Raw genomic sequence first — 54,729 nt, 5'->3', positions numbered from 1 at the left:
CAGGTCGCGGAGCGCGGGGACGGCGGCGACGGCGGCGACGGGCAGGACACGGAAGACGCGGAGTCCGGCTGGTCGGAGTGGACCGCCGTCCACGACTTCGCGTCCTCGCGCCCCGGCGACCGGCACTTCACCCTGGACGCGACGACCGGCGAGATCGCCTTCGGGCCGAGCGTGCGCCAACCGGACGGGACGATGCGGCAGTTCGGGGCCGTACCGCCGAAGGGGGCGGCGATCCGCGCGGCCCGCTACGGCACCGGGGGCGGCCGGGCGGGCAACGTGGCCCGCTCCACCATCAGCGTGCTGCGCAGCTCCATCCCGTACATCGCGCGGGTCGAGAACCGCGAGGCGGCGCGGGGCGGGGTGGACGGGGAGACCGTCGAGGAGGCCAAGACCCGCGCGCCCGTCACCCTGCGGGCGCAGGAGCGGGCCGTGACCGCGCGCGACTACGAGGAGCTGGCCCGGCGGGCGGCGCCGGAGGCCGCGCGGATCGCCTGTCTGGCGGCGGACGCGGCCGAGGCGGGCGAGAACGCGGTCCGGGTCCTGGTGGTGCCGCAGGCGGTGCCGGACCGGGGCGGGCGGCTGCGGTTCGAGCAGCTCGTCCCGGGCGAGGAGCTGCTGTCCCGGGTGACCGGTTTCCTGGACGAGCGGCGCCCGCTGGGCACCCGGCTCGCCGTGGGGCCGCCGTTCTACCAGGGGGTGACGGTGGTGGCGACGCTGCACGCGTTCCGGGCGGCGGAGGTGGAGCGGGTGCGGGCCGAGGCCCTGGACGTGCTGTACGCGTACCTGGACCCGCTGACGGGCGGGGCGCACGGCGAGGGGTGGCCGTTCGGGCGCCCGCTGCGGGCCGGTGAGGTCTTCGCGGCGCTCCAGCGGGTGCCGGGGGTGGAGCTGGTGGACGAGGTGCTGCTGCACCCGGCCGATCCGCTGACGGGGCGGCGGGGCGAGACGACGGACCGGATCGAACTGGCGCCGTCGGCCCTGCTCTTCCCCTTCGACCACCGCGTCCGTGTGATCGAGGCCCGGTGAGCGGCGCCGCGGAAAGCCCGGGGAGCGGTTCCGCGCGGCGTGCGGCGGGCCGTTCCGCGCGGGGCACGGTCCCGGGCCTCGCGACCCCGTACCCGCTGGGGGCGGCGCTGCCCGCCGTCTACGCGGAGGACGACTTCGGGCAGCGGTTCGTGTCCGGCCTGGACGTCGTCCTCGCGCCGCTCTTCAACGTCCTGGACTCGCTGGAGGCGTACTTCTCCCCCGCGCTCGCCCCCGCCGACTTCGTGGACTACCTGGCGACCTGGGTCGGCGCGGAGCTGGAGGGCACCGAGCCGCTCGCGCTGCGCCGGCACGCGGTCGCCTCCGCCGTGGCGCTGCACCGGGTGCGCGGCACCCGCCAGGGGCTCGCGGCGGCGGTCCGCCTCGCCTTCGGCGTTCCGCCGGAGATCACCGAGAGCGGCGGGGCGAGCTGGTCCGCCCGTCCGCTCGGCCCGTTCCCCGGAGAGCCCGTGGCCGGGCTGCACGTCGTCCTGCGGACCGCCGACCCGGCCTCCGTCGATCCGCAGCGGCTGCGCGCGGTCGTGGCCGCCGCCCGCCCCGCGCACCTGCCGTTCACGGTCGCGGTGACCACTTCCCGTACGCCCGAAGGAGTTCGACCCCATGAGTGACACGCCCTCGTCCCGCCCCTGCCCGGACTGCGCGAGTCCGGTGCGCGCGGAGAGCCAGTCGTTCTGCGACAGCTGCGGGGCGTTCCTGCGCTGGGACGCCCCGGCCGGGACGCCCCGCGAGGAGCCGGCGCCCGCCCGCCCGTCGGCGGCCCCGGTGGCGGCCCCGGCAGACACCGCGGCGGCCCCGGGGAACGACCCGGCGGACACCGCGGCGGCGGGCTCCGGGACCGGCCCGGAGGCCGGCCCCGAGGAGGTCACCACGCCCCTGCCCGTGGTGGACCCGACGGCGGAGCCTCCGGTACGGGAGACGGGCCGGGGCCCCGGGGAGGAGCGGGCTCCGGAGACGGCGGCGCCCGCCCCCTCCGCGTCCCCCGCGCCCGCCCCGGCCTCTCCGGCCTCCGCGCCCGCCCCGGCCTCCTCGCCCTCCGCGTCCTCCGCGTCCTCCGCGTCCTCCTCCGACACGGTGGCCCGTTCGCTCCTGGTCCCGGTCCCGGGAGACCGTCCCCGGGACCCGGCGGTCGCGGCCCCGGTGCTCCCGGCGCGCCCGGAGGCGGCGCGCCCGGTCACACGGGGGGCGGGGGCGGTGGCCCCGGTCCAGGGCGGCACCCCGTGCCCGGCCTGCTCGCTCGCGAACACGCCCGGCCGTCACTTCTGCCGTTTCTGCGCGACGCCGATGGTCCCCGAGCGGCTCTCCACGGCCGAGGGCCCGTACGCGGGGCGGCGCCCCGGTCTCGCCCGCGACCGGAGCCGCTGGGTCGTCCGGGCCCTGATCGCCACCGGGATCGCCGCCGTGGTGGTCGGCGGCTTGTTCGGCGGCCCGCCGGCCGCCCGCGCGGTGCAGGACCACTTCGCCACCCGGGTCCCGGTCCACCCCGTCTCCTGGACGGCTTCCCACGCGGCGCCGGGGCAGGACCCGAAACTGGCGGGCGACGGCTACTCCAACACCTGGTGGGGAACGGGGTACGCGGGCGACTCGGCGGGCCAGTACCTGGAGGCGGCGTTCGCGGAGCCGACCGACCTGCTGAGCCTCCTGATCACCCCGGGCAGCTCGAAGAACACCACCCAGGCGGACGGCCAGGCGACCCCGCGCACCTTCGAGCTCGTGGTCAAGGACGCGTCGGGCGAGGTCCACGTCTCCCAGCACCTCATCAACGACGGCGGCACCCAGCGCGTCGACCTCCGCGTCCGTGACGCCCTCTCGGTCCGTCTGGTCCTCCGCACCGCCTGGCGGGCCGACCCGCGCAAGCAGGTGGCCGTCGCGGAGCTGGAGTTCTTCGGCAGGTCGGTCTCCTGAGGCGGGGCGGGGGCGGGGGCGTCACTTCCAGACGGCGACCGGATCGCCCTTGCGGGAGCCGGGCACCCACTCGACGCGGGTGGGGCCCGCCCCGCCCTCGTCGGTGAGGTAGATGGCGCACGACGTGTAGCTCTTGCCCTTCGGGGCGCTGTCGAAGTCCTTCGTGTCCGTGTCGTCGGCGCGGCACGCCTCGAACTCCGGCGCCGACTCCATGGTGACCTTGCCGTCCGCGCCGACGGTCGGAGTGGGGAAGCCGGGCCGGATGCTCAGGGAGGTGAGCCGCCGCTTGTCGCTCCGGACGTCGAGGTCGGGCCACTCGGTGGCCCCGTCCGCGGTCTTGGTGACGCGGTAGTGGACGTAGTACGGCGTCCGGCCGGCGTACCGCTCGGGGTTCTGCAGGACCGACAGGTCGTCGGCGCCGCCCCGCTCCACCTTCAGGACGGTCACTTCGAGGTTCTCACCGGTGGCCTTCCCGCCGTACGAGAGTTCCTGCCCGGAGGAGCAGGCGGTGAGGACGGCGGCGGAGAGGGCGATCAGGGCGGCGTGCTTCGGTCGGATGTTCAAGGGGTGTCCCATGGGTGAGGTGGGGTCCGGCTCCCGGCCGGGCGGGCGCGGGGGCCTGCCCTTCCGGTCACGGTCGGAGCCGGACGACGACGGTGGCGGCGGTGACGGCGCCGGGGTGGGTCCGCGCCCGTCGGGGCGGACGGCGGTGGTCCGGGACCGTTCCGGCATGTCGCCCGGCGGTGGAGCCGCCGGGGGACCGCCGGACCCGGTCCGGTTCACAGCCCGAAGTGCTCCCGCGTCGACGGCGCCCTGTACAGCGCCGTCCCCGCGCCCAGTACGACCGCGGCGGCCGCGAACCCGCCCATCTGCAGGCGCCGGTCGGGGGAACCCGGGTCCCACATGAACAGCCCCCTGCCCACGGCCGGCACCGAAAGGCCCAGGAGCGGGGTGCGCCCGAAGGGGGCCGGGGGCGGCCCGAAATCGGCTCGGGCGAGCGATCCGGTCCCCCCGGCGAGGACGGTCGGGCCGAACAGGAGCCCCACACAGCAGAGGAACAGGCCGACGACGCCGCCGATGCTCCGGTTCTCTCCGGGCGGGGCGTCCTGCATCCACACCCACGTGGTGTACACGAGGAAGAGCATCCCGCCCGTCACCACCGTGCCGACCAGCAGGGCGTGCACGATGAACGCGAGGGCCGGAAGCGGGCTCCGTACCCGAGGCGCCCGGCGGGCGGGGGCTCCGTCGCCGTGAACCGGGGCGCCGGGACCGTGAGGGCTGCGGGGAACGGGACTGGTCACGGAGTTCTCCTCTGCCGGGAAACACTCGTCGCCGATCGGGGCCGGCGTGTCGCGCGCCGGGTTCCCGGCGAAGCCTCGCGGCACGGCCCCGACACGACATCCCCCACTCTGCCCCGGGCCCCTGCACAGCCGGTGAAATCCTGCTGAAGGCGCGGGCCCGTCCGGCGGCGGGCCGCCCTCTCGCACCGCAGAGCCCGCGCGCCGCCGGTACGGACACCGGGACGGGCGGCTCAGCTGTTGAAGAAGCGCTCGACGGCCCGGAGACTCGACACGCCGGCCAGGGAACCGAGGTGGGCCTGGCGGAGAACCGTTGGTGACGGCGCCGGCGAGCGGGGTGCCGGCAGAGGGAAGGATGACGCCGTCACGGGAGAGGCACCGGGTGGCGTACGTGGGGCCGGACGCCGGCGGCGGCGAGGACCGCTGCACGTACGCGGCCGCGCCGGTCGCATGGGACCGCGCCCAGTCGTACGCGGAGGCGAACAGGCCGCCCGCCTCCGCGAAGGCCCACGCGGCGGCGTCCGCCCCGGCACCGCGACCACCGCGGCTCTCGTCATCCGGCTCCGCGTGCGGTCACCCGGACAGGTCCTGATCACGAGCACCGGGACGGAGGGATCCGTCCGGACGGCCCAGGTCCGGTCCGGTGGATCAGGGCCGGGGGAACGGATCAGGACCGGGTGAACGGATCAGGGCCGGGGGAACGGATCAGGACCGGGGGCCCTCACCCGTTCGCCCCTCGGACACGGATGCTTCCGGCACGGCGGTCCCACTGCCGTGACCTGCGGTGACGGTGGCGCGGACGGCAACCGGGCGGCCGACCGGGCGACATCCCCGGGCACCGCCCATGTTGCGGTGACCCACCACGGGCCTTTCCCTCGTGCTCGGAGCACAGCACAGGAGCCGCGCGGACGAGCCGGGCGGGAATCGCTCCGCCCATCGCTCCGCCCGAGGAGAAACCATGCGTCTCGCCCGTACCGGTGCCACGGCCGCCCTGATCGCCGGCGCCCTGGTCCTGCCCGCCTCCACCGCCGTGGCCGCCGAGGGCGGTGGCTCCGCGTCGGGGGACGTTCGCGTCGCCCCGGGGACGGCGTCCCCCGGCGGCACCGTCACCGTCAGCACGACGGCTTGCGGCAAGGAGACGTACGGCAAGGGCGAGTCCGCGGCGGGCGGCACGTTCCACCTGCTCCCGGGCGACCGGAAGGGCGTCCTGACGGGTGAGTTCCGGCTGCCGCAGGACGCCTCCTCCGGTACGGACACCGTGACGCTCAAGTGCCCGCCCCGGAAGAAGGTGACCGCCACGTACCGGATCTCCGGCCGCCCGAAGGGCGCCGTCGACGCCGGCTTCGGCGGGACCGCGGGCAAGGGAAGCGAGTCCGGTCCCGGCTGGCTCCTGGCGGGCGCGGCCGTCGCGGCCGGAGCGTTCGGGATGCGCCGGCGCGTCGCGGGCGCGGGGAACCGGTCCTGACGCGGACCGGCGGCCGGCGCCCGCGGTACGTCCCGCTGCCGGTCTGGGCCGCGCTCGCCGGGGTGCTGCTGCTCGTCGACACGACGACCGGCCACGACGCCCCGCCACCCGCCGCGCAGGCCCCGCCGCGGGAGGCGCGGGCCGCCGGGGCGGACGTCCCGGACCGCTCCGGTTCCGCGGCCGAGCCGCTCCCCGCGTCGGACCCGGTACGGGTCCGCATCCCGCTCATCGGGGTCGACGCCCGGCTGATGCGCCTCGAACTGGACGAGGAGGGGAGGCTGGAGCCGCCCCCGCCGAACCTCCCGGCCTTCGCCGGCTGGTACGCCCGGGGGATCCCGCCCGGCTCGGCGGGGACGGCCGTCCTGACGGGCCACCTGGACACCCCCGCCGGCCCCGCCGTCTTCCACCGGCTCGGGACCCTGACGCGGGGCGCCGGGATCGCCGTCGAACGCGCGGACGGCAGCACGGCCCTCTTCACGGTCGACGCGGTGGAGGAACACGCCAAGGACCGCTTCCCCGACGACAAGGTCTACGGCGGCTCCGGCGCCCCGGAGCTGCGGCTGATCACCTGCGGCGGCGACTGGTCCGACGACACCGGCTACCGGGCCAACACGGTCGTCTACGCCACGCTGACCGGCGCGGACCGAGCCCGCGTGGACTGAACCCGTGCGGACCGAGCCCGCGTGGCGCGGCTCGGCCGGCAGGGAGGACGGCGTCGGGGAGCGGGGGCAGCAGCGTGCCGAGCAGGACGGAGGTGGCGTCGGAACCGGCGGGCGTGGACGAGCAGTGGGCGAGGATGCGGCTGAGCGTCAGCCCGTCGGCGTTGGCCCAAACCGCCTGGCTGTAATGGCGGCGGTTGTCGTTCAGATGGCCCAGGACCGCTTGCGGCACGTTTCCGCCGCGTACGTAGAAACCGAGGGACGCGACGTAGGTGCGGCTGCCGGACTTCACCGTCGAACCGAACAGCCCGCAGACGGCCGAGGCTCCACCGGCGTCCCCGGCCATGTCGGGTGCGACGGAAGTCGTGCCCGCCCTGCCGAAGTTGACCACGTCCGAGGTCATCGTCAGGCGCAGCCCGGCGAGGCTGCCACGGGCGGCGGTGCCGGACCAGGCGTCGACGGAGATCAGCTTGTCGGCGGCGCCGAAGGTGTGGGACACGTGCCGCTGCGTGCCGGAGCCGCCGGTGTCGCCGCAGCGGAAGGCGCGGCCCGGGAAGACGACCTGGATGCTGCGGATTCCGGCCTCGTCGTACCAGACGTCGGTCTTGGTCGTGTAGGGCGAGTCGGCGCCGCCGGGTGGCAGGAACCAGACGGCCCGGTGGAAGCCGGCGTCGCTGTACACGGGGCCGTACGCCGTTCGGCTCCACGATGGACTGTCCGGCGAGGGGCCTTCCGAGCCGGGAGGCGCCGAAGGGGACCTGGGCCGGGACGTCCCGGGCGGAGGGTGGATCAGGGGAGTGGGACCGGCCGCCGTCCTGTCGTGGACGGGATCTGACGACGGGTGTGGGACGACCGGTTCGTACCGCCTCCCGCCGGGTGGCAGGGAGGTCCCGGGACCTGGCCGTGCCCGGCCCACGGGCACGAACAGGACAGGACGGCCGGAACCTGTCTTCTTGATGTCCTGAGGAGTGTGGCGTCCGGCTGGACCGAATGCTGGACAAGTGCTCCGCGGTCAGGTGTCCCAGGCACGAGGACGGGCCAGCTCTTCCCACTCGGGGCGGAGCAGCGAGAACACGGCGAGGTCGTGGCGGCGTCCGCGGTGGAGGCAGGCGGCGCGGCTGATTCCTTCCTGGGTGAAGCCGGACTTGGCGAGGACGGCGAGTGCGGGGGCGTTGTCGGTGTGCGTTTCCGCCGTGAGCCGAAACATCGGGAGCTCGCCGAAGGCGAGGTCCACCACGGCGTTGAGGGCGGCGGTGCCGTGGCCGTGCCCGCGATGTCGAGCAGCGAGCATCAGCTCGACCTGGGCTGTGCCGTTGACGATGTTCTGGCTGGTCAGTGCGGCGCAGCCGACAGGGATGCCGTCGGGAGGGATGATGAGGAAGTCGTCGCGGTCATCGTCTTCGATGTCGCGCTCGATGCGCTCGCGCACGGCGGTGAGTGAGCGTGGCCAGATACCTATGTGGTGGGCGACCACGGGGTCGGATCTCCATCTGTGCATGAGCTCGGCGTCGTCTACGTCGAGTGCCGCGAAGCCGACAGACCCGGCCCTCCAGACGAGTTGCCTCTCAGGCTCTGCGTCATGCTCGTCATCTGCAATCCTGATGTTCTCGGTCACAGGCGGATGCTATGGGCACCTTCAGGCTGGCACCACCGTGTTTCGCCGCTCAGGGGCGCGGCGTCATGCCTGGTCAGCGGCGAGCCCGGATAAGGAGGGCAGCCAGGTGGAGTGCTGCCCGACACGCGAGGGCAAGTTTGTCGGTTCGCATGGCCGGGCCACTGCTTGAGCCGGGCGATGCGCCGTTCAACGGTGTTGCGCTCCTTGTACGTCTCGGCATCGAAGCCAGGCGGGCGCGAGGGGAAGGACGGCAGTACCGGCTCGACCAACGCCCGTAGAACATTCGGCAGATCATTCGGCATGAGCCGCTGCGACAGATCCCCACCCATGAACGATCACGATGCCGCTGCCGGCCACCCCGGCGACTGCCGGTGGAGGCGTTGGGCTGGTCGCTCCACCACCTCAAAATGGGTGCATGGCTCCTCTTCCCATCCACCCGCGCTCCTTGAACGCCGACGAGCGCGCAGTACTCGAACTCATCCTGTCGGCGGAGTTCGTCGGTGCCTCGCGACTGCGGAGTCAGCTGGACCGCACCGAGGTGACCGGCGTCTGGGGGCCCGGTTCCGTGAGCGTCGACCTGCGAGTCCGGGAACCTTGCGAACACGCAGCACTGCCGACAGAGCTCGTGCCCGTCGACGCGCACGTCCATAACTCGTCCGACACCTACGTCGGCGAGATCCTCGTATGGACGAACCGCGGAGCCACGCTTGCGGCCCTGGAGTTCGCCTGGGTCACCGACGAGATGCCCACGTCTCTCCCGGCCGTCGTGGACGGCCGGCTCGGCCGGCCTGACGGCCGCGCTCGCCCTTGACACCCACGGCTCCGTAGTGGGCGAGATCGCCACGTGAGACACCGTCTTAAGCTCGCCATGAGGCCCTCGTGTTCCCAACGCGTTCCCACGGCGTCTCGGAAGCCGGCCAAGATCGCACTGTCTATGCAGCTCGGAGGCAGGAAGACATGAGCACCGTAGAACTCACCAAGGAAGCTCTCTAAAACAGGGCTCTGACCTGCGGTTTTCTCCTGACCTGCACCGCCCGTCGAAGGACCGGCCCTCATCTCCGCGCATCTTCCCTCATCTCCACGCACTGGACCCCCTTCCTATTCCCACGGGAACAGGTAGTCCGGCAGGCTGTTGTCAAGTCCCCCATGGAGTGAAGCCGGTGCTCAGGCAAGGTTTTCGGCGTTCACGGCCGACAACCGACCCCCGGAACCCGTACGAAGGGAATGGCAGAAAATCACCTCCGGGAAAGAGAGAGGGCCTGGCGCCGAGGCGCCAGGCCCAGTGATCTCGACCTGCTTGCGGAGCATGGAGCGAGATGCACCCCCGTCGGCCCTCCCCAGGATCCGGCGGAGTACCAGCGCGTCGCCTGCGGCATCAGCCGAAACGGCGCACGTAGTACGGCTTTCGACTACCCGGGCGCGCCATCGGATGCACCCCAGCCCCCTTCTTCATACGAAAGGGTGAATTCCGGCGAATTGGGCCCCCGTCAGCGCAGAGGTAGTCGAGTGGGAGCGGCATAGACCTGGGGGTCGTCGACCGGCGGCATGCGATACCCGAGGGCCACCTCTCCCGAAACGAGGCGGCCCACCTCGACCCCGTCGAGCTGCGCACCGGTGCTGTCCGCACCACGCTGCTGCTCACCGCGGCCTACTCGGCAGCCGCCGGACGCGACCGCACGACGGCCCTCGCTCTGCTCGACGAAGCCGCCGAGACCGTGGAACGCCGCCCGCACGCCGCCCCCGGCGGGCTCTTCACCGTCGAGGCCACCCAGACGCAGGTGGACGTCTACCGCATCGGCGTCCACACCACCCTCGGCACCCCCGACGAAGCGGTGGAGATCGCGCGCGGCCTGAACATCGGCCTCATGCCGACCGCCGAACGTCGCGCTCGGGCCTGGACCGACACGGCCCGGATGTGGCACGCGCTCGGCAACGGCGAGCAGACCTTCGCCGCTCTGCGCCACGTCGAGCAGGAAGCGGCCCAGGAGGTCCGCCGTCCCGCCCTGCGGGCGCTGACGGCGAACCTCCTCTACGGCCCGACGCGCCTTCCGGGGCTCAGGGAGTTCGCGGTCCGCACGAGGGCCGTGCCCGCCTGAGCGAGTCCGCCCCCCGGCGACGCCGAGGGGCCGGACGGCACGGTCACGGTGCCGTCGCGAACCACGCCTCGGGCTCGTCCTTCTCGACCAGGGCGACAAGCTCCCGCATCCGCTCGCTCATCGGCGGCAGAGCGTCCAGCGGAAACCAGCCGACCTCCACCGACTCGTCGTCGCAGACCCGGGGCTCCTGGCCCGAGACCGCCGGACGGCAGGCGAACACCACCTCGAAGTACTGCGCCCGGTCGCCGTTGCCGTGCCGTACCGGCGGAGACTGGGTGACCGCCGCCAGCCGCTCCACCACGACCCGGACTCCGGTCTCCTCCTCCGCCTCCCGCGCGGCGGCGACGGCCGGGTGCTCACCCGGCTCCACGATCCCGCTCAGCGGCGTCCACAGCCCGCCGGCGGAGCGCCGTTGCAAGAGCACCCGCCGGTGTTCGTCACGGACGACCGCGACCACTCCCGGCAGCCAGAGCAGGCAATCGGAGCCGACCGCTTTCCGTAGGTCTGCGACGAAATCAGGGATCATGCCCTCACCCTAGGGGGAGGGGGGGAACGCCGGTGGGCATTCCCTCATGCCGGTGGCCCCGGGCCTCTCGCCCGACGCCGCCGCACCTTCAAGTCCGCGCAACCGACCCCGGGGCGATGAGAGCGGCGTAGGCGTGGGAGAGGTCAACCGGCGGCATGCGCCGCCACATCCTCGCCGCGCGCCCGGGGGCTTCGCCGTCGGCTCCCCGCTGACGAGGGACCCGGTAGAGCGGGACACTCATCTCACGGCGCCACATCGCGGTCGTCACCACACCCGGCGGAAGCGGGCTCCACGAGCCGAAGAGTTCGACGATGCGCTCCAAGGGCCGGGGCCGGAAAGCGATCCCGCCCTGGCCGTACAGCTCGACGAGCGCGGCCATCGGCCCGGGGGCCGTCTCGGTGGTGGCGTGGCTGATCGAAATGGCGCTCCCGTCCGGCAGCCGTTCCCGCAGGGTCCTCATCACCTCCGCCGCCTGGTCGTCGTCCATCCAGTGCAGGAGTTCGTGGGCGAGGACGGCGACCGGCCGGCCGAAGTCGAGATGGCCTTCCGTCTCCGCCTGGTCGAGCAGCTGCCCGATACGCCGGACGTCCGCGCCCATCACGCCGGTGAACTCGTTATCGTCCCGCTCCGTGAAGGCGTGCGCGAGGACGGCGGGGTCGTGGTCCACGTAGAGGACCCGTGCGTCCGGCCGGACGGCCTGCGCGACTTCGTGCACCATCAGGAGCCGGGGCGGCGGGTAGCCGCATCCCAGATCGAGAAACTGCCGGAAGCCCAGTTCGTGCGCCAGCACGGCGACGGCCCGGAGACCGTACTCGCCGGCGAGCCGGGCCGAGGTCGCGAGCCACGGTGCCTCGGCTTCCAGGCGCGCGGCCAGGTGCCGGTCGGGCTCCTGGTGCTCGCAGCCGCCGAGGAAGTGGTCGTGCAGCCGCCCGATCGCGGGCTGTTCGTAGACGCAGGGCGGGATGACGAGCCCGAGCGGCGACAAGGAGTCAGGCACTGCAGAACCCCCTTTCACGGCGGCGGCGAGGAGGCGGTGCGTCCCGGCGGACCCCGTGGGCGGCGATCAGTTCCTCCAGGCGCCGGACGCACGGCTCGCACGCGTACACCGGAGCCGTGCCGTGGTCGTCGCTGTGCGCGGGGCCGAGCCACAGAACCGGGACGCCGGCGTTGTCGCAGCGCCAGCACTCGCCCGTGACCCAGACTCGCCGCTGGTCGGAAGCCTGCCCTTCCCCTCCAGCCGGGGCCGGCGAGGGCGGGCTCGAAGGCATCATTGGAGGACCCCCAGCAGCAAGGTGAGGGCAAGTCCGGCCAGGGCCACCACGTAGATGCCCTGCTTCATGCGGTCGCTCACTGCGGCGGCTCCTTCGTCAGCCGCAGGTGCCCCCCGCCTCCGGTGTCGTAACACGGTGGGCACGCGTACAGACTCCAGCCGGGTCCGCTCAAATGCTCGCGCCAGAGCACGCGCTCGGCGTCTCGCGACGGCAGCCCGCAGACGTAACACACCGCCAGCGGCCCGAGTTCGCCGGCCGTCTCCAGCGGGCCGACGACGCTCTCCACAGCCAGGCGCAGGGCGCCCGGATCGGTGAACATCCGGTCGTCCAGCAGCGGGTATCGCAGCCAGTTCATGGAGGCACAGCCGTTCGGGCCGGGGACAAGGAGTCCCTCGCCCGGCGGGCAGCAGACGACCCCGGCTCCCGTCGCGTCCGGCCAGTCGGCGCCGCCGGGCGGAAGGAGCCATACAGCCCGGACGAGGCCGGCGTCGCTGTACACCAGGCCGCACGCCTTGCCCAGGGCCCCGACCACGAAGTGCGCCCACTCCAGGTGCACGGACACCGCACTCCGCCGGTCGCCCACGGTCATCAGGTCGTACGCGCGACCCGGCAGGTACGGGGGCCGCACCCCTGCGCCGCTCACCGCGAGGCTCCCGTCAGAAGGCCGGCCCGCGCGGCCTCGGCCGCCAGGTCGACCGGCCGGACGCCGTTCAGCTCCACGATGGCCTGTCCGGCGAGGAGCATCCCGAGCCGGGAGGCGCCGAAGGGGACCTGCGCCCCCGACTCGACCGGGATCACCGTCCGGCCGTACGGGGCGTGAAGAATGCCGTACAGGCCCCACCGGACCGGGACTGTCACCCGGGCGGCGACGTAGTTCTTCAGGAGGTGGGGGCAGTGCCGCACGGACTTCCACGCGCACGGCAGGTGCAGCGGCGGTGCCATCGTTCGCTCGCCCTCCTCGATCGGGCCGCGCAGCCCGGTCGCCGCGCCAGAGCCCGCAAGGAACAGGTGACCGCCCTCGCGTTCGGCCTCCGGGCCGGTCGGCTCGCCGCAGACCTGGCACAGCAGGCCCTTGATCATGCGCCGCTGCCGGGCCGGATGGACGTGGCTCAGGTGCGGCTCACCCCGGCCGTGCGCCAGGGACCACACCCGCCACAGCGCGCCCTGCTGTGTACTGGCGAGGGTCAGGAGCGGGTCGGCGTAGACGATCCGGCTGCCGTCGAGATGAACGGCTGGGGTCCTGTCCTGCTCCGCCGACCAGCGCGCGATCTTCGGGACGCGCAGGCCGCGGTGGACGGGCAGGGTGTCGAGAGTCATCAGATCGAATCCATGGAGGTAGGCCCTCCGCCCGGGGCCGCGGCGTGGCACGGGGGGACCTGCGCCGGGACGTCCCGGGCGGAGGACGGTTCGAGGGGGTGGGACCGGCCGCCGCCGGTAACGGACGGGACGGGCGGCGGCCGTGGTGCGAGCCGGTCGGCGTCGGAGTCGCACCGCTCCCGGGTAACCGGGAGCTCCCCGGGTCCTGGCCGTGCCCGGCCGACATGCACGGGCACGGCCAGGACGGTCTCAGGTGCGGATGTGCCGGCCGCCCCGGGCCAGGATCGTGCTGCCGTCCGGCTTGACGACGACCCGGGCGCCCCGCAGGGGAAGTTCCCCACGCGCGAGCCAGTCCGTACGGATCGCGTCCAGGTCGTCCCACAGGCGACGCGGGCCGCTCTGGTGGACGGTCGGCCGCTCGGTGCCCCGGGCCTGGGCGCGGGCCCACGAGCCGTCGGGGTGGGCCATGCACGCGGTCCGCAGGCCGTCCGTCTCGGAGTACTCGTGGACGATTCCCGGGGTGGTGAGGTCGAGCATGGAAGCGAGGTCCCATGCCTGCTCGACGTCCACGACCGGGTACGGGCCCGTGGTGACCTCCTCACCGTCCTGGCCGGACAGGGCCTTCGCGAGCGCGTCGGGGCGCGGTTCGTAGTCGGGGCTCTTCCGGGCCCGCATGAACCCGGCCCGGTCCCACTCCACCCGGCCGGACGCGCCGCCCTCGGCGTTCTTCTCGGCCGTCACCAGGAGACTGGTGCCGGCGATCGTGGTCACCAGCCGGCCGCCGACCGGCAGGGCGCCGAGCCAGCTCGTCGGGACCGACCGCACCGACACCATGGCGACAATCCGGTCCACCTCCCCGGCACCGACCGGCAGCACGCCGGTGGCGTCCGCCATGTGCAACTGCGGGTGGACGTGGAGATAGCCCAGCCGCTCCCGCGCGGCCTGTACGAGGTAGGGGTCGATGTCGACGCCCACCACCCGGTCCTCGCCGAGGCGGTGGACCGCGAGCGCCGGTCCGTACCCGGACCCGGTGCCGACGTACAGCAGCCGGGAGGAGTCCTGGAGCAGGCCGTGGCGAAGCATCCTCACCACCAGGCTCGGGTGCGTCGCGGACGACGTCACCAGGCCGTGGACGACCTCCCCCTCGGCGGTGTGGTCCGCGTGCCGGGTACCCACGCGGGTGATGAGCGAGCGGTCCGCGAAGGCGGCGGCCGGCCACTCGTCCGCCTGGTCCCACTCGAACACCTGATACCCGCCGTCGGGGCGTCGCTGGAACCAGCGGGGCACGAAGTCCTGCCGGGGGGTCTCGGCGACGGGCCGCGCCCACCGGGAGCCCGGAGGCGTGATCTCGGCGGCGAGCTTGGAGGCGTGCGACTTCCAGGGCGGGATCACGAGCGGGTGCCTCCGAGTTCCAGGAGCACGGGCCCGGTCGGCGGGACGTAGCACGCGGTGGTGTTCGCCGGGTCGCAGTCGGAGGAGTCGTCCGGTGGGCACGCGCCCTTCACCGGCAGCGGCACGGAGTGGGTGAGTTCCGCGTACCGGTCGCTGGTGAGGATGTCCGCGAGGCTCCGCTCCCGCACGTTCCCGGCGACCATGAACCGGGAGAGGATACAGCCGGACACCGCGCCGTCCGGGGAGACCGACACCCGGTGGCGGAAGCAGTTCCCGCACAGCTCCGCCGTCGTGGTCTCGCTCTCCTCGCCGGCCCCCCGGCCGACCTTGCGGACGCGGTCGACCTTGATCCGCTCGACCCCCAGCTCGCGCAGCTCGGCCACGGCCTCGTCCACCCGCTGCTCGGGCAGGACCTCCACGATCCCGACCCGCGTCGTGATCCCCAGCTCCAGGGCCTTGACGAGGTTGCCCCGGGTCCGCGCGTGGGAGCCCCTGCCCCGGGTGATCTCCTCGTGCTGGGCGGCCTGGTCGCTGTAGTAGCTGGTGGCCAGGCACACCCCGGGGCGGGAGAGCGTCGACCACATCACCGGACCGATGTGGGACAGGTTCGAGTAGACCTCCGCCGTCAGGCCGTGGGCCAGGGCCCGGTCGATGAACTCGGGCAGGTACGGCGACAGCGTCGGCTCGCCGCCGATGAACTGCACGGCCGGAATCCCCAGCCGGGCCACGTCGTCGATGACGGCCAGCCAGTCCTCCCGGGTCATCTCGCCGGCCGGGACGTCCGGACCGGAGGTGGTGCGGCAGTGCGTACAACGGAGCTGGCAGGTGCCGGTGATCTCCAGTTCCACAGACCTGATCGCGGACACGAGACTCACAGGGGGACTCCTCATCGTGGTGTGCGGACATGACCCTGCCGGTGCGGCACGGCCACAGGAAAGAGGGGGTGGTCAGGCGGAATGGTGCCGAGCGGCGATACCGGACCACAGGCGTCCGGTCCGGGAGGCCGCGGCGAGGTAGGCGAAGGTCTCTTCCGGGCCGCTGCCGGCGGGGTGCGGGTCGAAGCCGACCGTGACGTGGACGGTCCGGGAACGCGCGGCCTGCCGGTACCAGCTCTCCGTGGGGGACGGGACGTGCAGCCGCCACTTGGGGTGGCCGTAGTCCAGGGCCACGACCCCGCCCTCCAGCATCAGGTTCCAGGTGGTGGGCCGGGACCCGTCCCCCACCGGGGCCAGGCCCATGCCCTGGGCGAGCGCCAGCATCCCCGACAGGTACGCCTCCGCGCGCTCCCCCGGCCGCGGCGTGCCGGGAGTGATCAGGAGGCGGCACAGCGGGCCGGCGGGAGAGGAGATGTCGGTCCAGGACGTCGTGGTGACGGACCGGAGGAAGTCCGAGCCGGGCAGGGCCCGCGCGAATGCGGTGCTCATGCCTCTCCCCCGTCCTGAGCCCGCTCTCCCACCGGCCTGTCGCCGGGAAGACGCAGACGCATGGGGGTGATGGCGGTCTCCTCGAACTCCCGATGCCCGGTGGCGCGAGCGTGCGTCAGGGCGAACGTCTCCGCCCGGGTCAGGTCCGGACTGCGCAGTTCGGACCTGCCGCACTCCAGGCAGCGCGCCTTCCGCTTCGCCTTCGCCCCAGTCGTGCTCGGCAACCACCGGTGCGTCAGGCGGTCCGCCTCCAGGGTGCCTCCGTCCAGGGTCGGGCCGTCCAGCGTCACCGCGAGACCCCCACTCCGGCCGGAGCGTCGATCAGCGTCGCACGCAGCGGCGCGACCGTGACCTCCTCGAGCTCGGTGTGCCCGGTGAGGCCGGCGTGCCGCGCGCCCCAGTGACCGGTGGCCATCAGGTCCGCGCTCGGCTCGGACTTCTCCGGGCACTGACGGCACACCATCGTGCGGACGAGCGGGGCCCCGGTGGGGTCCAGGCGCCAGCGGGCGAAGGCGAAACGTCGGCGGGTCACCCGGCCACGCTCCTTTCGGGAAGCAGTGCGTAGAGGATCTGGTCGTGGTTGCCCTCGGCGCAGGCGCGGTGCGCGAACACGGGTACTCCCGCAGGGTTGTCGCGGGTCGCGTTGATCATGCGGACGCACACCTCGGGGCCGGCCTTCGGGCAGTAGGCGCAGTGCCGTTTCGCGGCGGCGATCACGCGGTTCGTCGTCACGTCAGCACCTCCGCGCTCGGCACGAACTTCGCGGCGTCCTGGAGGTGGCGGCCGACGTCGCTGCCGTGGAGGAGCTTCACCGGCGTCGTGGTGCACTCGACCCACGGCGTGGTGTCCCAGCGGGCGCCGTACGACGGCGGGAGCGCGATCCACTGGTCCGGCCCGGACCGCACTTCCCCGGAGACCGAGGCGTCGAGGGCGTAGCGGCCCGTAGCGGGGAGGACCAGGAGAGCGGCCGTCTCCTCCTGCACGAGACACGGAACGGGGGCCATGCGCTCCACGGAGACCATCGCCGCCATCCCGATACTGCGGGGCACCACGACCGCGTCGAACGCCGTCGTCCACGCGATGATGCCGGCGCCCAAGGACGCCTCCAGCTCCTGTATGGCCGCGCCACCGCTGTGCCAGACCTGCGAGCCGGGCACCGGGTGCGCCCCGGGCGTCGGGCAGTCCTGCGTGCCGCACGTACAGCCCTGCCGGGGCCGTCGCCGGAAACCGACCGACAGCGGCCACTTCAGCATGTCGGCGTACGCGCAGGCGGCGAGGTCCGCACGGCGGGTGTCGATCAACTCCATCGCCACTCCCTGAGATCACTAACGTACGAGCAGTGACCTCACGAGAGTGGAGGCAGAACACAGGCGCACCCCCTAGAAAATCTAGGGGGCGTCAACTGTTCGACTCACAGCGGTAGTTAGCTGACCAGTTCCATGTTCCGGATCAGGCCGGAAAGGGTCGACGCCTGCGACGGCACGCCGACCCTCGCGAGCGACGACACCAGCGCCCGGGACATCGGGTCCGCGTAGACGTAGTACGGCGCGGCGGAGGCGGCCTCACGCAGTTTCACCACGGCCGACGGGTTCTTTCCCATGCGGTGCAGCGCACGGGCCTCGTCGATCGCGTAGTGCGTCCGGCGCTCCTTGCTCGGCACCTCCGCGATGTCCACCTGGGGAACCCTCTTGAGCCCGGCGTCCGGCTGGTCGACCTCCACGCCGGCCTCAGCCGCGTGGACGGCGACGGTGCCCCGGCCGAACACCGTGTGCCGCTCGAGGTCGTACCACTGCGGACCGAGCCGGTCGGCGTCCTCCAGGGCCGCGTCGATCCGCGCCCAGGTGTCCTCCTTCGATCCGGCACCCCGGGCCAGGGCGATGGAGCACCGCAGGTGCAGAGCCCCGCGCAGGGAGAGAGCGACGTCGTCCGGCTGCCGCGCCGATGCGAGCGGCTCCAGGTCCCGCAGGGCGGCCTCGGCCACGGCCACGGTCTCCCGCAGGGATGCCTGGTGCAGCAGCGCGCCACACCGGTCCCAGGCGACGGCGGCCTTCACCACGGGGTCACCGAGTTGCGTCGCGGCACCGGCCGCGACCTCGGCGGCCACCCACGCCAAATCCGGGTAGCCGATCTGGTTCAGGCACATGCGGGCGGTTCGGGTGGCGTCCGCGAGCAGCCGGAGCGCGTCCTCCCGGTCCCGGCCGCTCGTGGTCAGCACCGCCGTGTTCAGGTCCTCGACCAGCGACGGCAGGATCGTGGCGACCGCCGGAAGGTTCGCGGCCTGCCTCGCCGTATTCGCTTTCCGCACCCGAGCCCGCATGCCGTCCAGATCCACGGGCCCGCCCTGCGGGGTCAGCCCAGGATGTCCCGAGAGAATGAGCCCGGCCCGGCGCAGACCGGTCCGCAGGGCGGGAACGTGCGCATGCGCCAGCCCTCCTTCGCCGTGCTGGAGCCGGTAGGGCTGCCCGAGCAGCCACACCACATCGATGTCGCAGCGCTCCGCGATGGCGGTGATGACGCTGTACCGGTCGAGCGGCTGCCGGCCCCGCTCCACGTTCGCCACCCAGGACTCGGAGCGCCCGAGGAAGTCCGCGAGCTCAACTTGAGTCAAGCCTGCGGCGTTTCGGGCAATCTGCACTCGCGCGCCGATGTGCTCGTCACTGGAAGAGGGCATACTGAGCTCCGTACTCCGTGCTGACCTAGACACTCAGGACGGTACTCCGGATCGCGCCCCTGCACAGCCCTGAGCCGCAGGGGCGCGATCCGTAAACCCCCGGCACAGCACGAGCGGTCACAGGCCGTCAGAGGCAGCCGTACGGTACTTCCGATTACGGCTGCTTCCTTCTTCTGGGCGAGGTGACGACTCCCTCGCGCTCCTCAGGGACGAGGGCGCCGACTCCCTCACCCTCCAGCCCGTCATGACGGCCGTGGATGTCCTGGCCCGCCTCCGTGACGACCAGCGCGTCCCGATCGTCGCCTACTCCGCCTCCGGCGAGTGGGGCGCACTCCGGACGCTCGGTGCGGCCGGGACGGTCGAGTACCTCGGGATGCTCAAACGCGCGGGCGCCGACCAGGTCCTCACCTTCGCCGCCGAGGCCGTGGCCCGCCGCCTGGAGGAGGCCCGCAGTGCGTGACGTCCCCCACCGGCGGCCCGCGCGGCTCGACGCGATCCTCGCGGACGCGGCCCGGACCGGGTTCGCGATGTCCTGCGAAGAACGCACCGGCTCCCTGCTGGCGACGCTCGCCGCGTCCAAGCCGGGCGGCCACGTCCTGGAGCTGGGCACCGGCGTCGGCGCCGGCGCGGCGTGGCTCACCTCCGGCATGGACTCCACGGCCCGACTCACCGCCGTCGAGGTGGACCAGGAGGTGCAGGCAGTCGCCCGCCGGCATCTCGGCGACGATCCCCGGATCGAGTTCGTCCACTCGGACGCGGACGCCTGGCTCACCGCGCAGGAGCCCGGCGAGCGGTACGACCTGGCGTACGTCGACTGCAGGCCCGGGAAGTACGTCCGGCTGCCGGACCTCCTTGCGCTGCTCAAGCCCGGCACCCTGCACGTCGTGGACGACATGCCGCCCCGGGCCACGTGGCCGGACGACCACCGGCCCCGGGTCGACGGGTTCCTCGAACGACTGCCCGATGTGCTCAACGTCCGCGCCACGCCGATGCGGTGGGCCTCGGTGCTCGTGGTCGCCGCCCGGATCCGAGGGTCTATCGTGCCCTCATGCCCAGTGATCTGATTCGCATCGTCTCCCGCGATTCGCCGATGGCCCTGGCCCAGGTGGAGCGTGTCCGTGCCGAGTTGGCCGCGCTCCGCCCCGGCATCACCACCACGGTGCTTCCGGTGAAGACGACGGGCGACAAGTGGATGGGCGACCTCAGCGCGGTCGAGGGGAAGGGCGCCTTCACCAAGGAGGTCGACGCCGCGCTCCTCGCCGGGGAAGCCGACCTCGCGGTCCACTGCGTCAAGGACGTCCCCGCCGACCGGCCCCTCCCGGCCGGAACGACGTTCGCCGCGTTCCTCAAGCGCGACGACATCCGCGACGCCCTGATCCACCCCGGCGGCCTCGCACTCGACGAACTCCCGGCCGGGACCCGCATCGGCACCTCCTCGGTGCGCCGCATCGCCCAGCTCGCCGCCTCGCACCCGCACCTGGAGTGCGTCCCGATGCGCGGCAACGCCAACCGGCGCCTGGAGAAGCTGGCCGCCGGTGAAGCCGACGCGCTGCTCCTGGCCGTCGCCGGCCTGGAGCGGATCGGCCGCCCGGACGTCATCACCGAGATCCTGCCGACCGACGTGATGATGCCGCCGATCGGCGCCGGCGTTCTCGCGCTCCAGTGCCGCGAGGGCGACACCGACCTGATCAGCACGATCAGCGACCTCGGCGACCTCGACGCCTATCGCGAGACGCAGGCCGAGCGGATGCTCCTCCACGTCCTCCAGGGCCACTGCAACTCCCCCATCGCCGGTTTCGCCCGCGTCGAGCGCGGTGGAGAACTGTCCCTGCGGGCCTGTGTGTTCACCCCGGACGGCAAGACGGTCCTCAATGCCCACGAGTGGGCGGGCCGCCTCGATCCGGCCACGCTCGGCACCTCCGTGGCCGTCGCCCTGCTGCGGCAGGGGGCCCGGGACGTCATCGACGGCATCCCGCATTGATCAAGGCCCTCACGACGAAGACGCCCCGCTCTTTGAAACAGGGCGGGGCGCCTCGCTGAGTAGCACCACAGAATTACGCTGCCCACAGTGCGAGGAACCCCCGCGCACGCGCCCCCGACACGCACAAGGCCGGCCGCACGGCTGGGAGATGTACGACCGGGCTCACTCTGCGGCACCGCAAGGGGGATTGCGGCCCCTTGGAGGGGTGCTCTCGAAGGAGTGGGTTCCGAGAACGCCTCCAGGATGACCCACCACGGGGTGGTCTGCGCGCCTTTTTCCGAAAACGGGGCGCCAGGGATTCCGCGGGTTCGGCAGTCGGTGGATCGACCAGCCCTCAGACCACCTGGGGCGATGCGGCCATGATCAAAGACGAGGAGCCGGAGCAGGAAACCCCTGCCGTGTCGCCGGCGAAGGACGCACCGAAGACCAGAGATGTCCCGCTTCCGGAGTGTGAAACGGGACGTTCCGGTCCCGCTCCCCCGGCCTCTCCGGCGGCGGGTCCCGGGGGTCCCGCGGGTTCGGCGGGGCGTCGGGCGGCTGGGGGTTGATCTCGTCGCACTCCGGGCCGCACAGCTGGACGAGGCGCCGGTTCGCCGCGTCGCTCGCGTCCCTCGGGGACCCGCCCGAGTCCGGGCGGCCGACTGAGCATCGGCGGCGAGTTCCACTCCGACACGTTCCAGCCAATCGTCAACGGCCGGGCGCCGAAGCCGAGCAGCCGGGGACACGCCGCCCGACCCGGAATCCGCCCGGTCCCGGGCGTCGCCGGCATGACTCCGCACGGCCTACGCCATGCCGGCAGGGTCTGGCCGGACAAGGAGGGGCGCCGCCCGCGCGTCGCCCTTGAGGAGCGGATGGGCCACGAGGTCCCCGGTATGGAAGGCACCTGTTCCCACACGATCCTCGGCATGGAGCCGGCCATCGCCGACACTCTGGAACGCCTGTGGGGGGCCCGGCGCCCGGGCCTCGACATCCGGGAGTACGGTCCGATCCGCTCGGGAGAAGTTGTTGGAAACTTGATCTCCCAAAATTCTCCCCAACGGCGAAAAGGCGGCCCCCGAGGCGCGCACCGGAGGCGTCGGGGCGCTGGACGAAACTTCCCACGTGGGGTCCGACCCGCTACTTCTCCGCCCGCACCAGCCCCCGGCTGATCACCAGCCGCTGGATCTGGTTGGTCCCCTCGAAGATCTGCATGATCTTGGCCTCGCGCATGTAGCGCTCCACGGGGAAGTCGCGGGTGTAGCCGTAACCGCCGAGGACCTGGACCGCGTCCGTGGTGACCTTCATGGCCGTGTCGGTGGCGATGAGCTTGGCCGCGCTGGCCTGGCGGCTGAAGGGGCGGCCGAGGTCGCGGCGGCGGGCCGCGTCCAGGTAGGTGGCGCGGGCAGCGTCGACGGCGGCGGCCATGTCGGCGAGGAGGAAGCCGAGGCCCTGGTGGTCGATGATCCTGCGGCCGAAGGTGGTGCGCTCGTTGGCGTGGTCGACGGCGGCGGCCAGGGCGGCCTGGGCGAGGCCCGTGGCGCAGGCGGCGATGCCGAGGCGGCCGTTGTCGAGGGCGCTGAAGGCGATCTGGAGGCCCTGCCCCTCCTTCCCGACGAGGCGGTCCTCCTCGATGAGGGCGCCGTCCCAGTGGGCGGAGGTGGTGGGAACGGCCTGGAGGCCCATCTTGCGCTCGGGCACCCCGAAGCTGAGGCCCTCCGCGGTGCCGGGGGCGAGGAAGCAGGAGACGCCGTGGCTGCCGGGGGCCGTGCGGGCGAAGAGGGTGTAGAAGCCGGCCCGGCCGCCGTGGGTGATCCATGCCTTGGTGCCGGTGATCCGGTACCCGCTGCCGTCGTCCTGCCGCTCCGCCCTGCAGGTGAGGGCGGCGGCGTCGGAGCCGGCCTGCGGCTCGGAGAGGCTGTAGCCGCCGATGGTCCGGCCCTCCAGCATCGCGGGCAGCCAGCGCTCCTTCTGGTCCGGGGTGCCGAAGGCGTGGAGGGGGTGGCAGGCCAGCGTGTGGACGCTGGTGGCGACGGCCACGGCCGCCCAGCGCGCCGCCAGCTCCTCCAGGACCTGGAGGTAGACCTCGTAGGGCTGGCCCCCGCCGCCGTACTCCTCGGGGTACGCGAGGCCCAGGAGCCCCGCCTCCCCGAGCTTCGCGAAGAGCCCTTCGGGATAGGTCTCGGCGGCCTCGTGCGCGTCCACCCGGGGAGCGAGTTCCTTGTCGGCGATCTCCCGGGTGAGGGCGATGAGGTCCGCGGCTTCGGGGGTGGGAAGCAGGCGGTCGACATCCATGGCGACTCCAGCGGCGCGCAAAGTGGTACTGGCAGAGGTACTGCAGTACCGCTGAGAGTAGCGCAGGCGGGAGCCGCCGCAACCCCCCGGAGGGACGGCCTGGAATACTGGCGGGGTGATCGAGACCACCGCCGCCGACACCCCGCACCTGACGGGCCGCGGGGCGGCACGCCGCTCCGCCCTCTTCGAGGAGCTGGTCGCCCTCCTCGTCGACGAGGGCTTCGCCCGGCTGACGCTCGACGATCTCGCCGCCCGGCTGCACTGCTCGAAGCGGACCCTGTACGGCCTGGCCGGCAGCAAGGAACAGCTCGTTCGCGCGGCGGTCGTGCACTTCTTCCGGCGCGCCACGGCCCGGGTCGAGGCCGTCCTCGCGGCCGCCACCGGCCCGGCCGAGCGGCTCGCCGCCTACCTGCGGGCCGTCTCGGCCGAGCTGGCACCGGTCTCGCCGCGGTTCTTCGACGACGTGGCGGCCTTCGAACCGGCGGCCGAGGTGTACGAGCGCAACACCCGCGCGGCGGCCGGCCGGGTCCAGCAGCTCATCGAGGAGGGCGTGCGGACCGGCGTCTTCCGCGAGGTGCACGTGACCTTCGCCGCCGACGTCATCTCCTCCGTGATGGTCCGCATCCAGCGGCGCCAGGTCGCCGCCGCGACCGGCCTGGCCGACGCCGAGGCGTACGACCAGCTGGCCGAACTGCTCCTCAGCGGACTCCGAAAGGCCTGAGCCGGACCCCGGAGGGCCTGAGCCGGACCCCGGGGACGCCTCCCGGGACCGAGGGCGCCTCCGGCTCCCGGACGCGCACGGGCCCGGAGGCGGTCCCGGCGCGCCCCGCCGGACGCCCCGGACGCTCCGGCGCGAATGGCCGGTTTCCACCCCATCTCCTCCGTCACCCCGCGCATGCGCTCCGTTACCGTGTGCCGCGCCCCTGGCCGACCCGTTCCGAGGAGACCTCCGCGTGGAGCACAGCCGTACCGTTCTCAGAATCCGTGCCGTACTCGCCGCCACGGGCGTCACCGCCGCCCTCACGGCGGCCCCCGCGGCACAGGCCGCGCCCGCCGCGCCCACCGGAGAGCACCGGGCGGCGGCGCACGCCCCCTGCACCGGGGAGTTCCGGGGCGACGGCCGGCTCGGGCCGCGGTACCTGCCGAAGAAGAACCAGAAGCCGGTCGGGCCGCTGCTCGACGGCTACCACCGGACCGGGAAGCTCTCCCCCGCCGCCTTCCTCAAGAAGTACTGGGAGGGCCCGGCCGACACCGGGGGCTGGAAGTACCCGCCGAACGACGGCTTCGGCGAGGTCAACGGCGAGGTCGACAAGTCCCCCGACCTCCTGGCACCGGGCGAGCGCCTGGACCGCTTCGGTTCGGAGTACGGCGGCTACCTGGCCCCCGCGGGCGACGCCTACGCCGAACGGGCGCTGCCCCCGCAGAACCTCAACACCCGTGACACGGCCGTTCCCTGCGACTACCGCGTGTACGAGGTGAGGCGGGCGTTCGTGGTCTGGGAGGGTTCCGTCGCGCCCTGGTTCGAGCAGCCGGGCGGCGGCCGCCAGATCAAGCTGGACCCGGTCTTCCTCGACCCGGGCGAGGGGCAGCGCCTCAACGTGAAGTGGCTCCTGGACCACGGCTACCTGGCGCGGGTCCCCGCGTGACCGGTCTCCGCGCGCTGGAGCGGGCGCTCGGCGACGCCGGTGTGCCCGCCGGGTACTACTGGATCGAGGGCGTCCACGAGCCGTCCCCCGTCCCGACCGACTTCGCCTACCTGCGGGCGGCGCCGGACGGGAGCGGCTGGGAGACCGGGGTGTACGAGCGGGGCGTGTACGAACCGGTCGCCGTGCACGCCACCGAGGCGGACGCCTGCGCCCACCTCCGGTCCCTCCTGGGCGTCTGACCCGCCCCGGAAGGGCCGCCGGGCGGCGGACCCGTCGCGCCCCGGACGGTGCCGCTCCCGGGCGGCACCGTTTGGCACGCGCGAGGAGCGGGCAGCCGGTCCGCATCCGGCGACGGGACCGGAGCGACGACGAGGAGACCGCATGAGCGACGGGGGCGCGCCGACGGAAGTCCGCGCGGTGTTCGGGGAGTTCGACACCGACGACGACTGGCGGCTCGATGTGCGCGAGTTCGGCCGTGCCGTGAGGCGGCTGACGGGGCGGGACCACGACGACGAGGCCCTGCGGCACCTGTTCCGCAAGGCCGACGTCGACGGCGACGGCCTGGTGACGCTCCCCGAGTTCGAGGACTGCCTGAAGCGGCTGTGACCGCCCCACCACCCCACCGGCCGGGCGGGGCGGACGGGAGCGGCGGTACGCCCGTGCCGGGTGCGGGGGCGGCCGGCGGGGCGCCGGGCAACGGTCCTGTCGCAGGCGGTGGATACCCTGCGGGGATGAACAACGCGATGTGGGACGCCCTGGCGGCGACCCCCCTTCCGGAGGTGCGGCGCCGCGCGGCCGTCGTGGACGAGCTCACCGGGGTCGAACCGGTGACGGTGCCCGGCGCGTGCCGTCCGGCCTGGAACGACGGCGGCGGCCAGTCCGCGGTCTGGTACTTCGCGGAGGACGGCCGCGTCCTGCTGCTGACCTTCGACCACGAGTCGGAGCTGAACCTGTACGCCGAGGGGGACTTCGCCCTCCAGGAGTCCTTCTACGAGGGCGTCCCCGAGTCCCTCGTCGCCCTGGTCCGCGACCGTCCCGAGAACTACGAGTCGCTGAACCTCACGGACCCCACGACGGGCCGGACGATCCATTACGCGGGCGGCGTCTTCTGGTACGACGGCGCACGCTGGCACGTGTCCGACGGTCTGGCGGAGCACTGCCGCCGCGAGGACGTGGACCTCTTCGGCGAGTCCGGCTTCGACTACTGCCTGGACGCCTACCGCTTCGGCCGGGACTTCACCCCGGAGACCGTCGTGGCGGCGCGGGACGAGGACGGCCTGTACCAGGACGAGAAGGAGAGGGAGGCGGACCTCGCCCACGTCCGCGAGGTCTTCGCCCGGCACGCCTGACGAACTGCTGTCGTCGTCGCCCTCGTACGTGGCGATGGTGAGCAGGGCGTCCCTGTCTCTGCCGCGGGCCGGGCAGGGCCGGGGCCCGGGTCGGTGGCAGTCCACCGCGGCCGGCCGCCGGCCTTCCGGCCGGGCGCGCCGGCCCGTTCTCTGTCGTAGAACTCCTCCGGCCACGGAAGTTCTTCGCCGTCCATCTCCGCGTCGGCGGCCTGCCACACGCTCAGGTTCCCCAGCTGCTCCTGTCGCGCGGGACGGGCGGGCAGGTCGTGGCGATGCCGGTCGGCTACGGCCGAGGCCGGGTGAACAAGCCTGGCTCGGTCTCGGCCGGGATCCCGCGGTCGGCCAGCCGCGTGAGCTTGAGGCGGACGTCGTTGATGCTGTTGGGCGCGACCGCCACGTCCATCGCCTCGCACACCTGCCGCGCACGCAGCGGATGGTCGGCCTCGGTGAACACCGCCACGACCTGCCGGTAGGTGATCGTGCCGCCCTGCCGGTCGGACACCGACGCCTTTCCCTCGCGAGCCGTCATCGCCGGCCGTGTGATCGCGGCGGCGAGTTCGCGGACGGAAAGGTCCTGCGCCTTCTTGGCGTTGGGCACGATGAGACCTCGCGGCGTCGCGACGGCGGCTCCGAGGTTCACGTCACGACGGATGCGGATGAACGCGCCGTTCGGTTCGTCCCCATGCGGCTCTCGCGGCCGGAGTCCGGCGGATCGCACGCAGGACTGCCGGCCAGACGACGAGCAGTGGAGACACCTTCACGCCCTCGAAGGGTCCGCGGAGCGAAGGTGACGGAGATAGCCCATCGTCTGTGTCACGTCGGCCTCGGTCCACACGCTCACCTGCGGGGCTTCGCGCACCGAGGCCGCAGTCGTCGCCTTCCGCACCCGCGGGCGGGGACGAGTTCGACCTGCGGGTCTTGCTGCGCACAGCGTGCCGTGGCGGCGCTGCTAGCCATGTGCGCGTTCCGGCTTGCGCGCCTCCGCCGCGAGGATCCCGAGCAGGCCAGGGAAACGTGCGTCGATGTCCGACCGGCGCAGCCGGATGCCCTTCCGGTTCCCGTAGTCAATCTCGCAGATCAGTCCGGCCTCCCGAAGCGCACGGAAGTGGTGCGTCTGGGTCTGCTTCGAGATCGGCAGATCGAACGAGTTACACGTGCGCTCGCGATCCTCCTTGTCCACGGCGAGCTCGACCATCACCGCACGACGGTGCTCGTCGGAGAGCGCTCGGAGGACGGTGCCGAGCTCCATCTCCGCAGCCGCCGGCCCCGAAGGTGTTTCCTTCACCATTCGCTTCCTCCTCTCAAGTCTGGTTTGCATCGTACCTTACGTGCATGCTTCCATCAGGTACGACCCACATCGTACCTAGGAAGAATCTTGTCGCCCACTCACGCCACCCCCGAGCCTCCATCACCATCGCCGTTGCTGCTGCCCGTCGTGCTGCTGGGCATCTTCGTGATGCCGATCAGCATCACTGGCGCCGCGATCGCGCTTCCCGACATCTCGCGGGACCTCGGCAGCGACCCGACCATGCTGCAGGGCGTCGTCAACGGCTTCAACATCGCCCTGACGGTCTCCACGCTGCTGTGGGGGCAGATCGGCAACCGGATCGGGCTGCGACGGACGTTCGTCGTCGGCCTCGCCACGGTCCTGCTCGGAGCAGTCGGAAGCGCCCTCGCCGGAAACCTGATCCTCCTCGACCTCGCACGGATCATCACCGGCGTCGGCGCGGCCGCCATCGCGACCGGCGGCACCTCGATCATCTCCCACGCCTACGACGGCAAGCGACGCGCACACGCCTTCGCCCTCCTGGGCACGATCGTGGGCATCGGCCTGGCGGTCGGCCCCACGCTCAGCGGCCTGCTTGTCACGGCGCTCGGATGGCGTGGCGTCTTCGGCGTGGTCGCCGGGGTCGCCGCGCTCGTACTGGCGGCTGCGGCGTTCAGAGTCCTGCCGGCACCGTCCGCCACGTCGACGGGCGACGCGCCCCGCCGAGGCCTCCTCGATCTGTCGCCGCTGCGCAGCCCTCGCTTCCTTGCAGTCGCGCTGGTCCCCGTCGCCGCGTCGTTCGCCTACGTCTCAGTCCTCACCTACGCACCCATCGCGCTGAGCGCCGTCCACGGTCAGGACTCGGCGACCGCGGGGCTGTTCATGCTCCCGCTGACGCTCCCCGTGCTCGTCGGCCCGCTGCTCACCGGCGCGCTGATCACCCGCACCCGCGTCTCGCCGCACACGATCATCAACACCGCCATCATCCTGCTCATCACCGGCGACGTGCTGTTCCTGCTGTTCGACCCGAGCCTGTCCCCCGTGCTGCTCGTCATCCCGATGATCCTGCTGGGATTCGGATGGGGGCTCCCCCTCGGACTCGTCGACGGCGAAGCACTCGCCTCCGTCCCCGCACACAGCAGCGCCGCCGCAGCCGGCGTACTCAACTTCCTCCGACTCGGCAGCGAAGCGCTCGCCGTCGCCGTCTTCGGCGCCGCCCTCGCCGCGATCATCGGCGCCCAGCTCAGCAACCCGACTCTCGGCGCCGAGGTCGCAGCCGGGGCCACCGGCCATGCAGCCGTCTACGCCACCGTGTTCCGCATGATGATGATCGCCTGCGCCGTCGTCACCACGGTCATCGGCGCCGCCGTCATCCTCCTGCGCCGAGCCGGCGGCACGCCCACCCCCCACTCCACCGGGGACGAGCCGCCCACTGCGGCGGAGTCGCCCACCGATTCCGTCCCGGTCCCGTGAAAGGAGCCACGATGACGAAGAATCTGGGGTTCCTCTCCTCCGGCCACTACCGGCCCCGCCACCACCTGTCCGCGGCCGACCTCATCAGCGGCGGACGTCTCCAGCTCGGCATCAGCCGAGGATCACAGGAACCCGCCCCGCGCGGATGAGAGAGCTTCGGCTTCCGTCCGTCCGCCGACAGCGACGCCGCAGACATGGCACGCGAGCACACCGACCGCTTCCGCGCCGCCATTGCCGGGGCTCCGATGGCGATCAGCGACCCCGCCGAGACCGGCGTGCAGGTGCCGTTGCCGGTCCAACCGCAGTCAGAGACCCTTCCGCAGCGCATCTGGTGGGGATCGGCCACGCGACAGAGCGCACAGTGGGCCGGCGAACAGGGCATGCACCTGCTCAGTAGCACCTTGCTCTCCGAGGACACGGGTGTTCCGTTCTCGGAGCTCCAGGCCGAACAGGTCAGGGGCTTCCGCGCCGCCTGGGATCGCGCGGGCCATCGAGGTGCGCCCCGCGTCGCCGTCGTGCGCAGCATCCTGCCGATCGTCTCCGACCGTGACCGATCCTTGTTCGGCCCCGCGGCGCTCCGAGCACAAGAAAACGTCGGCGTCCTTGGAGGTGCCATCTCCCGTTTCGGGAAGGGCTTCATCGGAGAGCCGGAGGCCATCATCAGGGAGATTCGGCAAGATCACGCAGTGAAGGAGGCGGACACCCTGCTCGTCACGATCCCCAACACGCTCGGCGTGCGGGAGAACCTGCGCATCCTCGGCAATATCGCAGAGCATCTCGCGCCAGCTATTCACTCCCTGAGAGCGGGTTGACTCAAGGGAGCCATGCCGGCCAACGGAGGGGGCGGTGAACCGAATCCATTCGTGACGCCACCTCCTCCGCCTCTTTGTTCACCTATCGTGTCGCCGTGCGGAAATGGCGAGGTGAGACGCCGCCTTCGCGCCGAAACGCCGTGCTGAACGCTCTCCCAGAGGGCATTCGATCGAGGCGAATTTCCCTTTCTTTTCCAGCAGGCCCCCCACCAGGCTGATGTTGTCCCGTCCGTCATGCCGTGGCGTTTGTGTTTCCCGGAGTGGTACGGGGTGTCGGCGGCGATCCCGATGCCGAACCCCGCCGCGAGCCGGGCGTAGGTGTCACCGCACCGCAGGTGGGCCGGGGCGGGCAGGGCCCGACGTGCCACGGGAAGCCGCCGCCACCGCGTCCCGACCACCAGGAGCTTCGTCGTCGCGCGGGACGGTCCAACGCGTTCAGCCTGCCGGCTCCGGAGAGGCTCACCGGCAGGGGAGTCTTGTGGCGGAAGCAGCCTGCTAGCCAGGCGTCCCGTCGCGCTTGCTTCGTCGGGCGAGGTTTCGGGCCTGCCCTTCGTGGATGCTGCTTGCCCACTCCCAGCCGGGTTTGGGCGATACGACCCGTGGGTCGCTGGACACCCGGGCGTCACGCAGGTCCTCCACGTACGCTCGATCCAGTTTGATCCTTGCGCGTACCTCCTCGTCTCTGGCGGGGGACCCATGTCCGGGGATGAGGACATCGACGTCGTCCGCTACGACCTCGAGCAGCCCCAGCCCGACCAGGTAGTCCTCAACCGGGTCAACGGTGTCGTCGAGCATGGGAACGAAGACGTCGGAGAGCATGTCGCCGGCGATGAGAACCCGGCGTTCTTCGATCAACAGGGCCGCATGGCCCGGGGCGTGCGCCGGATGCTCGATGATCCGCACCTTGGGGCCGTCCCAGGGAAGCCGCGCGGTTTCAGCGGGCAGACCAGTGATCAGGCCGTACAGGTCGAGCGGTGTGTCCTCGGCGATTTCCGGCGGCAGCCCCTCGGTGACGCCGGCCTTCCAGTCCGCGTTCGACAACGCATCCCGCATGAAGTCCGCGCAGCGGGCCGTGCCGTAACGAGGCACTTCGCCGAGTTCAGGGTGCCAGAGCACGTGATCCCAATCGGGATGCGTCGAGAACCCTGCCACCACGGGCCGGCCCAGCTGTCGGAGGTCGTTCGCCAGACAGGTCATTTCGGCGCCGGTGATCCCGGCGTCCACGAGCAGCACGCCGTCCCTGCCCTGCACGACAACGGTGTTGTTCTCGAGCAACTCACTCTGGTGGATCAGCACACCCTCGGCGACCTGCTTCAGCATGGGTCCCTCCCCGTTTGATGTCCGCACCCTGCCAGAGGGTGTGGCGCACATCAACACAACCGGACGGGGGCGCGTGACGGCGACTCTGCGGCGAGACCGTCCACGGAGGCTTCTTCAGGGGCCAACCCGCGTCAGTTGAGGACCCGGAGACGGCCCTTCGGGCTGGAAGAGGCTCACCGACTTATTGGATCAGGTCGGTATGCGTGTAGCACGTCGGGCAGACGTAGAGCTGCAGATGATTCGCGTCGGAGACCTGGATCCCGGGCGGGTTCGACACGGGGTCGTTGTCGAGCACGGCGATGGATTGGTCCTCGTGCGGGGTCCAACTCCTTCTGTGGTCACGGCATTCGTCCGAGGCGATGGTCAGCAGCGGGCTCATCGCGGCGCCGCAGTTGATACAGAACCGGGCGACGGGATCGGTGAGGCCCCAAGGTGCCCATCCACCGACCTTCCAGCCAGGGGCCTCCGACAGCTCGTTCATGTAGAACTCCTGCGGAGCGGCCTCATGGCGATCGTCCATCTCGACTCCGGCCGCCTTCCACAGGCTCCGGTCGCTCAGCTGCCGCTGCAACTCCTCGTCCAACTCAAGGAAGTTGGGGTACTCGGTGACTTGCTCCGGTGCGAGCACGCACGGCTCCGGCGCGTAGCCGTACTGCACCTCGCTCGGCCTGGGCGGCGAGGCGAGGACGTGGGTGACGTCGGCGGCGGTTCGCCAGAACAGCTCGGTCGTGGGCTTGTACTCCGGCGGGTGCTCCGAGGGACACCACAGCACCTGGAGCAGATCGGTCCGTCCGGGCGTCCGCAGCAGGGGCACGTCGCGCGCGTACAGCTGGGCCACGGGCAGAAGGGGGGAAACCGGACCTTCGTGCCACTTGTCGCAGTACAGCCACGGCTGGCTGGAGGGCCACAGCAGCGGCCCGCCGACCGAACTGTCGTATGGGGACGGAGAGCCGGGGCGGGGATGCAGCCGGGTCGCCGTGCGGGCCAGCGGGGCCAGCCGAGGGAAGGCCGCGGCCACGTCGATAGGCCGTGGTGGAGTGGTACGGGAGACGTTCACAGAGGCGATGTTGCCAGCAGCCTCTGACAATCGGCGTACGGCGAGATCGGCCGCAGCTCCGCCCTCTCCTCCGAAGACCCCCGTCGCGTCGGCATCGGTACCCCGCTCCCTCGCCCACCAGGTCCAGCGCGTTCCACTCGGGAGCCGAGGCATCAAGTCATTCTCGTGAACGGTCATCCGCGGGAGTTCCGCGAGAGCCCCCGCTTCGTCCTCGTCCCCGCGCTCCGCGAGGAACTCGAAGTCCTGCTCCCCGCCGACCGCCCCGGTCCGGCCGCGAGGGGCCGTGCGGCGGAGGAGTCAGAGGGCCGTGAAGAGGTCCCCGGGCGCCCCGTCCACGACGAAGCCGTTGTCGAAGCGGACGCGGACGCGCGGGCGGGGTCCCCGCTCCCGGTGCGCGGTCCACGCCGGTTCCAGGGAAGCGATCTGCTCTTCGAGCCGCTTCCTGCTGTCCGGGGGCATCTGGTGGCCGAAGTCGCCCAGGAGCGACGTGAGCCGTTCGTACTCGCGGACGTCCCGCTCCGGCTCCCGCTCCTCGTCCACCCGCTCGACGGTGCCCTCGGCGCCCGCCCCCAGGGCCAGGAAACAGGCGTCCGTCCCCGGTACGGACCCGCCGGCCGGGACGGCCTCTCCGGACAGCCCGAGGTCCACCGCCAGCCTCACGCGCCGGCCTTCTTCCCACATCGTCGTTCCTTCGTCTACGAGACGGCCGGACCGTGCCCGCGTACGCGCGGCACGGCCCCCTGACGGCCATTGTCGCGGGTCGGGCGCGGAGTTCCGGCACCGCCTCCGGAAGGGCCCCGGAGAGACCGGAAGGGCCGGGGGCACCGGAAGGGGCGCGGGAGCCGCAAGGACCGCGGGAGCCGCAAGGGGCGAAGAATCCGGTTCCCCGCGTTTCGGGAACGGGTTCACGGTTATGCGGATTTCCACCACGGACAGAGGAACGCACGAGAACACGAGAACACGGGAACCCGGAGCCACGGTTTCCCGGAGAGGAGTCACCATGTCGGGCGACGAGAAGATGCGGGCCAAGGGCGAGCAGGTCAAGGGCGCGATCAAGGAGACCACGGGCCGCGCGCTCGGCAACGAGCGGATGGCCGGCGAGGGCCGCGCCGAGCGGGCGAAGGGTGACGCCCGCGAGGCCAAGGAGAAGACGAAGGACGCCTTCAGGCACTGAGCCGCAGAACCGGCGCCGCCGCGGACCCCGCACCCGTCCCGGGTGGGGGGCCGCGGCGCGCGTGGAGCCGTACACGAGCGAGGGAGGGGTCCGGATGAGGGCGACCGGGAAGAACAGTGCGACGGCCCGGCGCGGCCCCGTGGCCGTCGGGCGCGATCTGGTGCTCGCGATCGGGCTCACGGGGATATGCGTCGGCGGCTTGGCCCTCTTCTTCAAGACGGCCGAGGCGGCGGGGAGCCGCGGGTCGGGGGTCCCGGCCGCCGTTCTGGTGGCGCTCGCCGCCCTCGGCGCGCTGGCCGTCGGTCTCGCGATGGTCCGGAGGAGCGCGTCGGCCGTCCGCGACCGCCGGGCCCGGCGCCCGGCCGGGCCCGGGACGCCGGCCGGGCCCGGGACGCCGGCCGGCCCGTACGACCCCGGCGCGGCCGATCCGTACGACTCCGGTGTGCCCGGCGCGACGGAGGCGTACGGCGAGCCCGTGGTGCCCGACGTCGGGGCCGGGGCCCTGGACCACGCGGCGGTCGACGCGGACGGTTTCGAGCACACGGTGGCCGCGCTCTGCGCCCGGGACGGCTGCACCCCCGTGGAAGTGGTGGGCGGGGCGGGCGACCTGGGCGCCGACGTGATCGCGACGACCGTGGACGGCCGCCGCCTGGTGATCCAGTGCAAGCACTACGCCGAGACCAACCGGGTGGGCTCCCAGGACCTCCAGAGGTTCGGCGGCACCTGTTTCACCGTCCACGGGGCCGACGTGGCCGTGGTCGTGACCACCAGTTCCTTCACCGCGCCGGCCGCCGAGTACGCCGCCACGTGCGGAATCCTCTGTGTCGACGGCGAGGCCCTGACGGCCTGGACCGACCAGACCGCTCCTCCCCCGTGGGACGCGCTCCCGGCGGACCCGGCCTCCCTGACCGAACCGGCGTGACCTCCCCGGCCGTACCGGCGTGCGGCATGCGGCCCGGCACCGGCCGCCCCCTCCGCCCGGTGAACAGCGTTGCCGGCACCGGCGCCTGACACCCGGTCCGGCCGGCCGCCCCCGTGTACCGACCCCGGCTACAGCTCCCCGGCCACCGCTTCCCGGGCCGTGTCCCCCGGCCCGCCGGCCGGTTCCGGGGGTCCGTCGTGGTGGATGGGGGTGTGGGCGCCGGCGAGGGGCACCCCGCTGCCGCCCCGGCGGTGGGCGACGATCTCGGCGCCGATCGACAGGGCGGTCTCCTCCGGCGTACGGGCACCGAGGTCCAGGCCGATCGGGGAGCGCAGGCGGGCGAGTTCGGCCTCGGTGACGCCGGCCTCGCGCAGCCGTTCGTTGCGGTCCTCGTGGGTGCGGCGGGAGCCCATGGCGCCGACGTAGGCGACGGGGAGCCGGAGGGCCACTTCGAGCAGGGGCACGTCGAACTTGGCGTCGTGGGTGAGGACGCACAGCACGGTCCGGCCGTCGAGTCCCCCCGCGGCGGAGACGGCCTCCAGATAGCGGTGGGGCCACTCGACCACGATCTCGTCGGCCTCGGGGAAGCGGGTCCGGGTGGCGAAGACGGGCCGCGCGTCGCAGACGGTGACGCGGTAGCCGAGGAACTTCCCCACCCGTACGAGCGCGGACGCGAAGTCGACGGCACCGAAGACGATCATGCGCGGGGCCGGGACCGAGGACTCGACCAGGAGGGTCAGCGGCTGCCCGCAGCGGCTGCCGTCCTCGCCGATCTCCACGGTGCCGGTGCGGCCCGCGTCGAGCAGCGCGCGGGCCGCGCCGGCCGCGGCGCGGTCCCGTGCCGGGGGGCCGCCGAGACTTCCCTCGTACGAGCCGTCGGGGCGGACCAGGAGCGCGCGCCCGAGCAGGCCGTCCGGACCGGCGACGATCCGGGCCAGGGCCGCCGTCTCCCCCGCCGCGGCGGCCGCGAGCGCGGCGGGGACGACCCCGCCGCGGACCGGGGAGACGAGGACGTCGATGGTCCCGCCGCAGGTCAGACCCACCGCGAAGGCGTCCTCGTCGCTGTAGCCGAAGCGCTCGGCGACGGTCCGGCCGTCGTCGAGCGCCTGGACGCAGAGGTCGTACACCGCGCCCTCCACGCACCCCCCGGAGACCGATCCGATCGCCGTGCCCCCGCCGTCGACGGCGAGGGCGGCGCCCGGCTGCCGGGGCGCGCTGCCGCCGACCGCCACCACGGTGGCGACGGCGACGTCGCGCCCCTGCCCGACCCACCGGTGCAGCTCTTCGGCGATGTCCAGCATCTCGGTTCTCCTCGGGAGGTGCGGGAGGGCCGCCGGGCGTCAGCCGACGCCGAACCAGCCCTCGATCGGATGGATGGCGAAGTACACGAGGAAGATCGCCGTCAGGGCCCACACGAAGGCGCCCACCTCCCGCACCTTCCCCTGTGCCGTCTTGATCACCGCGTAGGAGATGACACCGGCGGCGACGCCCGTCGTGATGGTGTAAGTGAACGGCATCAGGACCACGGTGAGGAACACCGGGATCGCCACGGAGCGGTCGCCCCAGTCCACGTGCCGGGCGTTCTGCATCATCATCGAGCCGATGACGACCAGGGCGGCGGCGGCGACCTCCTGCGGCACGATCGCGGTCAGCGGGGTGAAGAAGAGGCAGAGGGCGAAGAACCCGCCGGTGACCACGGAGGCCAGGCCCGTACGGGCGCCCTCGCCGACGCCGGTGGCGGACTCCACGAAGACCGTCTGGCCCGAGGCGCCGCCCGCGCCGCCGACGATCCCGCCGGCGCCGTCGATGAAGAGGGCCTTGGAGAGGCCGGGCATGCGGCCCTGTTCGTCGGCGAGCTTCGCCTCGGTGCCGACGCCGAGGATGGTCGCCATGGCGTCGAAGAAACCGGCGAGCACCAGGGTGAAGACGATCATGGTGATCGTGAGGTAGCCGACGTCGCCCCAGCCGGTGAAGGACACCTTTCCGAAGAGCGAGAAGTCCGGTGCGGAGACCGCGCCGCCACCGAGTTCCGGCGGACCGGAGAACCACGCCTTGGCGGGTATGTCGGCGACCGCGTTGACGATCACCGCGACGACCGTTCCGGCGACGATGCCGATGAGGAGCGCGCCGGGGACGTTGCGGGCCTGGAGCGCGAAGATCAGCAGCAGGGTGACGGCGAAGATCAGGACGGGCCAGCCCTGGAGCTCACCGGCCGGGCCGAGGGTGACGGGGCCGCCGCCCGGGGCGGGGTTCTCGTGCACGAAACCGGCCTTCACGAAGCCGATGATCGCGATGAAGAGGCCGATGCCGATGGTGATGGCGTGCTTCAGGGCGAGCGGGATCGCGTTCATCACCATCTCGCGGAGGCCGGTGACGACCAGGAGACAGATCACCGCGCCGTAGACCACGGACATGCCCATGGCCTGCGGCCAGGTCATGACGGGGGCGACCTGCGAGGCCATCACGCCGGAGACGCTCAGGCCGGCGGCCAGGGCGAGCGGCACCTTGCCCCAGAAACCCATGAGGAGGGTCGTCACGGCGGCCGTGAGGGCGGTGGCGGTGATGAGCGCCGGCTGGCCGAGCAGGTTCCCCTCGACGTCCTTGCCGCCGAGGATCAGGGGGTTGAGGAGGAGGATGTACGCCATCGCCATGAAGGTGGTGACGCCGCCGCGCACCTCCGTGGCGACGGTGGAGCCTCTCTCCGAGATGTGGAAGTACCGGTCGAGCCAGGACCTTCCCGCGGGGTTGCGCGAGCCGGGGCCCGCGTCCTCCGCGGTGGTCCTGGGCTCCACTGACGACTGGGTCATGGGGCCTGCTCCCAAGGTTCAAAGGGGCACCCGCGCCGGGCGCCGGAGGGTTCCGGTCCGTCGAAGAGCGCGGGATTCGGGATGGTGCGTGGCCGCACGACCCGGGGGACGGCCCGGGGCGGACGGGGTGGTGCGGACTCCGGGCGGTACGGGCGGGGAAGGGTGGCGTCCCCGGGACGAGCCGTACCGCCCGGAGGCGTCTACTGGGTGCCGGTGAGCGCTTCGGGGCGGACCGGCACCTTGTTCAGCTCCAGTCCCGTCGCGTCCCGGATCGCCGCGAGGACGGCCGGGGTGGACGACAGGGTCGGGGCCTCGCCGACTCCCCGCAGGCCGTACGGCGCGTGGGGATCGGCGAGTTCGAGCACGTCGACCGGGAGGTCCGGCGTGTCGAGGACCGTCGGGATCAGGTAGTCCGTGAAGGAGGGGTTGCGCACCTTCGCGGTGTCCGGGTCCACGACGATCTCCTCCATCAGCGCGATGCCCAGGCCCTGGACGGTGCCGCCCTGGATCTGGCCGACGGTGGAGAGCATGTTGAGCGCCCTGCCCACGTCCTGGGCGGTGGCGAGTTCGACGACCTTGACCAGGCCGAGCCCGGTGTCCACCTCGACCACCGCGCGGTGGGCGGCGAAGGCGTACTGGACGTGGCCGCCGCCCCGGCCGGTGACCGGGTCGAGGGGGACGGTCGGGCGGTGGCGGAACTCCCGCACGACGTCGATCGGGTCCTCGCCCTCCAGCACGTCGGCCAGGGTCGCGAGGACCTCGCCGTCGCCGGTGACGATCCCGCCGTCCGCCAGGAGGAGCCCGGCGGCCGGCCAGACGGGGCGGCGGGCACCGTTCTTGCGGCGGGCGATCTCCAGGACCTCCTCGCGGACGGCCTCGCACGCCTTCTTCACCGCGCCGCCGGTCATGTACGTCTGCCGGGAGGCGGACGTCGAACCGGCGGAGCCGACCCGGGTGTCGGCGGGCTGGATGGTCACCCGGGCGACGCCCAGCTCCGTGCGGGCGATCTGGGCGTGCACGGTGACGCCGCCCTGCCCGACCTCGGCCATGGCCGTGTGGACGGTGACGACGGGTTCGCCGTTGACGGCCCGGAGGACCACGCGGGCGGTCGAGTAGTCGTCGAAGCCCTCGGAGAAGCCGACGTTCTTGATGCCGACGGCGTAGCCGACGCCCCGGACGACGTCCTCGCCGTGGGTGGTGTGGGAGAGGCCGCCGGGCAGCGCGCGGATGTCCGCGTCCTCGCCGGCGGTCTCCCACTGGCGCTCGGGCGGCATCGGGCGCTCCTTGACCCGGCGCAGCAGTTCGGCGACCGGGGCGGGCGAGTCGACGACCTGGCCGGTGGGCATGACCGTGCCCTGCTCCATGGCGTTGATCCGCCGGAACTCCACCGGGTCCATGCCGAGTTCCTTCGCGAGCCGGTCCATCTGCGCCTCGTACGCGAAGCACGCCTGGACGGCGCCGAAGCCGCGCATGGCGCCGCAGGGCGGGTTGTTGGTGTAGAGGGCGAGCGCCTCGATCTCGACGGCGTCGATCGCGTACGGTCCGGCGCCGAGCGAGGCGGCGTTGCCGACGACGGCCGGGGAGGACGAGGCGTAGGCGCCGCCGTCGAGGACGATCCGGGCCCTGAGGTGGGTGAGCCGGCCGTCCCTGGTGGCGCCGTGCTCGTAGTGGAGTCGGGCCGGGTGGCGGTGGACGTGGCCGAAGAAGGACTCGGAGCGGTCGTAGACGATCTTGACGGGTCTGCCGGTGCGGAGCGCCAGGAGGCAGGCGTGGATCTGCATCGACAGGTCCTCGCGGCCGCCGAAGGCGCCGCCGACGCCGGAGAGCGTCATGCGGACCTTCTCCTCGGGCAGGCCGAGGACGGGGGCGATCTGGCGCAGGTCGGAGTGGAGCCACTGGGTGGCGACGTAGAGGTCCACGCCCCCGTCCTCGGCGGGTACGGCGAGGCCGGACTCCGGGCCGAGGAACGCCTGGTCCTGCATGCCGAAGACGTAGTCGCCCTCCACGATCACGTCGGCCCGCCGCCGGGCCTCCGCCACGTCGCCGCGCACGACCGGCTGGCGGCGCACGACGTTGGGGTGCGGGACGTGGCGGGCGTGGTGGTCGTCGCGGTCCTCGTGGAGCAGCGGCGCGCCGGGGGCGAGGGCGGACGCCTCGTCGGTGACGAGGGGCAGTTCCTCGTACACGACCTTGATCCTGGCGGCGGCGCGGCGGGCGGTCTCCGGGTGGTCGGCGGCGACCAGGGCGACCGGTTCGCCGTGGTGGCGGACCCGGCGGTGGGCGAGGACGGGGGTGTCCCGGATCTCCAGGCCGTAGTGCTTCGTCGCGGTCGGCAGGTCGTCGTGGGTGAGGACGGCGTGCACGCCGGGGGTCGCGAGGGCCCCGGAGACGTCGAGGGAGACGATCTCGGCGTGGGCGACGGTGGAGCGGAGGGTCCGGCCCCACAGCATGTTCTCGTGCCACATGTCGGAGGAGTACGCGAATGCGCCGGTGACCTTGAGGACGCCGTCGGGGCGGAGCGTGGATTCGCCGATGCCGCCCCCGGTGTGGTGCTGGGTGACGTGCGCGGGCGTGCCGGCGGGCACGGTGCGGGTGGTCCGCTTCACGGCCGGTCCGTCCCTTCCCGGCGGGCGGCCGCCAGGCGGACCGCGTCAAGGATCTTCTCGTAGCCCGTGCAGCGGCACAGGTTGCCGGAGAGGGCCTCGCGGATGTCCTGGTCGGACGGGTCGGGCAGCCTCTCCAGGAGTTCGTCGGCCGCGACCAGCAGGCCGGGGGTGCAGAAGCCGCACTGGACGGCTCCGGTGTCGAGGAACGCCCGCTGGACGGGGCTCAGTTCGACGCCCTCGCCGGTCTGCGAGTCCTGGACGGGCCCGGCCTCCCGCTTCCCGGCCGTGCCCGTCGGGGCGGCCGTGCCCGTCGGGGCGGCCGGGGCGCCGCCTTCCCGGCGGGCCTTCTCGCGCCGCCCGGCGAACTCCGCCAGGCCCTCGACGGTGAGGATCTCGCGGCCCTCCGCCTGGCCGGCGGCGACGAGGCAGGAGCAGACGGGCACGCCGTCGAGGCGGACCGTGCAGGAGCCGCACTCGCCCTGCTCGCAGGCGTTCTTGGAACCGGGCAGCCCCAGCCGTTCGCGCAGGACGTGGAGGAGGGACTCACCCTCCCAGACCCCGTCGGCCACCTGCGGGCGCCCGTTGACGGTGAAGGCGACGCGCATCGTCATGCGGCCCCCTCGGACGCGCGGCCGGTGCCGCGGTACCGCTCGCAGGCCCAGCCGAGCTGGCGGCGGGCCATGACGCCGACCGCGTGACGGCGGTACCGGGCGGTGGCCCGGACGTCGTCGATCGGGTCGGTGGCACCGGCGCAGAGGTCGGCGAACCGCCGCGCGACCGACGGGGCGACGGCCCCGCCGCCGTCCCAGAAGCCGCTCTCCTCCAGGGCCGCGTTCAGGAACGCCTCGGCCGCTTCGGCGCGGACCGGGGTCGGCGCGGCGGAGCCGATGCCGGTGCGCACGGTCCGGGTCCGCGCGTGGAGGGCCAGGCCGAAGGCGCAGACGGCGATGACCATCGCGTTGCGGGTGCCGACCTTGGAGTACTGCTGGGGACCGTCCGCCTTCCTGATGTGGACGGCCCTGATGAGTTCGTCCGGCGCGAGGGCGTTGCGCTTCACGCCCGTGTAGAACGCGTCGATCGGGATGAGCCGGCTGCCGCGCACCGAGGCGGCCTCGACCTCGGCGCCCGCGGCGAGCAGGGCCGGGTGGGCGTCCCCGGCGGGCGAGGCGGTGCCGAGGTTGCCCCCGACGCCGCCGCGGTTGCGGATCTGCGGGGAGGCGACCGTGCGCGAGGCGAGCGCCAGGCCCGGCAGCTCGGCCCGCAGGTCCTCCATGATGCGGGTGTACGGGACGCAGGCGCCGAGGCGGACGGTCTCCTCGCCGACCTCCCACTCGCGCAGCGGTCCGATCCGGTTCAGGTCGAGCAGGTACTCGGGACGCCTCCGGTCGAAGTTGATCTCGACCATGACGTCGGTGCCACCCGCGATGGGCACGGCCGTGGGGTGCTCGGCCTTGGCGGCGAGCGCTTCCTCCCAGTCGGCGGGGCGAAGGAAGTCCATGGGGGTTCTCTTCCCGTGGTTCTGGAGATCGGGGGGACGGGCCCGGAGAGACGACCGGCCCTCGGCTTCGGTTCATGTGCTGTTCACGCGGTGTGTGACCCAGTACACAAGTCCACGATCGCCCGGGTGCAGTCACCGAAAACATGAAGGAGTTGGCTGGGGTCCGTCGTCGTCTTGTAGATTCGAACGAAAGACGGAAAAGACGGAAAGCGGCGGCCTCACCGTTTCCCCCCGGAAACACGGCACCGCGACACCGTCCACTGTGCGACACCCACCACCACGGACGAGAAGGACGGCGGCGACACCATGCGGCTGCGCGCACTGCTGGAGAACGACGCGCTGGGGCTGCGCCTGCTCGGCGGCGAGGACGAGATGGACCGCGCCGTCCGGGGCGTGATGACGACGGACCTCAAGGACCCCAGCCGGTACCTGTCCGGCGGCGAACTGGTCCTCACCGGCCTCGCCTGGCTGCGGGAGCCGGCCGACGCCGAGCCCTTCGTCCGCATCCTGACCTCGGCGGGGGTGGCCGCCCTCGCGGCGGGCGAGGCGGAACTCGGGGACGTTCCCGACGCTCTCGTACAGGCGTGTTCGCGCCACCGGCTGCCGCTCTTCGGAGTCAACGAGTCCGTTGCGTTCGCGACGATCACCGAGCACGTCGTCCGGCAGGTCTCCGGCGAACGGGCCGGGGACCTGGCGGCCGTCGTGGACCGGCACCGGCGCCTGATGACCTCCGGCCCGGCGGGCGGCGGCCCCGAGGTCGTCCTCGACCTGCTCGGCTCCGACCTGGACCTGCGGGCCTGGGTCCTCTCCCCCACCGGCCGCCGGATCGCGGGCGCCGGGGAGCCCCTGGACGGCGGGCTCGCCGCCACCCTGGCCGGTGAGCACCTGGCCGCCGCGCGAAGCGGCCGGCGCGGACCGCACCGGGTGACCCGCGGCGGTACGACGTACTCGCTCTTCCCGATCCGCAACACCGGCCGGGGAGCCGCCCCGGCCCCCCGGGACGCGCGCGAGACGGTCCTCTCGGACTGGCTGCTCGCCGTGGAGGCGGACGCCGGGGACTGGCCGGCCGCCCGGCTGGACCTGCTCCAGGGCGTCACCCAGCTGATCGCGGTCGAGCGGGACCGGCGCGACGCGTCCCGCGCGGTGCGGCGCCGGCTCGCCCAGGAGGTCCTGGAGCTGGTGCAGACGGGCGCCGCGCCCGCCGAGATCGCGGCCCGGCTGCGGGTGGCCGCCCCGGTGCTGCTGCCCGGTCTGGGCACGGCGCCGCACTGGCAGGTGGTCGTCGCCCGGGTGGAGTGGGAGCAGGAGGCGGGGCAGGGTCCCGCCGCGGACAACGGGCCGGTCGCGCAGGCGCTCCTGGAGGAGATCCTGGTCGACCCGGCGGCCGTCGGCGCCGACTCGGCCGACCGGATGGCCGTCGCCCACAGCGGGGACGAGGCCGTCGCGCTGGTCCCGCTGGCCTCCGGACCGGCGCCGGACGGCGGGGACGGCGGCCGGACGCCCGCCGCCGGCCTGCACGCGGACGCGCTGCTGGCCGCCGTACGGGCTCCGCTCTCCGCGGGCCTCGCCGACGACGGGCGCCTCACCCTGGGCGTCAGCGCGGCGGTGCACTCGGCGGAGGGGCTGCGGGGGGCCCTGGAGGAGGCCCGGCACGCCCGCCGGGTCGCCGCCGCCCGGCCGGGCCGGGTCTGCGCGGCCGGCCACCACGAGCTGGCCTCGCACGTGCTGCTGCTGCCGTTCGTGCCGGACGACGTCCGCCGGGCGTTCACGGCCCGTCTGCTCGACCCGCTGCGCGACTACGACCGGCGCCACCGGGCGGAGCTGATCCCGACCCTGGAGGCGTTCCTGGACTGCGACGGTTCCTGGACGCGCTGCGCGGCCCGTCTCCACCTGCACGTGAACACGCTGCGGTACCGGGTGGGCCGGATCGAGCAGCTCACCGGCCGCGACCTGTCCCGCCTGGAGGACAAGCTCGACTTCTTCCTGGCGCTGCGGATGAGCTGAGGCGCTCCCCGGAGGAGGGCCCGGGAGAGCCGGGAGGACCGGGAGGGCCGCGCGGGTCCGCGGAGCACCCCGAGGGGCTCGGGCGGGCCCGCAGCGGGCTCGGACGGGCTCGGACGGGCTCGGAAAATCATCCGGGAATTCACTCCTTCGGAGGAGTCCGAAGGAGTGGTGTCCGGGCTGGTGGGGCCCGTCGGCGGGGACGGCCGACGGGTCCTCCTGAGGGCCGGGTCCCGGGCGCTGCGGCGACCTGACGGGTCCTCGGAAGCGTCCCCGGGCACGCTCTCCGCACCGGTCACCCCCTTGTGAAATCTTTCACCCGACCCCTTGGCCGGGTGCTCCCCTTCGTGCTGAGATGCGGGTCTACTCAACAGCTCGATGGCGCGCTCGGGGAGGGCAATGTGGCGGACACCGCCATGTCTGGTTCCGAATCAAGGGGTGGCGAAGAACCGTCCCTCGCCCACGACGGGGAGACGCCCGTGGAGACCGCCGTGTGGCGGCTCCGCTCCCGGGGCTGCTGGACGGACGCGGCCGCCCTGCTCGCGCCGCGCGCCGCCGAACCGGCCGCGGCGCTCGAACGGGCCGCGCTCCTCATCGAGCGCTGCCTCTACACGGAGAAGGGCTGGGCCGACGCGGAGGAGGCCCTCCGGACGGCCGAGGCGGTCGCCCGTACCGACGAGGAACGCGGGGCTGCCGCCTGCGAACGCGGTTACCTCGCCTACGCGTCCACCCTGCTCGGGGTGCGCGACCGGGCCGACGAGGCCCGGATGGCGCTCGGCCGGGCGGCGGCGCTGATCGCCCCCTCCGCCGACGGCCGGCCGTTGCTCGACTTCCGGCGCGGGCTGGTCGCGCAGAACCTCGGCGACTCCCCGCAGGCGGCCCTGGCCGCGTACCGCAGGGCGCACGCGGGGGCGACCGCCCAGGGGGACTCACTGCTGCTCTCCTCCACCTGGCGGCACCTCGCCGGACTGGCCCTGAGGGAAGGCGAGGTGGCCGAAGCCCGGCACGGTTTCGCGGAATCCCTGCGCATCCGGGAGGAGTTGGGCTACCTCGTCGGTACGGCCCCGGCCCTCACCGCCCTGGCCACCACGGAGACGGAGCCGGAGGCCGGGCGCCTGCGGGCCGAGGCACGGCGCCTGTTCCGCCTGCTCGGCGGCGTCCCCACCTGGCTGGCCTCCCAGCTGATTCCCCGTCCGGCCGCCTGAAAAGGCCGCTTCTGAAAGGAACTTGACTGCTCGTCACCCGTTCGGCGCGAGGCAGAGAAGGCTCTCGTCCGTACCGACGAGGAGGGAGCCGGCTCCGGTGACGGCGACGGCGCGGACCGGGGGCCCGGGACGTACGGAGAGCGTCGGGCCGCCCTCCGTCCGGTGGAGCTCCACGAGGCCGTCGCCCCACGCCACCGCGACCAGGGGGCCGTCCGGGGTCTCCGCCGCGTGCAGGGAGACCACCGGCGAGGGACGTGCGGCGAGGGGTTCGGGGCGGGGGTCCCGGCCCGGCGTCCAGAGCCGTACGGTCCCGTCGGCACCGCCGGAACAGACGAAGGGGGTCGCGGAGCCGACCGCCGTGACCGCGGTGACCCGGCCGCTGTGGGAGGCGGCCTGGTGGAGGCCGGTGAGACCGAAGGCGTGCACGGAACCGAGCCGGTCCCCCACCACCACCGAACCGGCGACGGCCGCCAGGGCCGTGCCCGGGTGACGGGCCAGGGTCGCGGAGACCGCCTCGGTGAGGCGTTCCAGGTACGCGGGGCGGGGCGCCGCTCCCCGTACGGCGTGCAGCCTGCCCCGGTCGTCCAGGAGCAGCACCGTGCCGTCCGGCGCGGGCGCCAGGGCCGCGATCCGGCCGGGGACGGCGTGCGCCAGGCGCCCGGCGGAACCGGCGTCCGACTCGTGGAGCAGGCGTACGGTGCCGGTGCGGTCGCCCACGAGCAGGGTGCCCTCCAGCGGCCCGCCCGCCGCGCCGAGGACGGCGACGGGGCCCGGCCAGGGCGGGGTCAGGTCGCCCCGGTGACGGGCCCACCGGAGCCGCCAGGGCGCGGTCCGCGCGAGGTCCGCGAGGGCGGGGCGCAGCCGGGGGTCGGCCCCGTCGCCGAGGGCGGCGAGCAGGACCAGGGCCCGGTCCGCCGGGTCCTGGTCGCGGCAGAGCGACTGGCCGGCCCGCATCCAGGCGGTCCGGAGGCCGCCGTGGTCACCGGCGGACCCGCCGGGGCGGCCGGACGGTTCGGGCCCGTCGGGGGTGCCGGGCACGCCGGCGGGCGCGGCGCCCGTGACGTACGCCGCGGTGACGAGGAGCGGGTCCGCGGCGCAGACGGCCACCGGATCGGAGAGGTCCGGCGGCGGCCCGGCGGGCTCCCCGGGTATACCGGGGGCGGCGGGGTCGGGATCGCCGCCGAGGTCCACGAGGACGACGCCGCGTGCGGAACGCGGGGCGGCGGGGGCGAGGAGCCCGTCGCGGGCCTCCACCACGAGGCGGACCCGCCCCACGTCCGCGAGTTCCGCGATCAGCCGGGTGAGCGCGGCGGGTTCGGCGGCGGCGTGCAGGTCGGTGAACAGCAGGACGGGCCGGCCCGTGGACCGGGTCTCGCCGGTGGCGAGGACATCGACGAGTTCGTCCGCCGACCGGGCCACGACGCCGAGGCGGTCCGCGACGGTCCAGGCCGCGCCGAGCGCGCTCTGTCCGGCAAGCGGGACGAGGACGCGGGCGGGACGGCGGCGGGCGCGGGCGGAGCGGGGGGCGTGTGCGGCGAGCCGGTGGAGCAGGGCGGTCTTGCCGCTGCCGGGGGCGCCGGTGACGAGGCAGAGCGGGGGCGCGCCGGGATCGGTGAGCCAGCCGAGCAGGGCGTCGGCCCCGGCTTCCACGCCGGCGGCGGGCCGGCGTCCGTCCCGGGCCGGAGGCGGGGTCGCGGACGGCATGGGGACACCTCACGGGCGGCACGGTGCGAACGGCTGACGCCCACGACCTTAGTCGCCCGACCCCGGGAGGCGTCCTGCCGCCCGGGCCGGGGGTGCGGGCAAGCCCCTCGGAGAACCGGCCGACGCACGGATCACATGTCTCCGGGGGCGCCCCGCGCACGGACGAAGACGTCGCCCGAACGGGGCTTCACGATCACCGGGCAGGAGTTCCACAGCTCCACCCCGGCCGTGATCAGTTCCAGTACCGCGCCCCGCTCGTCGGGAGTCCACGCGGAGCACTCGTCCCCGAACAGTTTCTCGTAGGCGCTGTCGTGCGCCGCGCTCTGCCGGGGCAGCCGGTGGATCCCACCGGTTCCTCGGGCCAGATCCTCGAAGAAGTTCCACGCCTCCAGCAGCACACCCGAGGGAACGCGTCGGCGCACCGGGTCCTCCAGCCAACGCTGGACACGGACGAGCTCCAACGTGCCGGTCTCGGAAGTGACCGGTCTCCGTCCCCGCCGACTCGCATACATCCGTGCCTGCCGGACGGTCACGAACACCGGCACCCGACGGCGATCGGCTTCCGGCAACGCCAGCACCCGATCGGGTTCGTCGTCCCCGCCACCGATCCACAGGACCACCCCGGCGCGGTCGGGTCCCCGCACCCGATACGCGTAGAGGCTCCCGCCCCCACCACGGCGCCCGGCCGCGAACGCGTCCGCCCTCCCTGTCTCCGCCACCCGCTCACACTGGCACGACCCGTGAGAACCGTCGCGGGATTTCTCCGCGGGGACCGGCGTCATCGAGAACCCGGAGACGCCCCCTCCCGGCCGACGATCCGGCACGCTCCTAGTACTCCGAACCCGTGAAGTGCTCCCGTACCAGCGACTTGACGACCGTCAGGTCCTGGGCGACCAGCGCGTCGAGCAGGGCGGTGTGTTCGGCGGCGTCCGCGACGAGCACGCCGTGGCGGAGGGCCGGGGCGCTGAGCAGGGGCCACTGGGACCGGCGGTGGAGGTCGTCGGCGACGACGAGCAGCTGGTCGTTCCCGGCGAGGGAGAGGACGGCCCGGTGGAAGGCCCGGTCGGTCTCGGCGTAGTGGGCGCGGTCGCCCCGGGCGGCGGCGGTCGCGGTGGCCTCGGCCAGCGGACGCAGCGCGGCCCAGCGGGCGGCCGGAACGGTGCGGGCGAGCCGCAGCATGACGGGGACCTCGATGAGGGCGCGGATCTCGGCCAGCTCGGCCAGTTCGCGGGAGGTGCGTTCGACGACGCGGAAGCCCCGGTTCGGCACGACCTCGACGGCGCCCTCGACGGCCAGGCGCTGCATGGCCTCGCGGACGGGGGTCGCGGAGACGCCGAAGCGCTCCGCGAGGGCCGGGGCCGAGTACACCTCGCCGGGGACCAGTTCGCCGCCGACGAGGGAGGTGCGGAGGGCGTCGAGGACCTGCTCCCGGACGGAGTGCCGCCGTACGGCCGGGCGGGCGGGGGCGGCCGGGCCGTCCTCCTGCGGGCGCGCGTCCCGGGAGCCGTGCCGCGTCCCGCCGTCCCGGACGGGCCACGGTTCCGCGCCCCGGGTCTGGTCCGGGAGGCGTACGGGCGCCTCGCGCACGGTTCCGGCGGGTCCCGCGTGCGCGGGGCGCGCGGCCCCGGCGGAGGGCGGGAACGGGCTCTCCGTCTCCCGCTCGCGCGCCGCGCCCTGCTCCACCCGGGTCCTCCCGTGACCTCGTACCGGTCCCGGCTCGCGTCGCGCGGGTCCCCCGTGCACCATAGGCGAACGGACCGGCACCCGGGACACGAGGGACCCCGCAGGTCGGAGCGGTGCGTCGGTGGTGAGACACCCGACCGAATCAGGTAAGGTAAGGCTTACCTGCCAACGCTCGCGATTCGGTGGTCCGCATGACCGTCCCCACCCTGCTGCCCGCCCCGCCCGCCTCTCCCGTCGCGGCCTCCTACGCCCGCCTCGCCGAGGTCTTCCCGTACCTGCGGGTGGAGGAGCACGCCCGCGGCGCATCGCTGCCGCACGGCGAGGGATGGGTGGACGCGGAGGCGCTCGCGGCCGGTGGCGCCGCGCTCGACGCCTTCCTGACCTGGGACGACGAGCAGGTGCTGCGCGACTACGGCACCCGGGGACGCCCCGACGTCGTCGCCGGCTTCGGACTGCACCGCTACGCCTGGCCCGCCTGCCTGCTCGTCACCGTCCCGTGGTTCCTGGAGCGCCGGGTGCCCCGGCTCCCGGTCCGGAACGTGGCCTTCCACCGGACGCTCGGACGTCTGGCGGTCCGGATCGAGGAGTTCGCCTGCCTGCCGGACGATCCCGCCGCGGCCCTGCCCGGCGCCCGGGTCGTCCCCGGCGAGGAGGCGCTGCGGGCCGAGGTGCGCTCGTCGCTCGCCGAGCACTTCGAGGCGGTCCTCGACGGCTTCGGCTCCCGGATGCGCCGAGGCCGCCGGGCCCTGTGGGGGATGGCCACGGACGAGATCGTGGAGGGCCTCTGGTACGTCGGCACCCTGCTCGGCGAGGAGCGGCGGGCGAGGGACGAGCTGGAACTCCTCATGCCCGGCACCGTCAAGCCCCACAAGCCGTACGCGGGTTCCGCCGGCTTCCGCGACCTTCCCGGCACCGAGGGGCCGGAGGGCGGTCCGCTCACCACCCGTGACCGGGCCACCTGCTGTTTCTTCTACACACTGCGCCCCGAGGACACCTGTGTGACCTGCCCGCGCACCTGCGACGCCGAGCGGGTCCGCCGGATGAGCGCCACCGCCTGAAACGCCCCGTCGGCCGCGCGACGGTTCACGCCACCCGGAAGGGTGGCGCGAGTCGAACGCAAATCCCTTCCCTTGAAAGGGCGTTCGAGCAGAACGTCCTCATTCGCACGGCTCGACACCCCGATGGCGTGCACTTGCCCGGAAACACCGTGGGTGCCCCGCGAGGTCCGCCAGTATGGGCGGCCAAACGCCCTGACGCGATGCAAGGGACACCGCATGAGACTGACCGACATATCGCTGGACTGGCTGCTCCCGGGCGGCGTGATGGTCGCCGGAGTCCTGACGGCGGTGGCGGTGCTCGCGCGCGGGAAGCGCGCCGGTGACCAGGCCCCGGCCGAGGACTCCTGGGAACGCAGCGAGGAGCGCCGCAGGCGCAAGGAGGCCGTCTACGGGTTCGCCTCGTACGGCCTGCTCTTCTGCTGCGCGGCCGTCGCGGCCGCGCTCTCCTTCCACGGCCTCGTGGGCTTCGGCCGGCAGAACCTCAACCTCTCCGGGGGCTGGGAGTACCTCGTGCCCTTCGGCCTCGACGGGGCGGCCATGTTCTGTTCGGTGCTCGCGGTCCGCGAGGCCAGCCACGGCGACGCGGCCCTCGGCTCGCGCCTGCTCGTCTGGCTGTTCGCGGGCGCGGCGGCCTGGTTCAACTGGGTGCACGCGCCCCGGGGCATCGGCCACGACGGGGCTCCGCACTTCTTCGCGGGCATGTCCCTCTCGGCGGCGGTCCTCTTCGACCGGGCGCTGAAGCAGACGCGCCGGGCCGCGCTGCGCGAACAGGGCCTGGTGCCCCGTCCGCTGCCGCAGATCCGGATCGTCCGCTGGCTGAGGGCCCCCCGGGAGACCTTCGCGGCCTGGTCCCTGATGCTCCTGGAGGGCGTACGGACCCTGGACGAGGCGGTCGACGAGGTGCGCGAGGACCGGCGGGAGAAGGAGCAGAACCGGATGCGCAGGAGGGACCAGGTCAAGCTGGACCGGGCCCGGCTCCGGGCGATCAACCGTCAGCACCGCGCCTTCGGGCTCGGCCGCGGCGGCGACCGGGGCGAGATGGCGGCCCTGAACGCCACGGCCCCTTCGGGTGCGGTGCCGGCCCCGGGTTCCGGGCCGGGCTCCACGACGGCCGCCGTCCAGGCGCCCGTCGTGGAGCCCGCCATAGCGGACCCCGGACAACTGCCGCTCCGCCCCCGGCCCTCCCTGCAAGCCGTGAAGGGCGATGAGCCCCGGACGGGAGACCCCCGGACGGTGGACCCCACCGCCGAGGACGACACCCAGGCGCTGCCCCGCCTCGACTCCCTGGAGCGCAAGCTCAAGGACCTGGAGCAGCAGTTCGGCTGAGCACGGGAACGGAAGAACACGAGGAGCGGGGCCGTCCGGGGACGGCCCCGCTCCTCGCGCGTTCCCGCCGTCCGCCCGGACGCGTCGGGTGCGTGGCGCGACCGCTCACGCGGCCTCGCCGCTCAGTTCGAACCACACCACCTTGCCCGTCCCCTGGTCCTCGACGCCCCAGGAGTCGGCCAGGGACCGGACGAGGACGAGCCCCCGTCCGTTCGTGCCGTCGTCGGCGGGCGGGGCGGACGACGTCCTCAGCCCCGGGACGAAGTCGCGCACCTCGACCCTCAGTTGCTCGGGGACGACCGTCGCGGTCACGACGGCCCCGTGGTCGGTGTGGACCAGGGCGTTGGTCACCAGTTCGCTGGTGAGCAGCTCGGCCACGTCGGAGGCGCCCGGCCCGCCCCACTTCCCCAGCAGTTCGCGCAGGGCGTGCCGCACCTCCGGAACGGCGGCGAGATCCGCGCATCCCACCTTTCTGAGCAGTTGAGTCGGCTGCCGTGCCTCCCCGGTCATGTCCCCCCACCCGTGGTCGCGTCGAACAGGCTCACGGGGATGCATGCCCCGCAGGGCCGCCGACACACATGGAGTGGTCGCGGAGGGTCAGGGTCTGGGTACGTTCCGCAGGTTCGAGCGGGCCATCTGGAGCATCCGCCCCACTCCCCCGTCCAGGACCATCTTGCCGGCGGAGAGCGCGAAGCCGGTGACCATGTCGGCCTTGATCTTCGGCGGGATGGAGAGGGCGTTGGGGTCGGTGACGACGTCCACCAGGGCCGGCCCCTTGTGCCTGAACGCCTCCTTGAGGGCGCCCGCGAGCTGCTTGGGCTTCTCGACCCGGACGCCGTAGGCCCCGGCGGCGCGGGCGATGGCGGCGAAGTCCGGGTTCCTGTTCGTCGTCCCGTACGAGGGGAGCCCGGCGACCATCATCTCCAGCTCGACCATGCCGAGCGAGGAGTTGTCGAAGACGACGACCTTCACGGGCAGGTCGTACTGGAGGAGCGTGAGGAAGTCCCCCATGAGCATGGAGAACCCGCCGTCGCCGGAGAGCGAGACGACCTGGCGGTTCAGGTCGGTGAACTGCGCGCCGATCGCCTGCGGGAGCGCGTTCGCCATCGAGCCGTGGCTGAACGAGCCGATGATCCTGCGCCGTCCGTTCGGGGTGAGGTAGCGGGCCGCCCAGACGTTGCACATGCCCGTGTCGACGGTGAACACGGCGTCGTCGTCGGCCAGTTCGTCCAGTACGGAGGCGACGTACTCGGGGTGGATGGGGGTGTGCTTCTCGACCTTGCGGGTGTACGCCCTGACGACCCCTTCGAGGGCGTCGGCGTGCTTCTTGAGCATCTTGTCGAGGAAGCGGCGGTCCTTCTTGGCCCGGACCCGGGGCGTCACGCAGCGCAGGGTCTCCCGGACGTCCCCCCAGACGGCGAGGTCGATCCGGGAGCGGCGCCCGAGGCGTTCGGGCCGGACGTCCACCTGGACGATCCTGACGTCGTCGGGCAGGAAGGCGTTGTACGGGAAGTCGGTGCCGAGCAGGATCAGCAGGTCGCACTCGTGGGTGGCCTCGTAGGCGGCGCCGTACCCGAGCAGACCGCTCATGCCGACGTCGTACGGATTGTCGTACTGGATCCACTCCTTGCCCCGCAGGGCGTGGCCGACCGGTGCCTTGATCCGCTCGGCGAACCGCATCACCTCCTCATGCGCCCCGGCCGTGCCGCTGCCGCAGAAGAGCGTCACCCGGTCGGCGTCGTCGATCATCCGGACCAGGGCGTCCACCTCGGCGTCCCCCGGACGGACGGTGGGCCGGGTGGTGACGAGGGCGCTCTCCGCGCTCTTCTCCGGGGCCGGCTCGGCGGCGATGTCGCCGGGCAGCGAGACGACGCTGACGCCGCCGCGGCCGACGGCGTGCTGGATCGCCGTGTGGAGCAGCCGGGGCATCTGCTGCGGGTTGGAGATGAGTTCGCTGTAGTGGCTGCACTCGCGGAAGAGCTGGTCGGGGTGGGTCTCCTGGAAGTAGCCGAGGCCGATCTCGCCGGACGGGATCTGCGAGGCGAGGGCGAGGACCGGGGCCATGGAGCGGTGGGCGTCGTACAGGCCGTTGATGAGGTGCAGGTTGCCCGGACCGCAGGAGCCCGCGCAGGCGGCGAGGCTCCCGGTGATCTGAGCCTCGGCGCCCGCCGCGAAGGCCGCGGTCTCCTCGTGCCGCACGTGGACCCAGTCGATCCCGCGGGTGCGGCGGATGGCGTCGACGACCGGGTTCAGGCTGTCGCCGACCACCCCGTAGAGGCGCTTCACGCCCGCGCGCACGAGGATGTCGACGAACTGTTCAGCGACGTTCTGTTTGGCCATGGTCCCATCAACACACGGCCCGCCGGGTTACGCCTCCCAGACCGCCGCCGCCGTACGGTCATCGGCGTAACCGGTCACCCTCAGCTGGGTGTCGGCGAGGAACTCGGCGAGGCCGGGCGGTTCCGCCCCGGTCCAGCGGCCGGCCAGCTCCCGGGCGAGACCGGGTTCGCCGCGCATCGGATCGGCCAGGCCGGGCGAGGCGAGCAGCAGGACGTCACCGGAACGGGCTACGGAGGCGCGGAAGCGGAACGGTTCGGCCGGCGGCGGTACGGGCTCCTCGACCAGCGGTCCGGGCGCGGTGGTGATGCCGAGGTCCATGGTGAGCCGGTCGCCCTCCTCGGTCGCCTCCGGAGCGGACGGCGAGCCGGGCCCGGCGGCGGGGGCGCCGGTGGCGGCGGCCGGTTCAGGGAGGAGCGGTTCGATGTCCTGCCAGGCACCGTCGCGGAGCCGGAAGAGACCTCCGCCGCCGACCCCGAAGAAGATCCGGGTGCGGCACTCGGGGTCGGCGGGGAGGAGGAGGCAGCGGAGCGACGCGGTGTACCCCTCGGGGGCGAGGCCCTTCTCGGCGGCGCGGGCGCGCAGCTTGCCGTACGTGCGGTCGGTGAGCCGGTGCAGTCCGGACTTGAGGTCGCGCCGGCGGCCTGACCTGATGTCCTCGGAGAGCCGGGCGTGACTGCGGCAGACGGCCTCCGCGATCCACCGGCAGGCATCGGCCGCGGCGACGTGGGCGTCCTCGGCGGCGCGGGAACCGGCGGCGACGGCGACGAGGACGAGCGCGGCCTCGTCGTGGCCGAAGCGGGCGGTGAGGAGGGCGTCGCGGCGGAACTCGCCCCGGTAGCGGGCGGAATCGCCGCGTACGGAGGCGGCGCGCAGGGCGCAGGTCCCGTAGCGGGCGCCGTCGAGGACGGTGTCCGCGACCAGCCCGGCGAGTTCGCCCGGACGGGCGGCGGGCAGGGCGGTGGGTTCGGGGTCGTAGGTCGGCGGCCGGCTGCCGACGAACCCGGCGCGGGGCCGGGGCACGGCGGTCCGTACGGCCGGCTCGGCGGCACCGTCCGCCGGTACGGGGCCGGGGTTCCGGTCCGGGTCCGGGTTCTGGTCCGGGTTCTGGTCCGGGTCCGGGTCCGGGGGCGCCGGCGCCCGGACGGCGGGCGCGGGCGGGAGGGGAGGTGCGGGGGGAACGGGAGGTGCGGGAGGTGTGGGGGGAACGGGAGGTGCGGGCGTGGAGGCGGAAGGCGCAGGGGGCGTGGGCGCGGAAGTAGGGGCGGGTGGCGGGGTGGCCGGACTCGCCGTGGGGGGCGCGGGCGCCGTGGGGGACGAAGGCGCCGCCGGGGCCGGGACGGTGATCGGGGCCGGCTCCGCCGTGTCCGTGCCCGGACCGGAGGCCGGGGCCGCCGGGGCCGCCGGGGCCGCCGGGGCCGCCGGGGCCGCCGGGGCCGGTTCCGGCCGCGCGGCCCTGGGGTCCGGGGGTGGTGCGCCGCCCGGTGGGCCCGCCGTGGCGCGGGCCGCCGTGGCGAAGTGGTCGTCGAGCGTGTCACCCGGGACCGCCGGGGCCGTGTCCGGCTCCGACTCGTCGTAGAGCTTGTCCCACCAGCTGTCCGCCTGCTGAGTCATGCCCTTATTGTCCACCGGGCGGGGGTCCCGAAAACGGGACATCGCGAAAAGCGTCGTGGCACACGGGTGGTCCGCCGGACGACCCCACCCCCCACGGGAAGGACGTCCGGCGGACCGGCGTGGTCAGCGCACGTCGTAGGCGCGGACCACGGTCTGGGTGACGGAGTTGCCGTTGGCGTCCGTCAGTTCGGCCTTCAGGGTGACCGGTTTGCCGGTCGCGCCCGCGTGGTTCACGGTCGCGGTCCAGCGGCCGCCCTGCTGGGAGACCCGCGCTCCGGTCCAGGTCGCGCCCCCGTCGTAGGAGTACGAGAGCCTGGCCGAGGTGAGCGGCGCGGGGGTGTAGCCCGCGTGACCCGTCACGGTGAGGCCGATGTGCTGGCCGTCGGTCGCGGCGAGGGTCTTGAGGCCGTCCTCCGGAAGGTCGTACCGGGGGAAGAGAATCGGGATCCCCTGAGAATAGACGTTCTCGTCGAGCTTGGAGGTGAATTTCCACACCGAGTTGACGGACGTGGAGCGGGCCCACACCTTGCTGGCGAACTTCGCGACGTTCTGTTCGAGCGTGTACGTCCCGGATCCGGCCGGTACCTCGAAGGTGCCGTAGGGCCAGGCGGTCTCGTCGAGGAGTTCGCCGTCGCGGCGGAGGCGGAGGTTGCCGACGTCGCCGAAGGAACCGGGCAGGGCGTGGTGGGTGTTGTCGCCCCACATCGCGGCGGCGAAGCCGATGACGTTGCCCTGCCGCTCGGCGACGAGGACCGGCTTCCCGGTGGTGTCGCGCGGCGCGGTGGGGGCGATGACCCCGTCGTACCAGCGTTCGGTGCGCTTCTCCCCCGCCGTGTAGACGTGCCGGGTGCCGACCATGAGTTCGCCGAAGGGGAAGTTGCTGCCGACCAGTTGCTCCCAGGCGGTGTCGCCGGTGGAGTGGTACTCGGTCCGGGTGC

At 73.3% G+C, this 54,729-nt stretch carries 58 protein-coding genes and 2 pseudogenes (2 of these 60 cut by a window edge); 24 read left to right on the top strand and 36 right to left on the bottom strand.

Annotation, left to right across the window (positions count from 1 at the left end; all coding sequences use genetic code 11):
* The 3 genes in view from ACZ6AQ_RS08390 to ACZ6AQ_RS08380 are tightly spaced (each overlapping or abutting the next) and all read left to right on the top strand, a layout consistent with a single transcriptional unit that may run on beyond the window.
* Positions 1-1,026, top strand: partial view of a putative baseplate assembly protein gene (locus ACZ6AQ_RS08390; RefSeq protein ID WP_468758441.1) — the 3' portion only. The gene continues 978 nt to the left of window position 1, outside the view; only the last 1,026 of its 2,004 coding nucleotides appear in the window; its start codon lies beyond the left edge, outside the window; it ends in the stop codon at positions 1,024-1,026.
* Entirely contained in the window at positions 1,023-1,652 is a 630-nt protein-coding gene (locus tag ACZ6AQ_RS08385) for a phage tail protein (protein WP_468758439.1), read from the top strand. The genes ACZ6AQ_RS08390 and ACZ6AQ_RS08385 overlap by 4 nt, the downstream gene beginning before the upstream one ends.
* Complete coding sequence (locus ACZ6AQ_RS08380; RefSeq protein WP_468758437.1) at positions 1,645-2,946, top strand: NADase-type glycan-binding domain-containing protein; 1,302 nt, start codon at positions 1,645-1,647, stop codon at positions 2,944-2,946. Before ACZ6AQ_RS08385 ends, ACZ6AQ_RS08380 begins: the two co-directional genes overlap by 8 nt.
* Positions 2,947-2,967: 21 nt before the next feature.
* Here the strand turns inward: ACZ6AQ_RS08380 and ACZ6AQ_RS08375 are convergent, their stop codons facing one another.
* A complete protein-coding gene (locus ACZ6AQ_RS08375) occupies positions 2,968-3,510 on the bottom strand; it encodes a hypothetical protein (protein WP_468758435.1) in 543 nt (180 codons plus the stop codon).
* Between the two features lie 215 nt (positions 3,511-3,725).
* Positions 3,726-4,130, bottom strand: coding sequence for a hypothetical protein (locus ACZ6AQ_RS08370; RefSeq protein ID WP_468758433.1), 405 nt, complete (start codon positions 4,128-4,130; stop codon positions 3,726-3,728).
* A gap of 1,072 nt (positions 4,131-5,202) precedes the next feature.
* On the opposite strand from ACZ6AQ_RS08370, the gene ACZ6AQ_RS08365 reads away from it, so the two are divergent.
* Both ACZ6AQ_RS08365 and ACZ6AQ_RS08360 read left to right on the top strand, forming a co-directional pair.
* Positions 5,203-5,709 carry a sortase gene (locus ACZ6AQ_RS08365; protein WP_468758432.1) on the top strand — a complete coding sequence of 169 codons (507 nt, stop codon included), beginning with the start codon at positions 5,203-5,205 and terminating at the stop codon, positions 5,707-5,709.
* A 62-nt stretch (positions 5,710-5,771) separates the two neighbouring features.
* On the top strand, positions 5,772-6,371 hold the full coding sequence (locus ACZ6AQ_RS08360; RefSeq protein ID WP_468758431.1) for a class F sortase: 600 nt from the start codon (positions 5,772-5,774) through the stop codon (positions 6,369-6,371).
* On the opposite strand, the gene ACZ6AQ_RS08355 is transcribed toward ACZ6AQ_RS08360, so the two are convergent.
* From ACZ6AQ_RS08355 to ACZ6AQ_RS08345, 3 genes and pseudogenes are all read right to left on the bottom strand, one after another.
* On the bottom strand, positions 6,274-7,050 hold the full coding sequence (locus ACZ6AQ_RS08355; protein WP_468758430.1) for a hypothetical protein: 777 nt from the start codon (positions 7,048-7,050) through the stop codon (positions 6,274-6,276). The genes ACZ6AQ_RS08360 and ACZ6AQ_RS08355 overlap by 98 nt on opposite strands.
* A 330-nt stretch (positions 7,051-7,380) precedes the next feature.
* Complete coding sequence (locus ACZ6AQ_RS08350; RefSeq protein WP_468758429.1) at positions 7,381-7,983, bottom strand: GNAT family N-acetyltransferase; 603 nt, start codon at positions 7,981-7,983, stop codon at positions 7,381-7,383.
* A gap of 140 nt (positions 7,984-8,123) precedes the next feature.
* A pseudogene (locus ACZ6AQ_RS08345) lies at positions 8,124-8,219 on the bottom strand (IS5/IS1182 family transposase); the annotation flags it as partial.
* A 179-nt stretch (positions 8,220-8,398) separates the two neighbouring features.
* Here ACZ6AQ_RS08345 and ACZ6AQ_RS08340 point away from each other — a divergent pair.
* On the top strand, positions 8,399-8,794 hold the full coding sequence (locus tag ACZ6AQ_RS08340; RefSeq protein ID WP_468758428.1) for a hypothetical protein: 396 nt from the start codon (positions 8,399-8,401) through the stop codon (positions 8,792-8,794).
* Between the two features lie 904 nt (positions 8,795-9,698).
* A complete protein-coding gene (locus ACZ6AQ_RS08335; protein WP_468758426.1) occupies positions 9,699-10,079 on the top strand; it encodes a hypothetical protein in 381 nt (126 codons plus the stop codon).
* A 43-nt stretch (positions 10,080-10,122) separates the two neighbouring features.
* On the opposite strand, the gene ACZ6AQ_RS08330 is transcribed toward ACZ6AQ_RS08335, so the two are convergent.
* The 12 genes from ACZ6AQ_RS08330 to ACZ6AQ_RS08275 form a co-directional block, all read right to left on the bottom strand.
* The gene (locus tag ACZ6AQ_RS08330) at positions 10,123-10,605 is read right to left on the bottom strand and encodes an NUDIX hydrolase (protein WP_468758425.1); all 483 of its coding nucleotides are present in this window, start codon (positions 10,603-10,605) and stop codon (positions 10,123-10,125) included.
* A gap of 88 nt (positions 10,606-10,693) precedes the next feature.
* Positions 10,694-11,602: an SAM-dependent methyltransferase gene (locus tag ACZ6AQ_RS08325; RefSeq protein ID WP_468758424.1), complete on the bottom strand. Its 909-nt coding sequence runs from the start codon at positions 11,600-11,602 to the stop codon at positions 10,694-10,696.
* 350 nt (positions 11,603-11,952) lie between these two features.
* Positions 11,953-12,519, bottom strand: coding sequence for a hypothetical protein (locus ACZ6AQ_RS08320; RefSeq protein WP_468758423.1), 567 nt, complete (start codon positions 12,517-12,519; stop codon positions 11,953-11,955).
* Complete coding sequence (locus tag ACZ6AQ_RS08315; protein ID WP_468758422.1) at positions 12,516-13,193, bottom strand: hypothetical protein; 678 nt, start codon at positions 13,191-13,193, stop codon at positions 12,516-12,518. The genes ACZ6AQ_RS08320 and ACZ6AQ_RS08315 overlap by 4 nt, the downstream gene beginning before the upstream one ends.
* A 249-nt stretch (positions 13,194-13,442) precedes the next feature.
* Complete coding sequence (locus ACZ6AQ_RS08310) at positions 13,443-14,585, bottom strand: methyltransferase domain-containing protein (RefSeq protein WP_468758421.1); 1,143 nt, start codon at positions 14,583-14,585, stop codon at positions 13,443-13,445.
* Positions 14,582-15,460, bottom strand: coding sequence for a radical SAM/SPASM domain-containing protein (locus tag ACZ6AQ_RS08305; RefSeq protein WP_468758420.1), 879 nt, complete (start codon positions 15,458-15,460; stop codon positions 14,582-14,584). Before ACZ6AQ_RS08305 ends, ACZ6AQ_RS08310 begins: the two co-directional genes overlap by 4 nt.
* 72 nt (positions 15,461-15,532) lie before the next feature.
* Complete coding sequence (locus ACZ6AQ_RS08300) at positions 15,533-16,009, bottom strand: hypothetical protein (protein WP_468758418.1); 477 nt, start codon at positions 16,007-16,009, stop codon at positions 15,533-15,535.
* Positions 16,006-16,299, bottom strand: a complete 294-nt coding sequence (locus ACZ6AQ_RS08295; protein WP_468758416.1) for a DUF7848 domain-containing protein — start codon at positions 16,297-16,299, stop codon at positions 16,006-16,008. Before ACZ6AQ_RS08295 ends, ACZ6AQ_RS08300 begins: the two co-directional genes overlap by 4 nt.
* Complete coding sequence (locus ACZ6AQ_RS08290) at positions 16,296-16,541, bottom strand: DUF7848 domain-containing protein (protein WP_468758414.1); 246 nt, start codon at positions 16,539-16,541, stop codon at positions 16,296-16,298. Before ACZ6AQ_RS08290 ends, ACZ6AQ_RS08295 begins: the two co-directional genes overlap by 4 nt.
* Positions 16,538-16,741 (bottom strand): hypothetical protein, encoded by a 204-nt coding sequence (locus ACZ6AQ_RS08285; protein WP_468758412.1) that lies wholly within the window; start codon positions 16,739-16,741, stop codon positions 16,538-16,540. The genes ACZ6AQ_RS08290 and ACZ6AQ_RS08285 overlap by 4 nt, the downstream gene beginning before the upstream one ends.
* A complete protein-coding gene (locus ACZ6AQ_RS08280) occupies positions 16,738-17,316 on the bottom strand; it encodes a hypothetical protein (protein WP_468758410.1) in 579 nt (192 codons plus the stop codon). Before ACZ6AQ_RS08280 ends, ACZ6AQ_RS08285 begins: the two co-directional genes overlap by 4 nt.
* Positions 17,317-17,432: 116 nt before the next feature.
* Positions 17,433-18,680 (bottom strand): helix-turn-helix domain-containing protein, encoded by a 1,248-nt coding sequence (locus ACZ6AQ_RS08275; protein WP_468758409.1) that lies wholly within the window; start codon positions 18,678-18,680, stop codon positions 17,433-17,435.
* Positions 18,681-18,840: 160 nt separating this feature from the next.
* Between ACZ6AQ_RS08275 and ACZ6AQ_RS08270 the strand changes: the two genes are divergently transcribed.
* From ACZ6AQ_RS08270 to hemC, 3 genes are read left to right on the top strand one after another with little or no spacing between them, the layout of a single operon-like run.
* The gene (locus ACZ6AQ_RS08270; protein WP_468758577.1) at positions 18,841-19,140 is read left to right on the top strand and encodes a hypothetical protein; all 300 of its coding nucleotides are present in this window, start codon (positions 18,841-18,843) and stop codon (positions 19,138-19,140) included.
* A complete protein-coding gene (locus tag ACZ6AQ_RS08265; protein ID WP_468758407.1) occupies positions 19,133-19,744 on the top strand; it encodes an O-methyltransferase in 612 nt (203 codons plus the stop codon). The genes ACZ6AQ_RS08270 and ACZ6AQ_RS08265 overlap by 8 nt, the downstream gene beginning before the upstream one ends.
* Entirely contained in the window at positions 19,729-20,661 is a 933-nt protein-coding gene (gene hemC / locus ACZ6AQ_RS08260; RefSeq protein ID WP_468758405.1) for a hydroxymethylbilane synthase, read from the top strand. Before ACZ6AQ_RS08265 ends, hemC begins: the two co-directional genes overlap by 16 nt.
* A gap of 1,116 nt (positions 20,662-21,777) precedes the next feature.
* Here the strand turns inward: hemC and ACZ6AQ_RS08255 are convergent.
* Positions 21,778-22,932, bottom strand: a complete 1,155-nt coding sequence (locus tag ACZ6AQ_RS08255; RefSeq protein WP_468758403.1) for an acyl-CoA dehydrogenase family protein — start codon at positions 22,930-22,932, stop codon at positions 21,778-21,780.
* Positions 22,933-23,047: 115 nt separating this feature from the next.
* On the opposite strand from ACZ6AQ_RS08255, the gene ACZ6AQ_RS08250 reads away from it, so the two are divergent.
* The 5 genes from ACZ6AQ_RS08250 (at position 23,048) to ACZ6AQ_RS08230 (ending at position 25,927) form a co-directional block, all read left to right on the top strand.
* Complete coding sequence (locus ACZ6AQ_RS08250; protein WP_388696927.1) at positions 23,048-23,653, top strand: TetR/AcrR family transcriptional regulator; 606 nt, start codon at positions 23,048-23,050, stop codon at positions 23,651-23,653.
* 232 nt (positions 23,654-23,885) lie between these two features.
* A complete protein-coding gene (locus ACZ6AQ_RS08245; protein ID WP_468758402.1) occupies positions 23,886-24,578 on the top strand; it encodes a TNT domain-containing protein in 693 nt (230 codons plus the stop codon).
* Positions 24,575-24,817, top strand: a complete 243-nt coding sequence (locus tag ACZ6AQ_RS08240; protein WP_468758400.1) for a hypothetical protein — start codon at positions 24,575-24,577, stop codon at positions 24,815-24,817. Before ACZ6AQ_RS08245 ends, ACZ6AQ_RS08240 begins: the two co-directional genes overlap by 4 nt.
* 142 nt (positions 24,818-24,959) lie before the next feature.
* On the top strand, positions 24,960-25,184 hold the full coding sequence (locus ACZ6AQ_RS08235) for an EF-hand domain-containing protein (RefSeq protein ID WP_468758398.1): 225 nt from the start codon (positions 24,960-24,962) through the stop codon (positions 25,182-25,184).
* A gap of 125 nt (positions 25,185-25,309) precedes the next feature.
* Positions 25,310-25,927 (top strand): hypothetical protein, encoded by a 618-nt coding sequence (locus ACZ6AQ_RS08230; protein WP_468758397.1) that lies wholly within the window; start codon positions 25,310-25,312, stop codon positions 25,925-25,927.
* Between the two features lie 283 nt (positions 25,928-26,210).
* Here the strand turns inward: ACZ6AQ_RS08230 and ACZ6AQ_RS08225 are convergent, their stop codons facing one another.
* Positions 26,211-26,645, bottom strand: coding sequence for a 2-oxo acid dehydrogenase subunit E2 (locus ACZ6AQ_RS08225; RefSeq protein WP_468758395.1), 435 nt, complete (start codon positions 26,643-26,645; stop codon positions 26,211-26,213).
* A gap of 231 nt (positions 26,646-26,876) precedes the next feature.
* Positions 26,877-27,215, bottom strand: a complete 339-nt coding sequence (locus ACZ6AQ_RS08220) for an ArsR/SmtB family transcription factor (protein ID WP_468758394.1) — start codon at positions 27,213-27,215, stop codon at positions 26,877-26,879.
* Between the two features lie 132 nt (positions 27,216-27,347).
* On the opposite strand from ACZ6AQ_RS08220, the gene ACZ6AQ_RS08215 reads away from it, so the two are divergent.
* Genes ACZ6AQ_RS08215 through ACZ6AQ_RS08205 form a run of 3 tightly spaced genes read left to right on the top strand, consistent with a single transcriptional unit; the run spans position 27,348 to position 29,479 of the window.
* Positions 27,348-28,667 carry an MFS transporter gene (locus ACZ6AQ_RS08215; RefSeq protein ID WP_468758392.1) on the top strand — a complete coding sequence of 440 codons (1,320 nt, stop codon included), beginning with the start codon at positions 27,348-27,350 and terminating at the stop codon, positions 28,665-28,667.
* 11 nt (positions 28,668-28,678) lie between these two features.
* A complete protein-coding gene (locus tag ACZ6AQ_RS08210; protein WP_468758390.1) occupies positions 28,679-28,816 on the top strand; it encodes a hypothetical protein in 138 nt (45 codons plus the stop codon).
* A gap of 45 nt (positions 28,817-28,861) precedes the next feature.
* Positions 28,862-29,479, top strand: a complete 618-nt coding sequence (locus ACZ6AQ_RS08205) for a hypothetical protein (RefSeq protein WP_468758388.1) — start codon at positions 28,862-28,864, stop codon at positions 29,477-29,479.
* A 233-nt stretch (positions 29,480-29,712) separates the two neighbouring features.
* Here the strand turns inward: ACZ6AQ_RS08205 and ACZ6AQ_RS08200 are convergent.
* From ACZ6AQ_RS08200 to ACZ6AQ_RS08185, 4 genes and pseudogenes are all read right to left on the bottom strand, one after another.
* A pseudogene (locus ACZ6AQ_RS08200) lies at positions 29,713-29,982 on the bottom strand (helix-turn-helix domain-containing protein); the annotation flags it as partial.
* Complete coding sequence (locus ACZ6AQ_RS08195) at positions 29,975-30,799, bottom strand: MBL fold metallo-hydrolase (RefSeq protein WP_468758387.1); 825 nt, start codon at positions 30,797-30,799, stop codon at positions 29,975-29,977. The gene ACZ6AQ_RS08195 and the pseudogene ACZ6AQ_RS08200, both read right to left, overlap by 8 nt.
* Positions 30,800-30,980: 181 nt before the next feature.
* Positions 30,981-31,637 carry a hypothetical protein gene (locus tag ACZ6AQ_RS08190; RefSeq protein WP_468758385.1) on the bottom strand — a complete coding sequence of 219 codons (657 nt, stop codon included), beginning with the start codon at positions 31,635-31,637 and terminating at the stop codon, positions 30,981-30,983.
* Between the two features lie 516 nt (positions 31,638-32,153).
* Positions 32,154-32,516: a hypothetical protein gene (locus ACZ6AQ_RS08185; protein WP_388696914.1), complete on the bottom strand. Its 363-nt coding sequence runs from the start codon at positions 32,514-32,516 to the stop codon at positions 32,154-32,156.
* A 340-nt stretch (positions 32,517-32,856) separates the two neighbouring features.
* Between ACZ6AQ_RS08185 and ACZ6AQ_RS08180 the strand changes: the two genes are divergently transcribed.
* Together ACZ6AQ_RS08180 and ACZ6AQ_RS08175 are read left to right on the top strand one after the other, a co-directional pair.
* Positions 32,857-33,030, top strand: a complete 174-nt coding sequence (locus ACZ6AQ_RS08180) for a CsbD family protein (RefSeq protein ID WP_468758383.1) — start codon at positions 32,857-32,859, stop codon at positions 33,028-33,030.
* 94 nt (positions 33,031-33,124) lie between these two features.
* Entirely contained in the window at positions 33,125-33,952 is an 828-nt protein-coding gene (locus ACZ6AQ_RS08175; RefSeq protein ID WP_468758381.1) for a restriction endonuclease, read from the top strand.
* A gap of 128 nt (positions 33,953-34,080) precedes the next feature.
* On the opposite strand, the gene ACZ6AQ_RS08170 is transcribed toward ACZ6AQ_RS08175, so the two are convergent.
* From ACZ6AQ_RS08170 to ACZ6AQ_RS08150, 5 genes are all read right to left on the bottom strand, one after another.
* Positions 34,081-35,253, bottom strand: coding sequence for an XdhC family protein (locus ACZ6AQ_RS08170; protein WP_468758380.1), 1,173 nt, complete (start codon positions 35,251-35,253; stop codon positions 34,081-34,083).
* Between the two features lie 39 nt (positions 35,254-35,292).
* Positions 35,293-36,759, bottom strand: coding sequence for an NCS2 family permease (locus tag ACZ6AQ_RS08165; RefSeq protein WP_468758379.1), 1,467 nt, complete (start codon positions 36,757-36,759; stop codon positions 35,293-35,295).
* Positions 36,760-36,959: 200 nt separating this feature from the next.
* On the bottom strand, positions 36,960-39,365 hold the full coding sequence (gene pucD / locus ACZ6AQ_RS08160) for a xanthine dehydrogenase subunit D (protein ID WP_468758377.1): 2,406 nt from the start codon (positions 39,363-39,365) through the stop codon (positions 36,960-36,962).
* Positions 39,362-39,970: a (2Fe-2S)-binding protein gene (locus tag ACZ6AQ_RS08155; RefSeq protein WP_468758576.1), complete on the bottom strand. Its 609-nt coding sequence runs from the start codon at positions 39,968-39,970 to the stop codon at positions 39,362-39,364. Before ACZ6AQ_RS08155 ends, pucD begins: the two co-directional genes overlap by 4 nt.
* A gap of 2 nt (positions 39,971-39,972) precedes the next feature.
* Positions 39,973-40,863: an FAD binding domain-containing protein gene (locus tag ACZ6AQ_RS08150; RefSeq protein WP_468758375.1), complete on the bottom strand. Its 891-nt coding sequence runs from the start codon at positions 40,861-40,863 to the stop codon at positions 39,973-39,975.
* A 306-nt stretch (positions 40,864-41,169) separates the two neighbouring features.
* Between ACZ6AQ_RS08150 and ACZ6AQ_RS08145 the strand changes: the two genes are divergently transcribed.
* Both ACZ6AQ_RS08145 and ACZ6AQ_RS08140 read left to right on the top strand, forming a co-directional pair.
* Positions 41,170-42,867, top strand: a complete 1,698-nt coding sequence (locus ACZ6AQ_RS08145; protein ID WP_468758373.1) for a PucR family transcriptional regulator — start codon at positions 41,170-41,172, stop codon at positions 42,865-42,867.
* A gap of 413 nt (positions 42,868-43,280) precedes the next feature.
* Positions 43,281-44,069: a hypothetical protein gene (locus tag ACZ6AQ_RS08140; RefSeq protein WP_468758371.1), complete on the top strand. Its 789-nt coding sequence runs from the start codon at positions 43,281-43,283 to the stop codon at positions 44,067-44,069.
* 33 nt (positions 44,070-44,102) lie between these two features.
* Here the strand turns inward: ACZ6AQ_RS08140 and ACZ6AQ_RS08135 are convergent, their stop codons facing one another.
* The 3 genes from ACZ6AQ_RS08135 to ACZ6AQ_RS08125 all read right to left on the bottom strand — a co-directional run bounded on the left by ACZ6AQ_RS08135 (position 44,103) and on the right by ACZ6AQ_RS08125 (position 47,456).
* Positions 44,103-45,773, bottom strand: a complete 1,671-nt coding sequence (locus ACZ6AQ_RS08135) for a hypothetical protein (protein ID WP_468758369.1) — start codon at positions 45,771-45,773, stop codon at positions 44,103-44,105.
* A 131-nt stretch (positions 45,774-45,904) separates the two neighbouring features.
* A complete protein-coding gene (locus ACZ6AQ_RS08130) occupies positions 45,905-46,234 on the bottom strand; it encodes a hypothetical protein (RefSeq protein WP_468758368.1) in 330 nt (109 codons plus the stop codon).
* Between the two features lie 367 nt (positions 46,235-46,601).
* On the bottom strand, positions 46,602-47,456 hold the full coding sequence (locus tag ACZ6AQ_RS08125) for a GntR family transcriptional regulator (protein WP_468758366.1): 855 nt from the start codon (positions 47,454-47,456) through the stop codon (positions 46,602-46,604).
* A gap of 191 nt (positions 47,457-47,647) precedes the next feature.
* On the opposite strand from ACZ6AQ_RS08125, the gene ACZ6AQ_RS08120 reads away from it, so the two are divergent.
* Together ACZ6AQ_RS08120 and ACZ6AQ_RS08115 are read left to right on the top strand one after the other, a co-directional pair.
* Positions 47,648-48,514, top strand: coding sequence for a (2Fe-2S)-binding protein (locus ACZ6AQ_RS08120; RefSeq protein WP_468758364.1), 867 nt, complete (start codon positions 47,648-47,650; stop codon positions 48,512-48,514).
* A 216-nt stretch (positions 48,515-48,730) separates the two neighbouring features.
* Positions 48,731-49,840, top strand: a complete 1,110-nt coding sequence (locus tag ACZ6AQ_RS08115; RefSeq protein WP_468758363.1) for a DUF2637 domain-containing protein — start codon at positions 48,731-48,733, stop codon at positions 49,838-49,840.
* A gap of 105 nt (positions 49,841-49,945) precedes the next feature.
* Here ACZ6AQ_RS08115 and ACZ6AQ_RS08110 read toward each other — a convergent pair whose 3' ends face one another.
* The 4 genes from ACZ6AQ_RS08110 to ACZ6AQ_RS08095 form a co-directional block, all read right to left on the bottom strand.
* The gene (locus ACZ6AQ_RS08110) at positions 49,946-50,350 is read right to left on the bottom strand and encodes an ATP-binding protein (protein WP_468758362.1); all 405 of its coding nucleotides are present in this window, start codon (positions 50,348-50,350) and stop codon (positions 49,946-49,948) included.
* An 87-nt stretch (positions 50,351-50,437) separates the two neighbouring features.
* Positions 50,438-52,180 carry a pyruvate dehydrogenase gene (locus ACZ6AQ_RS08105; RefSeq protein WP_388696877.1) on the bottom strand — a complete coding sequence of 581 codons (1,743 nt, stop codon included), beginning with the start codon at positions 52,178-52,180 and terminating at the stop codon, positions 50,438-50,440.
* 27 nt (positions 52,181-52,207) lie between these two features.
* Positions 52,208-53,791, bottom strand: a complete 1,584-nt coding sequence (locus ACZ6AQ_RS08100) for a protein phosphatase 2C domain-containing protein (protein ID WP_468758360.1) — start codon at positions 53,789-53,791, stop codon at positions 52,208-52,210.
* Positions 53,792-53,914: 123 nt separating this feature from the next.
* Positions 53,915-54,729 carry the final stretch of a S8 family peptidase gene (locus ACZ6AQ_RS08095; protein ID WP_468758358.1) on the bottom strand. Its footprint extends 2,947 nt past the window's final position, so 815 of the gene's 3,762 nt are visible here — the last part of the coding sequence; its start codon lies off the right edge, out of view; it ends in the stop codon at positions 53,915-53,917.

Source organism: Streptomyces sp. NPDC041191 (genome assembly GCF_055591945.1).
The sequence above is the reverse complement of the archived record's forward strand: the minus strand, read 5'-3'. Positions and strand labels throughout refer to the sequence as shown.

What these genes read in the sequence shown, in the direction of transcription:
- ACZ6AQ_RS08145 (WP_468758373.1), top strand. Translation starts at nt 41,170, where the DNA reads ATGCGGCTGCGCGCACTGCTGGAGAACGACGCGCTGGGGCTGCGCCTG.
- ACZ6AQ_RS08180 (WP_468758383.1), top strand. Translation starts at nt 32,857, where the DNA reads ATGTCGGGCGACGAGAAGATGCGGGCCAAGGGCGAGCAGGTCAAGGGC.
- ACZ6AQ_RS08150 (WP_468758375.1), bottom strand. Translation starts at nt 40,863, where the DNA reads ATGGACTTCCTTCGCCCCGCCGACTGGGAGGAAGCGCTCGCCGCCAAG.
- ACZ6AQ_RS08340 (WP_468758428.1), top strand. Translation starts at nt 8,399, where the DNA reads ATGGCTCCTCTTCCCATCCACCCGCGCTCCTTGAACGCCGACGAGCGC.
- ACZ6AQ_RS08380 (WP_468758437.1), top strand. Translation starts at nt 1,645, where the DNA reads ATGAGTGACACGCCCTCGTCCCGCCCCTGCCCGGACTGCGCGAGTCCG.
- ACZ6AQ_RS08365 (WP_468758432.1), top strand. Translation starts at nt 5,203, where the DNA reads ATGCGTCTCGCCCGTACCGGTGCCACGGCCGCCCTGATCGCCGGCGCC.
- hemC (WP_468758405.1), top strand. Translation starts at nt 19,729, where the DNA reads ATGCCCAGTGATCTGATTCGCATCGTCTCCCGCGATTCGCCGATGGCC.
- ACZ6AQ_RS08220 (WP_468758394.1), bottom strand. Translation starts at nt 27,215, where the DNA reads ATGGTGAAGGAAACACCTTCGGGGCCGGCGGCTGCGGAGATGGAGCTC.
- ACZ6AQ_RS08170 (WP_468758380.1), bottom strand. Translation starts at nt 35,253, where the DNA reads ATGCTGGACATCGCCGAAGAGCTGCACCGGTGGGTCGGGCAGGGGCGC.
- ACZ6AQ_RS08205 (WP_468758388.1), top strand. Translation starts at nt 28,862, where the DNA reads ATGGCACGCGAGCACACCGACCGCTTCCGCGCCGCCATTGCCGGGGCT.
- ACZ6AQ_RS08155 (WP_468758576.1), bottom strand. Translation starts at nt 39,970, where the DNA reads ATGCGCGTCGCCTTCACCGTCAACGGGCGCCCGCAGGTGGCCGACGGG.
- ACZ6AQ_RS08165 (WP_468758379.1), bottom strand. Translation starts at nt 36,759, where the DNA reads ATGACCCAGTCGTCAGTGGAGCCCAGGACCACCGCGGAGGACGCGGGC.
- ACZ6AQ_RS08255 (WP_468758403.1), bottom strand. Translation starts at nt 22,932, where the DNA reads ATGGATGTCGACCGCCTGCTTCCCACCCCCGAAGCCGCGGACCTCATC.
- ACZ6AQ_RS08330 (WP_468758425.1), bottom strand. Translation starts at nt 10,605, where the DNA reads ATGATCCCTGATTTCGTCGCAGACCTACGGAAAGCGGTCGGCTCCGAT.
- ACZ6AQ_RS08175 (WP_468758381.1), top strand. Translation starts at nt 33,125, where the DNA reads ATGAGGGCGACCGGGAAGAACAGTGCGACGGCCCGGCGCGGCCCCGTG.
- ACZ6AQ_RS08195 (WP_468758387.1), bottom strand. Translation starts at nt 30,799, where the DNA reads ATGCTGAAGCAGGTCGCCGAGGGTGTGCTGATCCACCAGAGTGAGTTG.
- ACZ6AQ_RS08110 (WP_468758362.1), bottom strand. Translation starts at nt 50,350, where the DNA reads ATGACCGGGGAGGCACGGCAGCCGACTCAACTGCTCAGAAAGGTGGGA.
- ACZ6AQ_RS08105 (WP_388696877.1), bottom strand. Translation starts at nt 52,180, where the DNA reads ATGGCCAAACAGAACGTCGCTGAACAGTTCGTCGACATCCTCGTGCGC.
- ACZ6AQ_RS08140 (WP_468758371.1), top strand. Translation starts at nt 43,281, where the DNA reads ATGTCTGGTTCCGAATCAAGGGGTGGCGAAGAACCGTCCCTCGCCCAC.
- ACZ6AQ_RS08300 (WP_468758418.1), bottom strand. Translation starts at nt 16,009, where the DNA reads ATGAGCACCGCATTCGCGCGGGCCCTGCCCGGCTCGGACTTCCTCCGG.
- ACZ6AQ_RS08115 (WP_468758363.1), top strand. Translation starts at nt 48,731, where the DNA reads ATGAGACTGACCGACATATCGCTGGACTGGCTGCTCCCGGGCGGCGTG.
- ACZ6AQ_RS08120 (WP_468758364.1), top strand. Translation starts at nt 47,648, where the DNA reads ATGACCGTCCCCACCCTGCTGCCCGCCCCGCCCGCCTCTCCCGTCGCG.
- ACZ6AQ_RS08280 (WP_468758410.1), bottom strand. Translation starts at nt 17,316, where the DNA reads ATGGAGTTGATCGACACCCGCCGTGCGGACCTCGCCGCCTGCGCGTAC.
- ACZ6AQ_RS08275 (WP_468758409.1), bottom strand. Translation starts at nt 18,680, where the DNA reads ATGCCCTCTTCCAGTGACGAGCACATCGGCGCGCGAGTGCAGATTGCC.
- ACZ6AQ_RS08100 (WP_468758360.1), bottom strand. Translation starts at nt 53,791, where the DNA reads ATGACTCAGCAGGCGGACAGCTGGTGGGACAAGCTCTACGACGAGTCG.
- ACZ6AQ_RS08235 (WP_468758398.1), top strand. Translation starts at nt 24,960, where the DNA reads ATGAGCGACGGGGGCGCGCCGACGGAAGTCCGCGCGGTGTTCGGGGAG.
- ACZ6AQ_RS08315 (WP_468758422.1), bottom strand. Translation starts at nt 13,193, where the DNA reads ATGACTCTCGACACCCTGCCCGTCCACCGCGGCCTGCGCGTCCCGAAG.
- ACZ6AQ_RS08230 (WP_468758397.1), top strand. Translation starts at nt 25,310, where the DNA reads ATGAACAACGCGATGTGGGACGCCCTGGCGGCGACCCCCCTTCCGGAG.
- ACZ6AQ_RS08210 (WP_468758390.1), top strand. Translation starts at nt 28,679, where the DNA reads ATGACGAAGAATCTGGGGTTCCTCTCCTCCGGCCACTACCGGCCCCGC.
- ACZ6AQ_RS08135 (WP_468758369.1), bottom strand. Translation starts at nt 45,773, where the DNA reads ATGCCGTCCGCGACCCCGCCTCCGGCCCGGGACGGACGCCGGCCCGCC.